The sequence below is a fragment of the Kitasatospora sp. NPDC056651 genome (assembly GCF_042792155.1).
Taxonomy (GTDB): domain Bacteria; phylum Actinomycetota; class Actinomycetes; order Streptomycetales; family Streptomycetaceae; genus Kitasatospora.
This window is the reverse complement of the sequence record NZ_JBHTWX010000002.1, coordinates 1-57000: the sequence shown is the minus strand read 5'-3', so window position 1 is coordinate 57000 and position 57000 is coordinate 1. Positions and strand designations below refer to the sequence as shown.

Annotated in this window: 46 protein-coding genes and 1 pseudogene (1 of these 47 only partly in view); 23 read left to right on the top strand and 24 right to left on the bottom strand. The window is 72.6% G+C overall.

The window, feature by feature from the left end; translation table 11 throughout:
• On the bottom strand, window positions 1-690 hold the 5' portion of the coding sequence (locus ACFRAR_RS01855; protein WP_380693601.1) for a condensation domain-containing protein. The gene continues 684 nt to the left of window position 1, outside the view; only the first 690 of its 1374 coding nucleotides appear in the window; its start codon is at window positions 688-690; its stop codon lies beyond the left edge, outside the window.
• Window positions 691-977: 287 nt separating this feature from the next.
• On the opposite strand from ACFRAR_RS01855, the gene ACFRAR_RS01850 reads away from it, so the two are divergent.
• Window positions 978-2270: an MFS transporter gene (locus ACFRAR_RS01850; RefSeq protein ID WP_380693598.1), complete on the top strand. Its 1293-nt coding sequence runs from the start codon at window positions 978-980 to the stop codon at window positions 2268-2270.
• Window positions 2271-2421: 151 nt separating this feature from the next.
• Here the strand turns inward: ACFRAR_RS01850 and ACFRAR_RS01845 are convergent, their stop codons facing one another.
• Window positions 2422-6216: an RICIN domain-containing protein gene (locus tag ACFRAR_RS01845; protein ID WP_380693595.1), complete on the bottom strand. Its 3795-nt coding sequence runs from the start codon at window positions 6214-6216 to the stop codon at window positions 2422-2424.
• A 354-nt stretch (window positions 6217-6570) separates the two neighbouring features.
• On the opposite strand from ACFRAR_RS01845, the gene ACFRAR_RS01840 reads away from it, so the two are divergent.
• From ACFRAR_RS01840 to ACFRAR_RS01810, 7 genes are all read left to right on the top strand, one after another.
• Window positions 6571-13878, top strand: a complete 7308-nt coding sequence (locus ACFRAR_RS01840; protein ID WP_380693593.1) for an RHS repeat-associated core domain-containing protein — start codon at window positions 6571-6573, stop codon at window positions 13876-13878.
• A complete protein-coding gene (locus tag ACFRAR_RS01835) occupies window positions 13859-14374 on the top strand; it encodes a hypothetical protein (protein ID WP_380693590.1) in 516 nt (171 codons plus the stop codon). Before ACFRAR_RS01840 ends, ACFRAR_RS01835 begins: the two co-directional genes overlap by 20 nt.
• Window positions 14375-15205: 831 nt before the next feature.
• A complete protein-coding gene (locus ACFRAR_RS01830) occupies window positions 15206-16453 on the top strand; it encodes a helix-turn-helix domain-containing protein (protein ID WP_380693588.1) in 1248 nt (415 codons plus the stop codon).
• 134 nt (window positions 16454-16587) lie between these two features.
• A complete protein-coding gene (locus tag ACFRAR_RS01825) occupies window positions 16588-16995 on the top strand; it encodes a hypothetical protein (RefSeq protein WP_380693586.1) in 408 nt (135 codons plus the stop codon).
• The gene (locus ACFRAR_RS01820; protein ID WP_380693584.1) at window positions 16995-17246 is read left to right on the top strand and encodes a hypothetical protein; all 252 of its coding nucleotides are present in this window, start codon (window positions 16995-16997) and stop codon (window positions 17244-17246) included. Before ACFRAR_RS01825 ends, ACFRAR_RS01820 begins: the two co-directional genes overlap by 1 nt.
• A gap of 250 nt (window positions 17247-17496) precedes the next feature.
• On the top strand, window positions 17497-17787 hold the full coding sequence (locus ACFRAR_RS01815) for a hypothetical protein (protein ID WP_380693582.1): 291 nt from the start codon (window positions 17497-17499) through the stop codon (window positions 17785-17787).
• A complete protein-coding gene (locus ACFRAR_RS01810) occupies window positions 17784-18266 on the top strand; it encodes a hypothetical protein (RefSeq protein ID WP_380693580.1) in 483 nt (160 codons plus the stop codon). The genes ACFRAR_RS01815 and ACFRAR_RS01810 overlap by 4 nt, the downstream gene beginning before the upstream one ends.
• Before the next feature lie 123 nt (window positions 18267-18389).
• Here ACFRAR_RS01810 and ACFRAR_RS01805 read toward each other — a convergent pair whose 3' ends face one another.
• Window positions 18390-19202 carry a class I SAM-dependent methyltransferase gene (locus ACFRAR_RS01805; RefSeq protein WP_380693578.1) on the bottom strand — a complete coding sequence of 271 codons (813 nt, stop codon included), beginning with the start codon at window positions 19200-19202 and terminating at the stop codon, window positions 18390-18392.
• Window positions 19203-19464: 262 nt separating this feature from the next.
• On the opposite strand from ACFRAR_RS01805, the pseudogene ACFRAR_RS01800 reads away from it, so the two are divergent.
• Window positions 19465-19665, top strand: a pseudogene (locus tag ACFRAR_RS01800) (DUF664 domain-containing protein); the annotation flags it as partial.
• Between the two features lie 26 nt (window positions 19666-19691).
• On the opposite strand, the gene ACFRAR_RS01795 reads toward ACFRAR_RS01800, so the two are convergent.
• Complete coding sequence (locus ACFRAR_RS01795) at window positions 19692-20186, bottom strand: hypothetical protein (RefSeq protein WP_380693576.1); 495 nt, start codon at window positions 20184-20186, stop codon at window positions 19692-19694.
• A gap of 226 nt (window positions 20187-20412) precedes the next feature.
• Entirely contained in the window at window positions 20413-22080 is a 1668-nt protein-coding gene (locus ACFRAR_RS01790) for a CehA/McbA family metallohydrolase (protein ID WP_380693574.1), read from the bottom strand.
• Between the two features lie 376 nt (window positions 22081-22456).
• Here ACFRAR_RS01790 and ACFRAR_RS01785 point away from each other — a divergent pair, with 376 nt between their 5' ends.
• Window positions 22457-23260: a polysaccharide deacetylase family protein gene (locus ACFRAR_RS01785; protein ID WP_380693572.1), complete on the top strand. Its 804-nt coding sequence runs from the start codon at window positions 22457-22459 to the stop codon at window positions 23258-23260.
• 122 nt (window positions 23261-23382) lie between these two features.
• Here the strand turns inward: ACFRAR_RS01785 and ACFRAR_RS01780 are convergent, their stop codons facing one another.
• The 10 genes from ACFRAR_RS01780 to ACFRAR_RS01735 form a co-directional block, all read right to left on the bottom strand.
• A complete protein-coding gene (locus tag ACFRAR_RS01780; RefSeq protein WP_380693570.1) occupies window positions 23383-23766 on the bottom strand; it encodes a barstar family protein in 384 nt (127 codons plus the stop codon).
• Between the two features lie 31 nt (window positions 23767-23797).
• Complete coding sequence (locus ACFRAR_RS01775) at window positions 23798-24451, bottom strand: 4'-phosphopantetheinyl transferase (protein WP_380693568.1); 654 nt, start codon at window positions 24449-24451, stop codon at window positions 23798-23800.
• Window positions 24452-24558: 107 nt separating this feature from the next.
• Window positions 24559-26961 carry an arylsulfatase gene (locus ACFRAR_RS01770; protein WP_380693566.1) on the bottom strand — a complete coding sequence of 801 codons (2403 nt, stop codon included), beginning with the start codon at window positions 26959-26961 and terminating at the stop codon, window positions 24559-24561.
• A gap of 28 nt (window positions 26962-26989) precedes the next feature.
• Window positions 26990-28588 carry an ABC transporter ATP-binding protein gene (locus ACFRAR_RS01765; protein WP_380693564.1) on the bottom strand — a complete coding sequence of 533 codons (1599 nt, stop codon included), beginning with the start codon at window positions 28586-28588 and terminating at the stop codon, window positions 26990-26992.
• Complete coding sequence (locus ACFRAR_RS01760; RefSeq protein ID WP_380693562.1) at window positions 28585-29433, bottom strand: ABC transporter permease; 849 nt, start codon at window positions 29431-29433, stop codon at window positions 28585-28587. Before ACFRAR_RS01760 ends, ACFRAR_RS01765 begins: the two co-directional genes overlap by 4 nt.
• A 4-nt stretch (window positions 29434-29437) precedes the next feature.
• On the bottom strand, window positions 29438-30382 hold the full coding sequence (locus ACFRAR_RS01755; RefSeq protein WP_380693559.1) for an ABC transporter permease: 945 nt from the start codon (window positions 30380-30382) through the stop codon (window positions 29438-29440).
• 21 nt (window positions 30383-30403) lie between these two features.
• Window positions 30404-31993 carry an ABC transporter substrate-binding protein gene (locus ACFRAR_RS01750; RefSeq protein ID WP_380693557.1) on the bottom strand — a complete coding sequence of 530 codons (1590 nt, stop codon included), beginning with the start codon at window positions 31991-31993 and terminating at the stop codon, window positions 30404-30406.
• 104 nt (window positions 31994-32097) lie between these two features.
• Window positions 32098-33348 carry an ROK family protein gene (locus tag ACFRAR_RS01745; RefSeq protein WP_380693555.1) on the bottom strand — a complete coding sequence of 417 codons (1251 nt, stop codon included), beginning with the start codon at window positions 33346-33348 and terminating at the stop codon, window positions 32098-32100.
• 28 nt (window positions 33349-33376) lie between these two features.
• Window positions 33377-34396, bottom strand: a complete 1020-nt coding sequence (locus tag ACFRAR_RS01740; protein WP_380693553.1) for a TauD/TfdA dioxygenase family protein — start codon at window positions 34394-34396, stop codon at window positions 33377-33379.
• A gap of 550 nt (window positions 34397-34946) precedes the next feature.
• Complete coding sequence (locus tag ACFRAR_RS01735) at window positions 34947-35153, bottom strand: hypothetical protein (protein ID WP_380693551.1); 207 nt, start codon at window positions 35151-35153, stop codon at window positions 34947-34949.
• 277 nt (window positions 35154-35430) lie between these two features.
• On the opposite strand from ACFRAR_RS01735, the gene ACFRAR_RS01730 reads away from it, so the two are divergent.
• Window positions 35431-35916: a cysteine/serine endopeptidase inhibitor gene (locus tag ACFRAR_RS01730; protein ID WP_380693549.1), complete on the top strand. Its 486-nt coding sequence runs from the start codon at window positions 35431-35433 to the stop codon at window positions 35914-35916.
• A gap of 70 nt (window positions 35917-35986) precedes the next feature.
• Here the strand turns inward: ACFRAR_RS01730 and ACFRAR_RS01725 are convergent, their stop codons facing one another.
• Complete coding sequence (locus tag ACFRAR_RS01725; RefSeq protein WP_380693547.1) at window positions 35987-36913, bottom strand: LysR family transcriptional regulator; 927 nt, start codon at window positions 36911-36913, stop codon at window positions 35987-35989.
• Window positions 36914-37041: 128 nt separating this feature from the next.
• On the opposite strand from ACFRAR_RS01725, the gene ACFRAR_RS01720 reads away from it, so the two are divergent.
• Window positions 37042-37989 (top strand): FAD-dependent oxidoreductase, encoded by a 948-nt coding sequence (locus ACFRAR_RS01720; protein ID WP_380693545.1) that lies wholly within the window; start codon window positions 37042-37044, stop codon window positions 37987-37989.
• 46 nt (window positions 37990-38035) lie between these two features.
• Here ACFRAR_RS01720 and ACFRAR_RS01715 read toward each other — a convergent pair whose 3' ends face one another.
• The 3 genes from ACFRAR_RS01715 to ACFRAR_RS01705 are packed head-to-tail and all read right to left on the bottom strand — an operon-like array spanning window position 38036 to window position 39879.
• Window positions 38036-38392, bottom strand: coding sequence for a hypothetical protein (locus ACFRAR_RS01715; protein ID WP_380693543.1), 357 nt, complete (start codon window positions 38390-38392; stop codon window positions 38036-38038).
• Window positions 38393-38407: 15 nt separating this feature from the next.
• On the bottom strand, window positions 38408-38938 hold the full coding sequence (locus ACFRAR_RS01710) for an NUDIX domain-containing protein (RefSeq protein ID WP_380693541.1): 531 nt from the start codon (window positions 38936-38938) through the stop codon (window positions 38408-38410).
• The gene (locus ACFRAR_RS01705; protein WP_380693539.1) at window positions 38935-39879 is read right to left on the bottom strand and encodes an XRE family transcriptional regulator; all 945 of its coding nucleotides are present in this window, start codon (window positions 39877-39879) and stop codon (window positions 38935-38937) included. The genes ACFRAR_RS01710 and ACFRAR_RS01705 overlap by 4 nt, the downstream gene beginning before the upstream one ends.
• A gap of 219 nt (window positions 39880-40098) precedes the next feature.
• Between ACFRAR_RS01705 and ACFRAR_RS01700 the strand changes: the two genes are divergently transcribed.
• The 6 genes from ACFRAR_RS01700 (at window position 40099) to ACFRAR_RS01675 (ending at window position 44861) form a co-directional block, all read left to right on the top strand.
• The gene (locus tag ACFRAR_RS01700; RefSeq protein ID WP_380693537.1) at window positions 40099-40566 is read left to right on the top strand and encodes an ATP-binding protein; all 468 of its coding nucleotides are present in this window, start codon (window positions 40099-40101) and stop codon (window positions 40564-40566) included.
• Between the two features lie 19 nt (window positions 40567-40585).
• The gene (locus ACFRAR_RS01695; protein ID WP_380693535.1) at window positions 40586-41077 is read left to right on the top strand and encodes a flavoprotein; all 492 of its coding nucleotides are present in this window, start codon (window positions 40586-40588) and stop codon (window positions 41075-41077) included.
• A gap of 136 nt (window positions 41078-41213) precedes the next feature.
• Window positions 41214-42602 carry an NAD(P)/FAD-dependent oxidoreductase gene (locus tag ACFRAR_RS01690; protein ID WP_380693533.1) on the top strand — a complete coding sequence of 463 codons (1389 nt, stop codon included), beginning with the start codon at window positions 41214-41216 and terminating at the stop codon, window positions 42600-42602.
• A gap of 915 nt (window positions 42603-43517) precedes the next feature.
• Window positions 43518-43715, top strand: a complete 198-nt coding sequence (locus ACFRAR_RS01685) for a hypothetical protein (RefSeq protein ID WP_380693531.1) — start codon at window positions 43518-43520, stop codon at window positions 43713-43715.
• Window positions 43716-43720: 5 nt separating this feature from the next.
• Window positions 43721-44296: an acyl-CoA thioesterase gene (locus tag ACFRAR_RS01680; protein WP_380693529.1), complete on the top strand. Its 576-nt coding sequence runs from the start codon at window positions 43721-43723 to the stop codon at window positions 44294-44296.
• Between the two features lie 169 nt (window positions 44297-44465).
• Entirely contained in the window at window positions 44466-44861 is a 396-nt protein-coding gene (locus ACFRAR_RS01675) for a DUF2267 domain-containing protein (protein WP_380693527.1), read from the top strand.
• Between the two features lie 100 nt (window positions 44862-44961).
• On the opposite strand, the gene ACFRAR_RS01670 is transcribed toward ACFRAR_RS01675, so the two are convergent.
• On the bottom strand, window positions 44962-45903 hold the full coding sequence (locus tag ACFRAR_RS01670) for an ROK family protein (RefSeq protein ID WP_380693525.1): 942 nt from the start codon (window positions 45901-45903) through the stop codon (window positions 44962-44964).
• 361 nt (window positions 45904-46264) lie between these two features.
• Here ACFRAR_RS01670 and ACFRAR_RS01665 point away from each other — a divergent pair, with 361 nt between their 5' ends.
• Window positions 46265-47317, top strand: coding sequence for an alcohol dehydrogenase catalytic domain-containing protein (locus tag ACFRAR_RS01665; RefSeq protein ID WP_380693523.1), 1053 nt, complete (start codon window positions 46265-46267; stop codon window positions 47315-47317).
• 217 nt (window positions 47318-47534) lie between these two features.
• On the opposite strand, the gene ACFRAR_RS01660 is transcribed toward ACFRAR_RS01665, so the two are convergent.
• Window positions 47535-48953, bottom strand: coding sequence for an MFS transporter (locus tag ACFRAR_RS01660; RefSeq protein ID WP_380693521.1), 1419 nt, complete (start codon window positions 48951-48953; stop codon window positions 47535-47537).
• Window positions 48950-49813 (bottom strand): glycerophosphodiester phosphodiesterase, encoded by an 864-nt coding sequence (locus tag ACFRAR_RS01655; protein ID WP_380693519.1) that lies wholly within the window; start codon window positions 49811-49813, stop codon window positions 48950-48952. The genes ACFRAR_RS01660 and ACFRAR_RS01655 overlap by 4 nt, the downstream gene beginning before the upstream one ends.
• 254 nt (window positions 49814-50067) lie before the next feature.
• Between ACFRAR_RS01655 and ACFRAR_RS01650 the strand changes: the two genes are divergently transcribed.
• Both ACFRAR_RS01650 and ACFRAR_RS01645 read left to right on the top strand, forming a co-directional pair.
• Window positions 50068-50439: a YciI family protein gene (locus tag ACFRAR_RS01650; protein WP_380693517.1), complete on the top strand. Its 372-nt coding sequence runs from the start codon at window positions 50068-50070 to the stop codon at window positions 50437-50439.
• Window positions 50436-51716, top strand: coding sequence for an RNA polymerase sigma factor (locus ACFRAR_RS01645; protein ID WP_380693515.1), 1281 nt, complete (start codon window positions 50436-50438; stop codon window positions 51714-51716). Before ACFRAR_RS01650 ends, ACFRAR_RS01645 begins: the two co-directional genes overlap by 4 nt.
• Before the next feature lie 40 nt (window positions 51717-51756).
• Here the strand turns inward: ACFRAR_RS01645 and ACFRAR_RS01640 are convergent, their stop codons facing one another.
• Both ACFRAR_RS01640 and ACFRAR_RS01635 read right to left on the bottom strand, forming a co-directional pair.
• Window positions 51757-53556: a penicillin-binding transpeptidase domain-containing protein gene (locus ACFRAR_RS01640; RefSeq protein ID WP_380693513.1), complete on the bottom strand. Its 1800-nt coding sequence runs from the start codon at window positions 53554-53556 to the stop codon at window positions 51757-51759.
• A gap of 318 nt (window positions 53557-53874) precedes the next feature.
• Entirely contained in the window at window positions 53875-55113 is a 1239-nt protein-coding gene (locus ACFRAR_RS01635) for a cytochrome P450 (RefSeq protein WP_380693511.1), read from the bottom strand.
• A 169-nt stretch (window positions 55114-55282) separates the two neighbouring features.
• Between ACFRAR_RS01635 and ACFRAR_RS01630 the strand changes: the two genes are divergently transcribed.
• Window positions 55283-55954, top strand: coding sequence for a hypothetical protein (locus ACFRAR_RS01630; RefSeq protein ID WP_380693509.1), 672 nt, complete (start codon window positions 55283-55285; stop codon window positions 55952-55954).
• A gap of 299 nt (window positions 55955-56253) precedes the next feature.
• Window positions 56254-56865 carry a hypothetical protein gene (locus ACFRAR_RS01625; RefSeq protein WP_380693507.1) on the top strand — a complete coding sequence of 204 codons (612 nt, stop codon included), beginning with the start codon at window positions 56254-56256 and terminating at the stop codon, window positions 56863-56865.
• Window positions 56866-57000: the final 135 nt, after the last annotated feature.

The following is a 57000-nucleotide window of genomic DNA, read 5'->3' as shown; positions in this document are numbered from 1 at the left end:
GATGGCCGGCGGGAAGAGCCGGGGCGGGCCCAGCCGGAGCTTGCGCACGAACTGCCTGCGGGCCCCCGTGTCGCGTCGCCGGCCCCGCTCGGAGCTCTGGAACTCGGCCTCCTCGAGTGGCTGTTGGGCGGTGGTGCGCAGATCGGCCAGCCGCTCGGGGGAGGCGCCGAGGCAGAGTGCGGACAGGTCGGCGACCAGGCGGCTCATCCCGGAGCCGTCCACCGCGGTGTGCGAGAGCACCAGGCTGACGTGCCGGACCAGCCCGTCGGCCGCCGTCACGGCGCCGATCCGGATGGGCCACTGGTCGGCGGTGTCGAAGGCCCGGGCCGCCAGTTCCCCGTGCAGCCGGGCGCCGAGCTCGGCCGGGTCCTCGTCCGCCGTGGCGGACAGCAGGTGGACCCCCAGGGAGCCGTCGGGGTCGACCACTTGGCGGAGGCAGCCGTCCTCGTCCGGGAGCAGCCGGGTGTGCAGCGAGTCGTGCAGGTGCAGCAGCCGCTCCAGGGCGGCGAGCAGGACGGGCAGCGGCAGCCCCGGGTCCAGTGGCGCCTCGGTGGCGATGTTGTAGCGCGGCGCGTCGGCCGGCGGCAGCTGTCGCACGGCGTCCCAGACGGCCCGTTGGCCCCAGGTGGCCGGTCCGGACCCGGACCGTCCGGACGAGAAGGCGATCTCCAGCAGTTGACGAGTGGTCACCGTGTGGCTCTCCGTTGTGCGGTGGTCGTGGCGTCGTGCCGGTGCGTTGGGAGCGCGGGTGCGTTGGGAGCGCGGGTGCTGCTGGGGAGAGTGTGGCGCACCGTCCGCCGTGCGTCGAGGGTCGCGCCGACGTCCTCGCGACGGGGGCACCACCGGCGTTTCCGGGGGTTCCAAAAGTCTCTTGATGTGAAGTATCTTGATATCGAGATTAATGCGGAGGGGCGATGCCTGCCACGAGGCCGGCACGACTGACACGACGGGGGCCTGCCATGCGGGGGAACGGACTGATGGCGCAGCTGCGGCGGCCGCCGGGCGGGCGGGACGCGCGGATCATGCTGCTGGCGCAGTGCGTCGACCGGACCGGGACGGGGCTGTGGGCGGCCGCCTCGGTGCTGTACTTCACCTACGTGTGCGGGATGGACGCACGGCAGCTGGGACTGCTGCTCGGAGTGGGCGCGGTGACGGGGATCGCCGGCTCCCCGCTGGCCGGGCGGGCGGCCGAGCGGGTGCCGGTCCGGTGGCTGCTGATCGGCTGCCACCTGCTGCGGCTGGGCGCGATGGGACTGCTGCTGGTGGTCGACGACTTCGCGGCGCTGCTGCCCGTGGTGGCCCTGATCTGCCTGGCCGAGCGGGCGGCCAAGACGCTGGAGATGCTGTTCGCGACCCGGGTGGCGGGCGAGCGCCGGGCCACCTACCAGGCGCTGTTCCGCAGCGTCGCCAACGCCGGGTACGCGTTCGGCGCCGGCATCGCCGCGATCGGGCTGGCGGCCGGGACCACGGCCGCCTACCGGGTGCTGATCGCGGCCAACGGGCTGTCCTACGTGCTGGCCGCCGTGCTGGTCTGGCGCACCCGGGAACCGGCCGGGCGCGGCCTGGTCGCCGCGGAGGCCGGGGAGGCGACAGGAGCGGGCGGCGGCGGGGAGCCGTCGGCGGTGCCGAGCCCCTGGCGCGACCGCGGCTACCTGCTCTTCGTCCTGCTGGACGTGCCGCTGAACCTGGACGACTCGATCCTCAACGTCGGCCTGCCGCTCTGGCTGGTCCACCACACCGGTGCGCCGCACGCCGTCGTCCCGGTCGTCCTGGTGCTCAACACGGTGCTCGTGGTGCTGCTCCAACTGCGGGTCTCGGCCTGGGCGGAGGGCCCGCGCGGGGCGGCCTCGGCGGTGCGCTGGTACGGGGTGACGGTGCTGGCGAGCTGCCTGTTGCTGGTGCTCGCGACCGGCGCCGGGCCGTGGGTGGCCTCGGTGGCGCTGCTGGCCGCGGCGATGCTGGTCACCCTGGCGGAGCTGCTGCGCTCGGTGAGCTCCTGGGAGCTGGCGGTCGTGCTGGCGCCGCCGGGTGCCCGGGCCTCGTACCTGGGGGTCGCCGGGATGTCCCAGTCGGTGCAGAAGTCGGCGGGCCCGCTGCTGCTGACCGGGGTGGTGATGGCGGCCGGGCCGGTCGGCTGGCTGGGGCTCGGTGCGGCGACCGTCGGCCTCGGCGCGCTCCAGCGCCGGGCCAGCCTGCGGCGGTTGGCGGAACTGGGCCGGGCGGGGGCCGGGCAGGCGCGGCCGCAGGCGGCGGGGAAGGCCGCGGGCTGAGCGGCGGGGTGCGGAGGGGGGTACCTGGGGAGACGAACGGCGCCTTCCGCACCGGTGTGGTGCGGAAGGCGCCGTTCGGGTGTCCGGCCCCGCTCGGGGGCCGGGCCCGCTCACGGGCGGGACCCGGGCCCCGGGTGCGGGAGGCCGTCCGTCAGAAGCGCCAGACCTGGTCGGCCCAGCCGGCGTTGCAGTCGAACTGGGTGGCCGGTGCGCCGTTGTTGTTGTTCGCGGCGACGACGACGAGGCAGCGGTTGCTGAACTTGTTGCGGAGCTGGTACCCGCCGCCCGCCACCGGGTCCAGGTTCCAGACCTGGTCGGCGTAGTTGGGGTTGCAGTCGTTCTGCGCGGCCGGTGCGCCGTTGCCGCTGTTGTTGGCGTAGACGACGAGGCAGCGGTTGCTGAACTTGTTGCGGATCTGGTAGCCGCCGCCCGCCACGTCGTTGAACTCCCAGACCTGGTCGGAGTTCTTGGCGTCGCAGTCGTGCTGGGCCGCGGGCGCGCCGTTGTAGTTGTTCGCGCCGTAGACGAGGAGGCAGCGGTTGCTGTAGGAGTTCTTGACCATCTTGCCTCCCGGGGTGCCCAGGAAGACCGGCGTCGTCGCGAACCCGGTCACGCGGCCGGCGACGGTGCTGCTGTTCGTGCCCTGCCAGAGCTGGAGGGCCCCGCTCGCGGAGAGGGTCCACAGGTCGGCGAGGCCGTCGCCGCTGATGTCGCCGGAGGAGCCGACGGTCGGGTACTGGGCGACGGTGAACCCGGTCCCGATGACGGTGCCCTTGGTGGGGTCGGCCAGGGTGGAGTAGTTGGTGGAGCCGTCCGCGTTCCTGGTGATCGGGAAGGCCAGGACGCGGCCGTCCGCGCGGTCGCGGGCCCACAGGGTGGCCTGGCGGACGGGGTTGCTGTCGGTGCCGGTGTTGCCGTTGGCGGGACCGGGGTTGACCAGGTCGAAGTTGCTCCAGTCACCCGTGGAGACCTCGTTGCTGGTCCCGTTGAGCAGGATCGCGTTGTTGGTGTCCGGCGGGAAGAGCCACAGCTTCTTGCCGATCACCGCGAGCAGGGAGGTCTTGGTCAGGACGGTCTTGCCGCTCGCGTCCTTGGTGTTCTCGCCCTCCGGGGTGCCGAGGGCCAAGATCTGGGTGGTCGTCGCCCAGCTCTCGCCGCCGAAGTCGGCCGGGCAGCCGTTCGCCAGCGGAGTGCCGTTGACGTCCTGGCAGACGACGGCGTCGTTGCCGGTGCCGGCCTTGGAGAACGACACCCGCTTGAAGAAGGAACCGTGGCCGTCGTTCTGGTACAGGTACATGAACTCGTCGCCCGCGGGGTGCGCGATCAGTTCGTCGGCGTTGGCGTTGCCGCGCAGGGAACCGCGGTGGGTGATCTGGACGTTCTTCCAGCCCTGGCCGCCGGGGGCCGCGGCCGAGGTGCCGGAGATGCCGGCGGCCGTGCTCGGGTCGAGGGACGGCTGGACCAGCAGCAGCTTGCCGGTCGAGTCGGGCACCAGGATGTCCGGCTTGCCGTCACCGGTGAGGTCGCCGAACATCGGCAGGCTGCCCGGCTTCCACGGCGCGTAGTAGGCGTAGGCGACGGGCTGGCTGTAGTTGCCCGCGTTGTCCTGCCCCTGGACGTACAGGATGTTGGTGCCCCACCGGCCGGGGGTGAAGGTGAAGGTGCCCTGGGAGGCCGACACGACCCCGGTGTCGATGTTGTTGGCCGCACCGGTCCTGCTGTCGTCGCAGCGCCAGCCGGTGGCGGGGGTCGAGTTGGTGGTCCAGCGGAAGCAGGCGAGGCCGGAGTGGCCGCCGACGGGGCCGCCCGCCGGGTCCGGGTCCCAGCCGGAGAGGGTGAAGGTGCCCGGGTCGGAACTGTACTTCGAGGGCGTCGGGTTGGGGGTGCCGACCGGCGGGAAGTCGGTGGAGGTGACGGAGACGACGGGCGGGGTCCTGTCGACGCGGAAGTAGCACCACGGGGTCTCGGCCGAGCCGAGGCCCTGGTTCGGCGGGTCGGCGTCGTAGGCGTTCGCCGTCCAGCCGTACTGGTGGCCGTCCGCGAGGGAGCCGACGTTCACGCTGACGCCGTTGGGGTTCCAGCTCCCGGCCCAGCCGCTGTCACCGGCGAAGCCGAACGAGGAGTCGTTGTCGTCCCACATCCGGAACACCGTGTGGAGGTTCATGTTGGCCGGGGACCAGTTGCTGGCGGTGAGGGTGATGTTCTGGTTGGCCCCCACCCAGCCGGGGTTGGTCCACGGGTAGGCGCCGCCCGAGGTGCACTCGCTCTGCTTGCCGTCCGAGGCCGTACCGGGCGTCGGGGAGGTGCGCGGCCACCAGATGCTCGGCGCCAGGTCGTAGTTGGTGACGACGTACGGGTTGGTCGAGTAGTGCTGGCGGTAGAGCTTGTTCGACTCGTCGTCCGGGGCGATCCCGATGATCCAGCTCGTCCACGACCAGCCGGCCTTCTCGCGGACCGCGTTCGTCACGTCGTAGTTGACCGGTCCGTTCCCGATGACCGTGGTGACGGGGGAGGCGATCTTGGGGCAGCCGCCCATGGTGCCGCCCCCGTTGCAGGGCTGGTTGTTCCAGTTGGTGCCGCCGTTGATGGTGCCGTAGGCGCCGCCGTCGGAGATGCCGCCGGCCAGGTACACCCCGACCGGGACCTGGGTGCCGGGGCTGGCCGCGCTGGTGACCGTGGTGTACAGCGTGGAGCCGTAGATGGTCGGCAGCGACGGAGCGCCGTTCGGCTTGGTGCGGAGCTCGGCCGGGATGCCGATCTGGTAGTAGATGCGCTCGCGGCCGCGGCCGCTGCAGTCGCTGTAGCCGCAGTAGCCGACCCCGAGGCTGCTCATGTTGCTGGTGTAGCTGGAGCCCGGGTTGTACTCCTGGACCTGGGCGTACGCCTGGGTGCTCCCGGAGACGCTGATCGTGGGGTCGAGGTACCAGGGGCCGGTGCCCTTGCCGAACGTGGCGGCGTCGGGGGTGAGTTCGATGCCGGTGTTGTCCGCGGCCACGGCGATCTTCGACACGACGGCCGCCGTTCCGGGGGCCTCGGCGGTCGACACGTCGGCCGGCGGGGCGCCGTTGTCGTCGGCGGCGGCGGACAGTGATGCCGCGCCCTTGGCCTTCGCGGCGCCCGGGGCGGAGCCCGCGGTGCTGGAGTCCCACTGGTAGGGGGTCGCCGCGTCGATCCGCACCGCGCCGGTCTCGTCCTTGAGGACGATGCGGCCCTCGGCGTCCGTCGTGGTGGTCAGGCCGGTCGTGGTGATCGGGAAGCGCAGCTTCTTCAGGGCCGGATCGGCCGCGGCCTCGGCGGTGCGCACGATGATGACGTCGCGCCAGCCGCCATTGGGGAGCGCGGTGACCTGGAGGTCCACGTCGGGCCGCAGGACCCCGTGGTAGGTCGCGGTCGGGCCGGACAGCGTGGGCTTCGGCAGCGCGGAGGGGAAGGCGACGGACAGCTTCTTGCCGTCCCGGGTGGTCAGGGTGGCCATCGGGCCGGTGCCGCCGCCGGAGAGGGTCAGTCCGGCCGAGGAGACGGCGGGGCTGAGGCTGCCGTCCGCGTTGCTGTGCAGCGTCGCGTCGAGGTCCGACCAGGTGGTGCCCTGCTTGGTCCGGACCGCCTGCGCGGCGGCCGTCGTGGTCAGGGTGCCGTTCGGGTTGACGAGGGTCTGCGAGGTCTCGGTGGTCAGGGCGTCGACCACCACGGGCTTCCCGGTGGCCTTCGCCGTGGACCGCGCCGCCACGACGGCCTGCTGGTCGCCCGTCAGCTGGGGAGCCGGACCGGCCGTGGACCGGTCGACGGGCACGGGCGCCGGACCGGCGCCGAAGGGGTCGGTGTCGGCCTGCGCGGCGGGGGCGGCCAGCATCGCGGCGCCGAGGACTCCGGCGGTCGCGGCGGCGACCAGGTTCCCGAATCGGAATCTCCGTTTGTGTGGTGACCCGCCACGGCTTGTCTGATTCATGGTGAACATGAGTTGGGTTCGGCCCCTTCTCGTCGGTCGCACCCGGGATGGACGACGTTCGAGCCGGAACGATGCTTGGGATGTGGCGCCTGGTCAAATGGCATTCCGTCCTGTCCGCCGATGTCCCGTTTGGTTCCGTGACCCATGGTCAAAATCAGGTAAAGAGTCGACGGGCGGGTTCGGCCGGGGGCTGCGCGGTGATCATCTTCGGCCCTAGAGTCCCCAAGGCCGGGCGCACGTCCGTGCGCTGACGGCCATTCATTGGCACCAGAGCACGGGGAGTGCACGGTGGGGATTTGGCATGCCCGAACACGGGTCGGGCGATGGCTATGGGGACGTCACAGTTGGCTGAGCATGATCAGCCTGCTGGCAGTGCTGATGACACTGCTGGCCGCCCCGTCGGCGGAGGCACTGTCCTCGCGCCGTCCGCAGGGAAAGATCTGGGTACCGCCGAACACCCCGCGCGGCAGCGGGATGAAGGCCGTCAAGGGCACCGACCTGGTGCCCGGCAAGCCCGCGGCGCCCGCCTACCCGGTGCCGCCGGAGTGGAAGCCGGACGCGGCCAAGGCCGCGGCCCCGGGTTCGGCGACCGTGGCCATCGGCTTCGACTCCGAGGCCGCGCGCGCCGCTCGGCAGGCCACCGGCGGGGGCAGCCCGGTCTCGGACGGCTCCGCCGCCGTCAAGGCGGGCAGCCTGCCCGTCGCCGTGGCGCCCGCCAAGGGCGACGCCTCGGCCACGCACAAGGTGCGGGTGGAGGTCGCGGACGCGGCGAAGGGTTCGGCCGCCGGGCTGCGCGGACCGGTCGTCGCGCTCACCGACGCCGATCCGGCACCCGCCGGGTCCAGCCGCCCGGTCAAGGTCGACCTCGACCTCAAGGCCACCCAGGCGAGTTCCTGGGCGGACCGCGCCCGACTGGTCGCCGTGCCCGCGTGCGCGCTGACCACGCCCGAGCGGCCCGAGTGCCGGGAGCAGACCCCGGTCGCGTCCACCCTGGACGCCGCCACCGGCGTGCTGAGTGCCGAGGTCAAGCTGCCGAGCGCCGCTCCCGCCGCCCTCGCGGCCGGCTCCGCGCCCGCAGCCACCCCGATGGTGCTGACGGCGGCCCCGGCCGCCGACGGCCCGATGGGCAGCTACTCGGCCTCCCCGATGACGCCGTCGGCGTCCTGGGGCGCCGGTACCAACATGGGCAACTTCACCTACTCCTACGGGATCGAGGCCCCGGCCTCGATCGGCGGCGCGCCCGCCCAGGTGGGCCTCTTCTACGACTCCTCGTCGGTCGACGGGAAGACCTCCTCGACCAACGCGCAGTCGTCCTGGACGGGCGAGGGCTGGGACTACCGTCCCGGCTACATCGAGCGCAGCTACAAGAGCTGCGACACCGCGGGCATCACCAACTCTGGTGACCTGTGCTGGGCCGGGCAGATCGCCTCGCTCAACCTCGGCGGCCACTCGGGCGCCCTGGTGCGCGACGACAAGACCGGCACCTTCCGCCTCCAGGGAGACGACGGCACCCGGATCGAGCGGCTCACCGGCGCCGCCAACGAGGCCCGCAACGGCGAGTACTGGCGCGTCACCATCACCGACGGCACCCAGTACTACTTCGGGATCAACCACCTGCCCGGCGGGAACCGGACCGACCCGGCGACGAACTCCGTCGCCTACCAGCCCGTCTACTCGCCGAACAGCGGCGACGACTGCTACGACGCGGCCAAGGGCAAGTCCTCCTGGTGCCAGGAGGGCTGGCGCTGGAACCTCGACTACATCGTCGACCCGCACCAGAACCTGATCAGCTTCGCGTACCAGCAGGACGTCAACTACTACAGCCGCGGCGGTGGCCAGAACAACGGCACCGGCACCCTGACCGCCTACGTGCGGGCCGACCAGGTCACCGAGATCGGCTACGGCCAGCGCCTGCCCGAGCAGATCGCGGCCAACGGGACGTCCAAGCCGGCCGCCAAGATCGTGTTCAGCACCGAGGAGCGCTGCAGCGCCTCGGGCAAGGTCACCTGCACCACGGCCGAGCGCGTCGCCGCCAACCAGTCCAACTGGCCCGACACCCCGCTCGACCAGGCCTGCGCCGCCACCGGCGCCTGCACCAACTACTCGCCCACCTACTGGTCCCCGCTGCGGCTGTCGAAGATCGCCACCCAGGTGCTCGGCGGATCCACGTACACCACGGTCGACACCTGGGACCTGAAGTACTCCTTCCCCGACCCGGGGGACGGGACGAAGCCCTCGCTGTGGCTGTCCTCCATCACCCGCACCGGGAGCAACGGCCAGTCGGCCATCGCGCTGCCGCCGGTGACGTTCACGCCCCGGCAGGTCGCCAACCGCGTCGACGGGCTGGTGCCCGCCGCGCCGATGTTCAAGCGGCCCCGGATCCAGCAGATCACCACGGAGACCGGCGGGCAGATCAACGTCGTCTACGCCGAGCCCGAGTGCACCCGCACCGGCAACCACATGCCGGCGTCGGCGGACGGCAACCAGATGGCCTGCATGCCGGTGAAGTGGCACCTGCCCGACTCGTCGGCCAAGGACCCGGTCAGCGACTGGTTCAACAAGGTCCTGGTGTCGGACGTGACCGAGAAGGACTCGATCACCGGCACCGACCTGATCAAGACCACCCACTACGAGTACGGCGGCGGCGCGGCCTGGCACCGCAACGACAGCGAGCTCGCCGACCCCAAGACCCGTACCTGGGACGACTTCCGCGGCTACCAGACCGTCACCACCACGACCGGTAGCGGCAACGCGGGCGAGGCGCCCAAGACCCAGAGCGTCAGCACCTACCTGCGCGGCATGAACGGGGACGTGACCGGCAGCGGGACGAGGAACGTCTCCGTCTCCTTCACGCCCTACCCCGGCGCCGCCGCCGTCACCCACACCGACGACCCGTGGCTGACCGGATCGGTGCTGGGCAGCCAGACCTTCGACCGGGCCGGCGGAGCCGTCGTCTCGGCGAACTCCACCTTCAGCAGCGACCCCGTCGTCACCGCCACCCGCGCCCAGTCGGGCGGCATGCCGGACGTCGTCGCCCGGTTCACCGCCACCAGGACCACGGACAAGAGCTACGGCCACCTGGCCGACGGCTCCTGGCGCACCACCACCAAGGTCCGCACCTCCGACCCCGATCCGGACCACGGCAACCGCCCGCTCCAGGTCGACGACCAGGGCGACGGCACCGCCGGCGCGCCCGAGACCTGCCTCACCACGACCTACGCCAAGAGCACCGACCCGATGATGGTCATGCTGTCCTCCGGGACCACGACCGTCGCGGGCCCGTGCGGCACCAAGGCCGGCACCGGCACGACCCTCTCCGAGACCCGCGGATACTTCGACGGCCAGCCGTTCGGCGAGGCCCTGGGCGTCGGTGACCCGACCTCCTCCTGGACGGTCGACCACTACGACGCCACCGGCCAGGCGGTCTACGCCCAGCTCACCACGACCACCTACGACGCCTACGGCCGGCCGCTCTCGGTGACCGGGCCGGACGGTGCCACCACCACGACCGCCTACACCCCGGCCACCGGCTCGCTGCCGGTCAAGACCACCGTCACCGGTCCGATGGGCGCCACCTGGGCCACCAGCCAGACCTTCGACCCCGGGCGCGGCCAGCCGCTGGTCGCCACCGACGAGAACGGGCGCGCCGTCACCCGCAAGTACGACGCCGTCGGCCGGCTCGTCGCGGCCTGGCAGCCCGACCGGCCCACCACCGAAGCCGCCAACTACGTCTTCGAGTACGCGCTCAACGGCACCACCGCCGCGTCCGTCGTCACCACGAAGACCCTGCGCGACGACAAGAGCTACAACGTCAAGACCGAGCTGTACGACGGCCTCGGCCGGGTCCGGCAGACCCAGCGCACCACCGCCCTGGGCGACGACGGCCGACTGATCACCGACGTCGCCTACGACTCGCACGGCTGGGCGATCAAGACGTCCGAGGAGCACTACGACCCCAAGAACCAGCCGAACGGCACGGTGTTCGTGTCGCAGGACTCCCAGGTGCCCGCCCAGACCTGGGTGACGTACGACGGCATGGGCCGCGCCACCACCAAGGCGTTCGTGTCCTACGGGCAGCAGCAGTGGGTGACGTCGACCGGCTACCCCGGCGTCGACCGCACCGACACCACCCCGCCCCAGGGCTCCTTCCCCACCAGCGTGTTCACCAACGCCCGGGGCAAGACGTCCCAGATGTGGCAGTACCGGACGGCCACGCCGACCGGACAGGCCTCGGACGCCGACGTCACCTCGTTCGCCTACACGCCCTCCGGTGAGATCGCCAAGCGCACCGACTCCTCGGGCAACGCCTGGTCCTACGCCTACGACCTGCGCGGCCGTCAGACCAGCTCGACCGATCCCGACACCGGCACCACGCAGACCAGCTACGACGCGGCCTCCAACATCGCCTCCACCACGGATGCCAAGGGCAACGTCCTCGCCTACTCCTACGACGTCCTCGGACGGAAGACCGGCCTGTACTCCGGGTCCGTCGCCAAGGCCAACCAGCTCGCGGGCTGGACCTACGACACGGTCGCGGGGGCCAAGGGCAAGCCCGCCTCCTCGACCCGCTACGTCGGAGGGGCCGACTCCGGCAAGGCCTACACCCAGGCCGTCACCGGCTACGACACCGCCTACCGTCCGCTCGGCACCACCACGACCATTCCGTCGAACGAGGCCGAGCTCGCGGGCACGTACACCACGCGCAACAAGTACTCGTCGATCCTCGGCGTCCTCACCCGCACCGACCTGCCGGCCATGGGCGGCCTGCCCGCGGAGAGCGTCGCCTACCTCCACCTCAACACCGGTCTGCTGATCAGCTCCGGCGGCAACAACACCCTGGTCACCGACGTCCAGTACGACGAGGTGGGGCGGCCGACCGTCACCACGGTCGGCGACATCGGCAGCGAGGTCGTCTCCACCCAGCAGTACGACGCCGCGACCGGGCGCCTCATCAACTCCTACCTGGACCGGCAGCTCGGCACCACCACGCTGGACTGGACCTCCTACACCTACACGCCCTCCGGCCGGATCACCTCCGTCAGCGACGTGCAGAACGCCCTGGGCACCGACACCCAGTGCTTCACCTTCGACCACCTCGGACGCCTGACCAACGCCTGGACGGACACCGGCGGCACCACCACCCGCCCCAGCGGCAGCTGGACGGACACCAGTGGCCACACCACCGGCAGCGGTGCCGCCACCTCCGTCCCCGGCATCGGCGGCTGCACCAACGCCAACGGCCCCGCCGTCAGCGGCAGCCCGGCCAAGCCGTCGGTCGGCGGTCCGGCCCCGTACTGGCAGAGCTACACCTACGACGCCACCGGCAACCGCACCGGCCTGACCCAGCACGACCCGGCCGGCGCCACCGCCAAGGACGTCACCACCACGCAGACCTTCGGCGCCCCCGGCTCGGTCAACACCAAGACCAGCGCCCCGAACACCGGCGGTGGAACGGGCGGTCCGCACGCGCTGCTGACCAGCACCACCACCTCCCCGGCCGGGACGAAGAAGGCCACCTACCAGTACGACGCGCTCGGCAACACCACGGCCGTCACCGACACCACCGGCACCACGTCCCTCACCTGGGATGGCGAGGACAAGCTCGCCACGGTCGCCAAGACCGGTGAGTCGGAGGGGACTTCGTACCTCTACGACGCCGACGGCAACCAGCTGATCCGGCGCGACCCCGGTCGCACCACGCTCAACCTCGGTGCCGACGAGCTCACCCTGGACACCAGCAAGACGGGGTCCAGGTCGATGTCCGACGTGCGCTACTACAGCGCGCCCGGCGGCATCACCATCACCCGGGTCACCGCGGCGACCGGTGGCGGCAAGCTCGTCTACCAGTGCGCCGACCCGCACGGCACCAACGGCGTCCAGATCGACACCGACGCGGCCCAGACCGTGACCCGCCGTCCCACCGACCCGTTCGGCAACCCGCGCGGCACCCAGCCCGACCCGGCCACCTGGGCCGGCGACAAGGGCTTCGTCGGCGGCACGCTGGACCCGTCCACCGGGCTCACCAACCTGGGGGCCCGCGAGTACCAGCCCCTGACCGGGCGGTTCCTCAACCCGGACCCGCTGCTCGGCGACACCGATCCGCAACAGTGGAACGGGTACGCGTACAGCAGCAACGACCCGATCAACGCCAGCGACCCCAGCGGCCTCTACGGCAGCTGGTGCGCGACCCAGGAGTGCGCCGAAGGGACCACCAAGGGCCCGGCCGGCTTCTGCGCGACCATCGAGTGCGCCATCGGAACCTCGGGCACCGACCCGGCGGCCCTGCACCCGACCACGATCAGCAACGGCTCCGGTAGCGCCGGCAACGGCGGCTCCGGTGGCGGTGGCGGTGGCGGCGGAGGTGGCGGCGGCACCAGCGGTGGTGGCGGCGGAGGTGGTGGCAACGGCCGAGGCACCCAGAAGTGCGGCTCGTGGCTGTCCTTCTCCGGCATCGGCTGCCACGCCAGCAACGGGGCCAAGCGCGCCCAGAACTTCACCACCGACCACCCGGTCGTGCGTGAGATCGTCGTCGCGACGGTGACCACCATCGCCGGCACGGTCTGCTACGGGGCCGGGGCGGCGGGTGGTCTCGCGACCGCCGGCACCAGCACCATGGCGGCTGCGGCGGGTTGCGGCGCGGTCGTGGGCGCCCTCGGGGCCGGTCTGAACAACGTGTTGGACGGCGAAGCGGACCACTCGCTCAAGGGTGCTTTGAAGGACCAGGCAGAAGGAGCCGTCTACGGTGCCACCTTCGGCGCGCTGACCTCAGGCGTTCCGCTGCCGAACCTGCCGAAGCTGCCGAAACTGGGATGCAACAGCTTCCCCGCCGGCACGCAGGTCCTGCTCGGTGACGGTACGACCAAGGCCATCGACCGGCTCGCCGTCGGTGACCAGGTCACGGCCACCGTACCCACCACTGGTGAAACGGCTTCCCAGCCCGTCATCGCGACCATCACCACCCCCGACGACGAGGAGTTCACCGACCTCACCATCGAGGCCAAGCCTGGAGACCGAGCCCCGCCGGCCGGCCCCCTCGCCCCGGCCCAGACCATCACCACCACCTGGTACCACCCCTTCTGGGACGTCACCACCGACCGGTGGACCGGTGCTTCCCAGCTCCAGCCCGGTGACCAGCTCCGCCAGCCCGACGGCAGCACCATCACCGTCACCGCCGTCCGGAACTACCACCAGGCCGAGGTCACCTACAACCTCACCGTCGACCAGGCCCACACGTACTATGTGCTGGCGGGGGCTACGCCGGTCCTGGTCCACAACACGGACGGCTTGACGTGTGATCTCCGGGCTTATACGGATCTGGCCAGGCTTGCACCTGGGAAGAATGAGGGCGCGGCAAGCGTTCTCTTGACGCCTTCAGGGAATACCTATTTCGATATCAGCACCCGCAGGACGGGTGAGGCCCTGAGGGTTCTCCCTTTGCCGTTGCGTAGAGTGGTTGCTCAAACTGGCCACCACGGAGGGTGTGCCGAAATAGGCTGCATCGCCCAGGCGATGGAGGCGGGCGACCTGGTACGCGGAAGCAGTAGTCTAGCGATGCTCCGCAAGCCATTTGATCACGCCCGCTATAGGGACTTGCTTCCAGCTTGCCCGCAATGTCAGGCCGTAATGTCGAGACTCCAGGTAAATGACCTCTTTCAAGGGTGATGCAATGGGAAGACCGCTCAAGCGACTCCCTACTGTTCGATGGGGCGAGCTTTCTGACGCTACCGGCTCGGCAGTTGAACTACCGGCGCTGCTCTCAAAGTTGGCATGGGCAGGCGCGGGCGATGCTCGTGATGCCATTGAGGAGCTAGCAGGCCGGGTTTGTGCATTGGGCTTCGTTCTCGCAGAGGTTACGGCCAGCGTTATTCCATTTCTTATGGAATTGGCGGAAATCCCCGAAGCGAATTGCCGGGTTGAGATCCTGGAGTTGGTTGCTGCCATAAATTCCACTCGACAATGGGCTGATGCTGCGGCTGCTGCCGCGCCACAGTATCGTTCGTCCTACGAAGAAAAGATCTCTTGGGAGGATAGTTCGAGGGCGGCAGTGGAGGCGTCGAGGGGCACCATCGAATCGCTTGCTAGGGACCCCGACCCTGCTGTGGCTGCGGTTGCGCGCCAACTGCTCGACAATTTGACGGACCGTCCGGGTCGAATGTAGGATCATTTCCTACCGTTCTGCCCGCTTAGCATATTTGGCTCTCATGAGCTGAAAAGTAGCCCCGTTGAATTCGACTTCAACGGGGCTTCTTGGCGTTTGACGGCAGTAGTTGACGGCAACCTTGGTGGGCACATGGTGCACAGTCCAATGGTCGGCGCCGTCGTCGGCCCGGCGACGTCTACAGGCTCGTGAACGGCGTGGCCGAGAGGTCGACGGCGTTCCACCAGAGCCCGAGCTGAGCATCGGCGTAGACGGGGCCCACGTGCGAGCTGTTCAGAGTTTCTTTACTGGATCAAGGCGGCCCGCTGTCGCGGGCCGCGCGCGCTCCGGCCCGGCGGGGCCGCCGCCCGCTCCTGTCTCCGCCCCGCTCAGCGACGGCCCCGCCGAACCGGGCGCGCAACACCAGCGAGAGCGGCCGTGGTCAACAAGGCTCTACCTCAACCCAGGCCCTCCCTCCGAGGGACCCGGGGGCCGAGCACTGGCGCGGCACCGTCGTGGTGAATGGTCGCGGGTCGCGGGTCGTGTCCCTCGCCGGCCGGTCCCCGGAGGCATACCAGGAACCCCCGGGGACCGCCAAGGCCGAGCGCAAGCGTCACCCGGTGAGCCTTGGCGGCCCCCGGAGAACCCTGGTCCGGCGAAGCTGCCCGACCGACGAGGGACCCGTCCCGCTCAGGCCCGCAGCCTGCCGGAGGCTCCGGCGCAGCGCCGCTTCAGTAACCGCGTGCCCGACACTGCGCGTGGCGGTGGGCCACCGTCCCGGGTGGGTATCTGCCCGGAGAGCCCGGTCAGTTCGCCCGTCAGGCGTACCGTGGCGCTGGAGGTGGTGAGCAGATGACGATGGAACTCGCGGACAACGTAAGGAAGTACCGGCGCCGCGCTGGGATGAGCCAGGAGGAACTCGCCCACGCGGCGGGCCTGTCCCCGGCGACGGTCCGGAAGGTCGAGCAAGGCGGAACGGTCCGTATGGAGACGCTTCACGCTCTGGCCCGCGCTCTGGGCATCCCCACGGCGGCACTCGTCGCGTCCGACGCACCGGAGCCCGTGGGACGTGCGGAGGAGCCGAACCGGCTCAATCTCATCCAGCTTCGTGCCGCGCTCACCCCGGCGGTGGGGCTGGTGGACCAGGACGCCCAGGCGGTGGGCGAGGAACCGAACCTGCGTGCCTACGCTCGAACGGTTCGAGACGCGCGGGTGCTGTACTTCTCCGACAGCTACAAGAGCGTCGCCGCCCAACTGCCCGGCCTGTTGCGGGACGCCGCGCGGGCCGTTGCCCACTACGACAGCGGCGAAGAGCACCGGCAGGCCCTGCTCGCTCGCGCCGAGGCGTTGCGCCTGGCCGGCACCTACCTCACGCAGGTGAGGCAGTACGACATCGCCTACACGGCCCTGCGAGGAGCCATCGCGGACGCCCGGGAGGGTGGGGACCTGCTCGCCGCCGGGTCCGGAGTCGGCTGCATGTGCTGGCTGCTGGTGCGGCAGGGCCGACTGGAGGAGGCGGAGCGGATCGCCGCCCAGAGCATGGACGTGGTGGAGCCGAAGATCATCGGCGCCGAGCCCGACCACTACGCGGTGTGGGGCGGTCTGGCCATGGAGGCCGCAGCCGCGGCGGCACGCAACAACCGCCCGGACGAGGCCAAGGAGTACCGCAGGGCGGCGCGGGTGGCGGCAACCGCCGTCGGCACGGCGCACCGCAACGTCTCCCGGCACTGGTCCGTCTTCGGACCGGTGACCGCCGCCATCAAGGCACTCGAAGACTCCATGGTCGTCGGCGATGCCCGCGCGGTGGTGCGCAAGGCGGGCGAAGAGGTCGAGCTGTCGCCGAAGGCGTGGAAGCGACTGGGCCGGCCCAGCACGAACGACGGGAACCGCTTCACGCTGGACCTGGCGCGCGCCCACACCCGAACCGGAGACCTGTCCGCCGCCATGGACGAGCTGACCCGCGCTCGTGAAGCCGCCCCCGAGTGGCTGAGGCACCAGAACTCGGCGGCCGAGACGATGCAGGAGATCCTGAGCAAGCGCAAGCGCACGCTGACCAGCGACATGCGCGAGATGGCCGGCTACCTGGGCGTCGTTGGATAGCTGCTACGTAGCGTCGCAGTTCGCGGACCTTGCGTTGCTATCTGCCGTGCTGGGGCTATGGATTGACGTGTGATCAGGTCATTACGGTCGCCGTGTCCTGTTCCAGCGACCGAGGCCGGGGATCCACTGTGGGCATGCCGAGGAGCGACGCGGATCGTCTGCGTCGCAGGGAGTTGCACGAAGCGGCGTCGGGAATGGCGGGACCCCGCCTGCTGCCATGGACCACCGAGGACGGGCGCCCCTGCTACCTGAGCACCGACGACACGGGCTACATCTCGACGCTCGCCGACGGCATCGAAACCGTGCAGCTCGGCATGGGTCAGGAGCTGCTGGAGTACGCCCGGGGCATTCTGGCCCCCGGAGCCAAGGCGCAGTCGGCCATCGAATACCGCTGGCTCGCCTGCCGGCTGACCGAGGCCCTGTCGGACGCGCTCAGGGTCGCCGAGTCGCGCGGAGAGCGCATCCCGGCGCCGCAGGAGGAGGCGGCCGAGGAGGGTGAACCGGCGAACGCCGGCCCCCTTGACGGGAACGGGGAAGGCTGATGGGCAAGGCCACCCGTTACCGCTTCCGCGAGTACCACGTGACCACCGTGACCGACCCCATGGCGCTGCCGACCTTCGAGGCGGTCTGCGTCACCGGCGAAGAACGGAACTGCACTGCCGCGTCCGGCGAGCTGCACACCCCCGAGGAGCTGACGCGCTGGATCGCCGGACACTGCGCGCAGACCGGACACCAGTCGTACGAGCAGACCACCCGCACCGTCCTCCACGCCGAGCCCGGAGCTTGGCAGTAGGATCACGCGCGACGTCGGCGAGGGCGATTGGTCTACACATCTGACGGCAGCGGCGACGGCAACAGCCACGGACTTCAGCGCACATCCACGGACACCGACGGACCGTCAAACCACTGTTGACCTGCAAAAAAGCAGGTAGAGAGGGGCCGCGTAGCACACGTACTATGTGCTGGCAGGGACGACACCGGTCCTGGTTCACAACTGCCCGGCTGCAGAGCTGGCAGCCCAGATCGACGCTCAGACCCTCAACATGACCAAGACCGTCGAAAACCACACCTGGGACCTCACTGGCATCAAGGACAAGGACGCCGCGAAGTTCGGCAAGGTCGCGCGCCCCTATATGACGAACAACATGCAGCTCATCCAGGAGGTCATGGCAGGGTCCGCCCCCAAGATGGATTCTCGCGGCGCTGCGGGGGTTGTCGAGTGGAGAACTCCTGGAGCGTTCAATGGAAGCAACGGAGTTTGGGAGCTCAATATTCACGCGGAAAGCAACACGATCGTCCACTTCCTCTTCAAGAGCGTTAAGGGCAAGTCGTGAAATTTTCTGCCCGGAACGGGACGGCACTCGAAGGGGTGCTTACCTACAGTGAATCCGAATATGGCTTCTCCTTCACTGCGCAGAGCCCTGAGGGGCTGGCCGAGAGGCTCGGTTCAGACGGCGTCACCAGTGCACTGATCGAAACACTGCAACTTGAGATCGACATCGAGTCCCGGGAATTCTTGTTTGCCTGGGGGTACTTCCCGGGCATCCGGAGTAATGTGGAGGATTTGGATGTGCCCAAATTCCTCCCCGGCCGGGTATCCCTCTCGGCGGAGTGTCGATTTGAGCCCGGGGTCTCCTTTGACATTTCGGAGGAGGTGTGGCGGACCGGGTATGATCCCTCGTCCGGCTGGGTGGCCGTCCGTCTGAGGGATCCCGCCGATGCGGTGTTCGTCCAGATTGCTGACGGGATTGTTCTGGGTGTCAGCGACGGTGATCTGGTTTCGGTGTGGCTCAGGCCCGCTTTTTCTGAATGACAAGTGAAGGGATCGTCTGGGTGGCCCCAGGGGATCCTGAATGATCTCGACGAGTAGCTCCGCCCATTCCTGAGACATGCGCTCGCGGCCCCATCGGATGTTCCGATGGGGCCGCTGGGGTGTTCAGGCGCGGGTGGCGGTGATGACGTGGTAGTCGATCAGGCCGTCGCGCCAGGCGGTGAGGAAGTGGCGGGACCAGTGAGCGGCGGGGAGGGTGTCGGCGAGGTAGCGGTCGAAGCCCGGCCAGACGTCGGTGCCGATGGAGGTGGTGGTGATGTCGGTGAAGCCGGCCTGGGCGAGGTCGAGCGCGAAGTCGTCGAGGGGGTGGGCGATGTCGAGGCCGTCGGCGAAGCTGGCGAGCATGATCTTGAGGCGTTCGACGGCGTCGGCGCCGGGGGCGGTGAAGAACGTCGTCACCACCAGGCGGCCGCCGGGGCGCAGGACGCGGGCGGACTCGTGGGCGAAGCCGGTGAGTTCGCGGAAGTGCTGGGCGGCCTCGACGGAGAAGACACCGTCCAGATGGGCGTCGGAGAAGGGGAGTTCGTCGGCGGCGCCGAGGGTGTACGCCAGCCGATCGGGGTACGTGGCCAGGGCTCTCGCGTTGACGGCGCGGGCGCGCTGGATCTGGTCGGGGTGGATGTCCACCCCGGTGACCGCCGCGAAGCGGAACTCCCGTAGGGCCAGGGCAGCTCCCAGGCCGCGGCCGCAGCCGACCTCCGCCAGCCGCAGCTGCTCGCGCGGCTCGGGGAACTCCCGCAACACCCGCCGGTAGAGCTGCTCCTGGCTGTGCACCCGGTCCTCGGGGGTCAAGGAGGCGAGGTCGACCCCTTGCCAGTAGCCGAAGTTGATGAAACCTCCGGCGAACGACGGGGCGGTGCTGAGGTCGTCGACGCCATAGGTCTGGCGCACGGTCTTGGGGATGCGGTTGTGGTCCATGGGCCGCTGGGTCTCCTGCTCGGTGGGCGCCCGGCCGTCGGGTGCGCCGAGGTACGTACCCAAACCTGTGGTGGCCTGAACACGGTACGTGATCGTCCGGTGTCCAGGTGGCAGAGGGGGCGTGCGGTGGCGGCGGGGAGGGATCGAAGCGCCCGCACGCGCCCCCTCGGCTGTCGGGTGAGGTCGGCGAGGGCGCCGCGGAAAAGGCTTTCCGGGCACGGCGGACGGTCCGTTGCAGTCCGCGGGGACTGTCGGCCACCGTGAGGAGAGTGCCAGCGTGAACGCCGCCGTGAGCGTCCCGGACGAACGCCCCGCCCCACCGCTGACCGCCGGCTACCAGGCCCGGTGGGACGCCGAGGTGTCGCTGCGGCTGGTGATGCTCCACCTGATCCACGAGTACGCCCGCCACAACGGGCACGCCGACTTCCTGCGCGAGGCGATCGACGGGGTGACGGGAGCGTAGGCGTGTCGGACACGCCCTGAGCGGCCCTACCAGCCCAGGAGGTGGGTGCGGTCGGTGAGGGCGGTGAGGACGGCGGCGGCGGTGGTCTCGGGGGTCTGGGCGGTGGTGTCGAGGGCGTGGGTGGCGTCCTCGGGGGCCGGGCCGGGGTGGAGCACGACGTAGTGGAGGGCGGCGCCGGTGGTGCGGCTCTCACGGCGGAAGGTGTCGAGGGCGGCCGGCGCGGCGGCGGCCTCCACCACGACCCGGTAGCCGCGGGTGGCGTAGGCGAAGGCGGCCTGGGCGGCGGCGGCCAGGGCGGTGGCGCTCTGGCGCACGGCCTCGGGCAGGTCGGGCGGGAGCGGGCCGTTGCGGATGACCCGCAGGAAGTCGTCCGTCCGCAGGTGGACGCCCGGGGTCAGTTCCCGGGCGAGCAGCTCCGCGACCGGGCTGTTCCCGGCCCCGGCCGGGTCGACGAGGACGAGGACGCCCCCGGCGCCCCGGCCGCCCCCGAGCTCCGGCCCACCTTCGGTCGTACGGTTCACAGCTGCTGATCCCTTCGCGGGCCGGGGACGGGCGGGTAGCCGGGGCGGGCGGTCGGCGTGCGAAGGGGCAGGTCGGCCCGTATCGGACAACCGACCGCCTCGTCCCTACGACTGATGCGTTTCGGGGATCAACCTAGTCCAAACGGGTGGTCCGAGTCGTCCCCCACCCGGTTCCTGGGCGGGTCGGCGGGGAGGCCGGGTCGAGAAGCGGGGCTCCGGCGGGCCGCTAACGGTCGCCGACGCGCAGCACGATCGGGTTGGTGAGCGCGGCCATCGGGCCCCAGGGCAGGTCCGGGCCCATCGAGTTGCCCCTGCCGGGCGTGCCGTCCGCCTTCGGGTGGCGCACCTCGGCCCGGACGTAGGCGGCGAGCGAGGCGGTGGTGCGCCAGACCACGGTGCCGGAGCCGCCGGCCGGCAGCGACTCCTGGTGCAGCTGCCCCTCGTCGGTGAGGAGGCGGACCGTCCCGCCGGGCACCCCGGACACGGTGAGCCGGACGTCCAGCGGGGCGTCGGCCGGGACGGTCAGCTCCTCGCCGATGCCCGCCTGCCGGCCGTGCCCGGTGACGGTGAACTCCAGGGTGACCGCCGAGGATTCGGCCAGCCAGCTGCGCCCGGCGCGCAGTCCGTCGAGGATCGCGTCCCGGGTGAGGTCCTCGGCCAGCACCACGGTGTGCGGGGAGCCGATCGGCTGCGGCTCGCTGTGGGCGTCGCTGTTGCCCATGGCGGGCAGCCAGGAGCGGCCCTCGCGCAGGGCGACGGCGAGCCGGCCGTCCCAGGTGTCCACCGCCGACTCGTCGTCGTACGTCCAGGGGCCGTTCCACACCTCGACGGCGTCGGCCTGCTCGTAGCCGAACTTCCACTGGCAGGCGACGTACGGGCAGTACGGGTGCGCGGGCACCACCAGGCCGCCGGCCCGGTGGACCTGGCGGACGAAGCGCGGGTACTCCTCGTCGCGCGAGCGGTAGCGCCAGTCGACGAACTGGCCGGGTTCCAGGCCGAGGGCCAGCCAGTGGCCGTTGCGGGTGGTGATCTCCTCGCCCGGGAGGATCAGCAGGTCGGGGCCGGCCAGCGGGCCCCAGACGGCGTGCGAGGAGCTGGTGTTGTGGTCGGTGGAGACGATGAAGTCCAGGCCGGCGGCGCGGGCTCCGGCCGCGACCTCCTCGGGCGTGCGCCGCCCGTCGGAGTGGACGGTGTGGAGGTGGCAGTCGCCCCGGTACCAGGCCCGGCCGCGGCCGTGGGCGCGTTCCGCCGGATAGTGCGGGGTGAACCGCGGTCCGGGCGCACCGAACCGGAGGGTGACCTGGACGTGGTAGTCCAGGCCCTGCGGGGCGACCTGGTAGGGGCCCAGGACCACGTGCCAGGTGCCCGGGTTGACCGGGCCGGGGAGGTAGCCGGGGGTCGCGCTGTCGCGGGCGAGGGCGAACTCGGTGCGGAAGCCGCCGGACCAGCCGCGGAAGCCGGGGCCGCCGAGGTCGGTGCCGCGCTCGTCGAAGATGCCGATGTCGCAGGAGTTTCCGGGGGTGCCGGGCGGGACCTGCGGCTTGTCGTAGCCGTAGGAGACGGCGATCTCGCGGACGCCGGCGGGGACTTCGACCGGGAGGTAGACGAAGTCGGGGGCGCCGGTGGGGAGGTGGCCGGTGAGGGTGAGGACGCGGTCGGCCGGAGTGGCGCCGGGCGCGGGTGCGGGGGCGTCGGCGGGCGCGGCGTATGCCGGGCCGGTGGTGGCGGCGAGGCCGAGGGCGGTGGCGGCGCCGGTGGCGAGGCCGGTGCGGAGCAGGTCGCGGCGGGCGGGCCGGGCGGGGTCGGTGGGCTGGGCGGCGGCCGGTGCGGTCGGTGACACGGCCGGGTGCGCGGTCGGCTGGTCGGGGCGCGGGCTGCTGGGCTCGGTCGGCATCGGGGCCTCCGGGTCGGGGCGGGCGGATCGGGCGGGCGCGGGTTGCTCGCGTGCCTACCCGGGCGAGTGAACCGGGGGTGATTCGGGGGTGATTAGGGGCCCACGGGCGCGGGTCGGGTCGGTGAAGAGGGGTCTCGCGCGGGCCGGGGCGAGTTGCGGGGAGTGACGAGTGGTCCGTTCATAGTGATGTCATCGGTTTATCTGAACAATGACCGGAACAGTGATCGGACGGGAGACGGCCGTGTCGGTGAGTCGGCGGACGCTGCTCATGGTGGTGGCCGGAGGAGCGCTGACGGGGTGCCGGGCCAGGTCGCCCGGCGCCGCTCCGTCCTCGGCCTCGGTCTCTGCCCCGGTGGGCTCGGCGATACCGTCCGTCGTGGCGCCCACGACGCCGTCCGGCGGGCCCGCCGAAGCCGCCGCGACGCCGACGGGCCCGGCGACCTCCACGTCCGCCTCCGAGCCCGCGCAGCAGCACGGACCGACCCGGGACGAGGTGGTGGAACGCTACGGCGGCCTGGCCCCGAGCGAGTGGGGGCTGGAAGTCTCCGGTGTGATCACCGAGCTGCCGGAGGGCGGGAGCGGCATCGCGCTCACCTTCGACGCCTGCGGCGGACGCGGTGGCAACGGCTACGACGCCGACCTGATCGACTTCCTGCGGGAGCGCGACGTACCGGCCACGCTCTTCCTGAACGCCCGCTGGATCGACGCCAACCCGGAGGAGTTCGGGCAGCTCGCCGCCGACCCGCTGTTCGAGATCGGCAACCACGGCACCCTCCACCGCCCGCTCTCGGTCACCGGCCGCTCCGCCTACGGCATCGCCGGCACCGGCGACGTCGGCGAGGTGTACGACGAGGTGGCGGGCAATGCGGAGAAGCTCGCCGCGCTGCTCGGGCACCCGCCGCGGTTCTTCCGCTCCGGCACCGCGCACTACGACGACGTCGCCACCCGGGTGGTCGCCGACCTGGGCCAGCGGGTGGCGGGTTTCAGCGTGAACGGGGACGGCGGGGCGACGCTGCCGGCCGGCGAAGTGCGGCAGGAGGTCGCCGCCGCGCCGCGGAGCGCGATCGTGATCGGGCACATGAACCACCCGGGCGGCGGCACCGCGCCCGGAGTCGCGGCGGCGGTGCCGGGACTGCTGGCGGCGGGGCGGCGCTTCGTGCGGCTCTCGGACGTGCTGTGAACGGATGCGCCGCGAAAGGCCGTGCCGTGAACGGATGCCTCGTGGAAGGTCGCGCTGTGAATGATGGTGTCACCGACAGGTGCCTGTGAACGGTCACGCGCCGACCGCCGTGAAGCCGGTGCTCACGCCAGGCGCAGGCCGCCCGGGTGTTCCTCCTCGATGATCCGGACCAGCCAGTCGAAGACGGTCGGCCCCCTGCCCGCCCGGGCGGCGTCCAGCTCGGCGGCGACGTGCGCACGGTTGGTGGGGTGGGCGCGGGCGAGCCGTAGCTCCAGCTGGCGGACCGTCTCCGGGTAGCCGAGGTTGCGGCGGGAGACCCGGTGGTGGCGCCACTCGATGACCCAGTCGCCGTCCTCGGGCGTGCCGTAGCCGCCGCTCAGGCAGTCGGCGAAGGCGTCGAGGTTGCGGCCGAAGTAGCCGTCGACCCCGATCGTCCGCCCGACCACCACCCAGAAGTCCTCCAGGGTCTTGATCTCGTCGCCGTCGAGCACATAGGTCACCGTCACGGGGTCGAGGATATGCCGGGGCGTCGGCGCCTCAGTGGGTGACCGCGATCGCGGTGGCGAGCAGCCCGTCCCGGACCGCCCACCGGCCCTCGAAGCCGTCGATCCGCCGGCCGCCGACCACCGGGCCCGGGACCAGCAGCCGGGCCTTGAAGGTGCCGTCGGGGGAGAGGTCCAGCTCGGCCTCGCTGAAGTCGAGGAAGAGCTGGGTCAGCGGGAACCAGGCCTTGTACACCGACTCCTTGGCGCTGAACAGGATGCGGTCCCACGGGACGCCCGGGTGCTCGGCGGCCAGCTCGGCGAGGCGCTGCCGCTCGGCCGGCAGCGCGATGGCCTCCTCGACGCCCTCCGGCAGCGCCAGCGCCGGCTCGGCGTCGATGCCGAGGGAGACCAGGGCGCCGGTCCGGGCCACGGCGGCCGCGCGGAAGCCGTCGCAGTGGGTGAGGCTGCCGACCACGCCGTCCGGCCAGCTCGGCGCGCCGCGCAGGCCCGGGACGAGCGGGCGGTACGGGACGCCGAGCCGGGCCAGCGCGGCCCGGGCGCAGTGCCGGACGGTGGTGAACTCGCGGCGCCGCTTGTCGACGGCCCGGGCGACGGCCGGCTCCTCCTCGGGCTCCAGCCGGGCCTCCGGCGGGTCGCCGTAGGCCACCTCGGTCACCACGACGTCCGGCAGCAGGTCCCCGATCATCCGTATCCCCCTCGGAAGTCCGCGCGGGTGGTCGCCCGCGCGGGACGAGGGTAACCCGCGCGGCGGATCTTGGTGGGCGGATCGGGGACCTGTGGCCGATCGGCCGGCTACTCGAAGGCCGCCGCCGCCTCGCGCAGGGCCCGGGCGACCGTCTCCGGGTCGTACGGCGCCGGTTCGCCGGGCAGGTAGCGGACGGAGCGCAGGGCGCCGGTGTAGCGGAAGGAACGGTGGCGCTCGTGCACCGGCCAGGAGACCGGGGACTTGCGGTCGATGCCGACGCTGATGCCCTGGAAGGGCGCCATGCCGATCAGCTGGTGGACCGGGCCGAGCAACGGGCCTCCGGCGCCGCCCGTGGCCAGCCCCTCGGTGCCGTCCGTGGCCCGCCCCTCGGCGCCGCCCGTGGCCAGGCCGTCGACGGACAGCCGGAACTCCCACTTGAGGTCGGCGACCGCGGTGGCCTCCAGGGTGATCAGCCGGGTGCCGGCCGGCAGCGGGCCGCCGTCGGCCTCCAGCAGGTCGCCGTACTGGTTGTAGGCGAGGCGCAGCCGACCGTCCTCGACGTAGAGGCTGTAGCCGCCGCCCTGGTCGCCGTGCGAGACCAGGACGCCCTGGTCTCCCTCCCGGTAGCCGTCGAGCGCGACCTCGACCGTGAAGGAACGGAAGGAGACCAGCCGGGAGGAGCGGTAGCGCTGCAGCTCGGGGGTGCCGGCGAGCAGGGTCACCGGGCGGCGCAGCCGCTCCGCCTCCGGGCCGCGCAGGGCGAGGGCGCCGCTGCCGTCGGCGAGCGGGAAGACTCCGTTCCGCCAGGCCGCGGCCTCCCAGGCGGCGGACAACTCCTTGACGATGTCCGGGTGTTCGCCGGCGAGGTCGTGGATCTCGGTGGGGTCGGTGCGCAGGTCGTACAGCGCCCACTCGCCGTCGTCGTACGGGGTGCCGGGGCGGTGCAGGGTGACCAGCTTCCAGCCGTCGCGGTAGTAGCTGCGGTTGCCGGTCATCTCGCAGTACTGCTCGTGGTGGGTGCCGGGCGCGGCGCCGTCGCGCAGCACGGAGGCGAAGCTGATGCCGTCGAGCTCCTGGACCGGGTGGCCACGGCGTTCCGACGGCCGTTCCACGCCCGCGAGTTCGAGCAGGGTGGGCAGGATGTCGGTGACGTACTGGTACTGGGCGCGGACGCCGCTGTCCTCCTCGGCCCGGGGCAGGCCGGCCGGCCAGGAGAGGACGAAGGGGACGCGCACGCCGCCCGCGTAGGTCTGGCCCTTGTAGAGGCGGAACGGGGTGTTGGAGGCCATGCCCCAGCCGCGCGGGTAGTGGACCAGGCTCCGCGGGCCGCCGATCAGGTCGATCTCGCGCTGGACGTCCGGGTTCCAGTCGTCCGGGAGGCCGGGGTGGTGGACGAAGCGGCTGAAGTAGCTGCGGGTGCCCTCGGCGCCGCCCTCGCCGGTGCCGCCGTTGTCGCTGGTGAACACGATGATGGTGTTGTCGAGTTCGCCGAGGGCGGCCAGGGTGTCGGCGAGCCGGCCGAGGTTCCGGTCGACGTTGTCGACCATCGCCGCGTACACCTCCATGTAGCGGGCGTACAGCTTCTTCTGGACGTCGGTGAGTTCGTCCCAGGGCCCGACCTCGTACCCGGCCTCGGAGTTGCGCTCGGGCAGTTCGGTGCCGGGCGGGAAGTGGCCGGCGGCCAGCTGGCGGGCGAAGCGGGTGCGGCGCAGCTCGTCCCAGCCGTCGTCGTAGCGGCCCCGGTGGCGGGCGAGGTCCTCGGGCTTGGCCTGGAGCGGTCCGTGCACGGCGTTGTGGGCGAGGTAGAGGAAGAACGGCTTGGTGTCGTCGTGGGCGCGCAGCGACGTGACCATCTTGATGGCCTGGTCGGTGAGGTCGTCCGTGTAGTAGTAGCCCTCGGGGAACTCGTCGATGTCCAACGGGCTGTTGTCGCGGACGAGTTGGTGCGGGTGGAAGAGGCTGGTGAGGCCCTCCAGGACGCCGTAGTACTGGTCGAAGCCCTTCCGGAGCGGCCAGTTGGCGCGGTCGTCGGCGGCACTGGAGGCGGAGTCCCGGGTGAGGTGCCACTTGCCGACCGCGTAGGTGGCGTACCCGGCGTCGTGCAGCAGCTCGGCGAGCGTGGGTATGTCCCCGGCGACCTCCATGCTGTAGCCGGGGAATCCGGGGTCGGCGTTGGCGACGAAGGAGTAGCCGACCCGGTGCGGGTTGAGGCCGGTGAGCAGGGCCGCCCGGGCTGGTGAACAGAGCGGCATGGTGTGGTAGTTGGCGAGTCGGACGCCGGTGGCGGCGAGGCGGTCCAGGGTCGGGGTGGGGATCTCGGCGCCGAACGGGCCGATGTCGCTGTAGCCCATGTCGTCGATGAGGACGACCACGATGTTGGGCGCGCCCTCGCGCGGGCGGACGGGCTGCGGCCAGGCGGGGGTGGACTCGGCGAAGGTGCGGCCGACGGTGCCGGGGAACCCGGCGTACGGGTCGCGGCGATGGGTGTTCGGCTCGGGTGTGTTGCTCATGGGGCGGCTCCGGAGGGGGCGGGCGGGTTCAGCGGGTGGCCGCGGCGGGCTCCAGGGCCGGGACGGCGGCCAGCAGCTCCGCGGTGTAGGGGTGTTCGGGCGCGGTGACGACCCGGTCGGCCGGCCCGCTCTCGACGATCCGGCCGCGGTGCATCACGGCGATCCGGTGGCTGACCTGGCGGACCACCGCCAGGTCGTGGGCGATGAACAGGATGGCCAGGCCGAGTTCGCGCTGGAGCCGGGCGAGCAGCTCGATCACCTGTGCCTGCACCGAGACGTCCAGCGCGGAGACCGGTTCGTCGCAGATCAGCACGCTCGGTTCGGGCGCCAACGCCCGGGCGATGCCGATGCGTTGGCGCTGGCCGCCGGAGAAGGCGCGCGGGTGGCGGTCGGCCGCGGCCGGGTCCAGGCCGACCTGCTCCAGCAGTTCGGCGACCCGGGCGGCGCGCTGCTCCCGGTCGCCGAGGCGGTGGGCGATGAGTGGTTCGGCGATGATCTGCCCGGCGGTCATCCGCGGGTTCAGCGAGGAGTACGGGTCCTGGAAGACGAGTTGGACGTCACGCTGGGGTGAGCGGCCGATCTCCCGGTCGCGGAAGCGGATGCTGCCGCCGGTCGGCGCGTGCGCCTGGACCAGGGCCCGGGCCAGGGTGGACTTTCCGGAGCCGGACTCGCCGACCAGGCCCAGCGTCTCACCGGGGTGCAGGTCGAGGTCGACGCCGTGCAGCGCGGTGACGGCGCGCCGCCGTGAGCCGTAGGTCTTGGTCAGGCCGCGGACGGTGAGCAGCGGCCGGGTGCCCGGGGTGCTGTTGGCGGCTGCCCGGGAGGGCTCGTCCAGGCGGGGTACGGCGGCCAACAGCTCGCGCGTGTAGGGGTGTTCGGGTCGGGTGAGGACCTCGGCGGTGGTGCCCCGCTCGACCACCCGGCCGTGCCGCATCACCAGAAGCCGGCGGCAGGTCCGGGCGATCACCCCGAGGTCGTGGCTGATCACCACGAGCGCGGTGCCGGTCTCCCGGTTGATCCGGGCGAGCAGGCGCAGGATCTGCTGCTGGACGGTCGGGTCCAGGGCGGTGGTCGGCTCGTCGGCGACCAGCACCTCGGCGTCGTGCGCCAGGGCCAGGGCGATCATGATGCGCTGACGCTGGCCGCCGGAGAACTGGTGCGGGTGGTCGCGCAGCCGGCCGGTGGCGTCCGGGATGCCGACCAGGTCGAGCAACTCGGCGGAACGGGCCTGACGTTCGGACTTCCGCAGCTTTCCGCCGTGGGCGCGCAGCGCCTCGTCCAGCTGGCGGCCGACGGTGAGGACGGGGTTGAGCGAGGACATCGGGTCCTGGAAGACCATGGCGATCCGCCGGCCGCGCAGGGCGCGCAGCGCGTCCTCGGGGAGGCCGGCGAGGTCCTGCCCGGCCAGCTCGACCGAGCCGGCGGTGATCCGGCCGCCGGGCGGCAGCATCCGCAGCAGGGCGAGTGCGGTGGTGGACTTGCCGGAGCCGGACTCGCCGACGATGCCCAGGGTGTCGCCGGAGTCGAGGTCGAAGCCGACGCCGTCGACGACGGCGGTGTCCGCGGCGGCGCCCGGGGCGTGGTCGAACCGTACGGTGAGGTCGGTGACGCGGAGCACGGTGGTCATCGGCGGATCCCCCGGTTCAGGGCCTCGGCGATCAGCGTGAAGCCGAGCACCAGTGCGGTGGTGGCGGCCAGCGGGGCGGCCGCGAAGGTCGGGTCGGTGGCCAGGTAGGCGACGGACTGGCTGAGGATGCTGCCCAGGGTGGGCTCCGGCGGGCGGACGCCGAGGCCGAGGAAGCTCATCGCGCCCTCGATGAACACGCCGAGCGAGAGCGCCACGGCGGTCTGCACGATCAGCGGGTCGACGGCGTTGGGCAGCACGTGCCGCAGCAGCACCCGGGTTCGGGAGGCCCCGCCGACCCGGGCCGCCACGGCGTACTCGCGCTCCCGCTGGACCAGGATGCCGGCCCTCAACTGCCGTCCGAAGCCCGGGATCTCGGCCAGTGCGACGACGATCACCACCGGCCAGCGGCCCGGGCCGAGCACGGCGGTGACGGCCAGTGCGAGGATCAGCCCGGGGAAGGCGAGCAGCAGGTCGAAGGCCCGCTGGACGGCGAGGTCGGCCCACCGGGAGGTGGCCGCGAGCAGGGCGGCCGAGCAGCCGAGCAGGGCGCCGATCGGGACGGCGGTGACGATCAGCGCGAGGTCGGTGCCGATGCCGTGCAGCACCCGGCTGTACAGGTCGCGGCCGAGGTCGTCGGTGCCGAAGGGGTGGTCGGCGCTGGGGCCGGCCAGGGCGAGCGCGCTCTGGGCGTCGGGGTCGGTGCCGGTGAGCAGTGGTGCGAGCAGCCCGGCGAGGGCGACGACGCCGACGAGGGCGAGGCCGGTCAGGCCGCGCCCGCTCAGCAGGGCGGTGCGGTAGCGGCCGCGCGGTGCGGCGGACGTGAGGGGTGTCGTGGCGGTGGTCATCGGGTCACTCCCAGCGGATCCGGGGGTCGAGCCAGGTGTAGGCCAGGTCGGTGAGAAGTTGGACGGCCACGTAGACCGCCACCACGAGCAGCAGCAGGTCCTGCACCACCGGGTAGTCCCGGCGCACCACGCCCTGTTCGATCAGCTGGCCGAGGCCCGGCCAGGCGAAGATCCGCTCCACCAGGACGGCCCCGGCGACGAGGTGGCCGATCTGGAGGCCGAGGACGGTGACGGCGGAGGGCAGGGCGTTGGGCAGCGCGTGCCGCCAGACGATCCGCCGCCGGGAGACGCCGAGCGCGGTCGCGGTGCGGACGTAGTCCTCGGCGAGCGCGCGTTCGATGCCGTCCTTGAGGTAGCGGGCCAGCACGGCGGCGCTGGGCAGGGCCAGGCAGAGGGCGGGCATCGCCAGGTACTGCACGGCGAGGTCCGGTTCGGTGAGCAGGGATTCGTGTCCGCCGGCCGGGAGCAGTTCAAAACCGACGGCGAACACCAGCACCAGCAGCACGCCGGTGACGAACGGCGGGACCGCCAGCACGCCGGTGGTGACGGCCTGGACGGCGGCGGCGACCGGGCGCCGTTCGGTGGTGGCGCCGACCACGGCCAGCGGCAGGGCGATCAGCACCACCAGCAGCAGGGCGCCGAGGGTGAGTTGGGCGGTGGCACCGAGGCCGTTGCCGATCAGGTCGGTGACCTGCCCGCCGATCGCGTAGCTCGGGCCGAGGTCGCCGCTCAGCAACCGGCCGACCCAGCTCGCGTACTGGCCGAACAGTGGCTGGTCCAGCCCCAGTTGGGAGCGGATGGCCTCGACGGTGGCGGGGGTGGCGTCCGGTCCGGCGAGCGTGGTGGCCGGGTCGCCGGGGATCAGCCGGAGGATGAGGAAGACGAGGAAGGAGGCGAGGACCAGGACGAGCAGTCCGCTGGGGAGGCGTTTCAGGAGGAACGTGCGCATGGGTATCCGGGGCCGTCCTGGTCAGGCCGTGAGGTAGGCGTCGTCGAGGTTGAGGTAGCCGAACTTGTTGAGGGTGGCGCCCCGGGCGCGGGCGCCCGAGACTTCGATCAGCCCGGCGATGGCGAGGTCGATCACGAACTGCTCCTCCAGCAGCACGTCGGTGATCTGCTGGTAGAGCGCCCTGGCCTCGGGACCGTCGCTGTCGCCGCGGTTCCAGGCCCGCTGCACCACGTCGGTGTAGGCGGGGGACGTGAAACGCGAGCTGTTCTTGGCCTCGTTGAAGGGGTAGGCGCTCACCGCGAGGGTGGCCGGGTGGAGTTGGGCGAAGCCGTGGCTGAGCGACCACAGGGCGGGCATGGACTGGGAGATGAGCTGCTTCTGCATGGTCGGCGAGTCGGTGGGCTGGAGCACCGTGTCGATGCCGACCTGTTGGAGGTCGTACTGGAGGATCTGCGCGATCGCGGTCGGCCCGGCCTCGTTGGAGTGGGCGAAGGGCAGGGTGAGGTGCTCCGCGCCCGCCTCCCTGAGCAGCGCCCGGGCCCGGTCCGGGTCGTGCCGGTAGTGGGTGGCGCCGGCCTCGGTGTGGGCGGGGGAGGACTTGGGCCAGGGCACCGAGGAGACGCTGCCGTAGCCGCCGAGGGCCTGCTGGACCAGGCGGTCGCGGTCGATCGCCCAGGCGATGGCCTGGCGGACGCGCTTGTCGCCGACGTGCTCGGCGGTGGTGTTGACGCCGATGTAGTAGGCGCCGGAGCCGGTGTCGTACGGGTGGATCCGGAACTGCGGGTCGGTGCGCAGGGTGGCGACGTCCTTGCCGCGGACGTTGTAGGAGAGGTGGGTCTGGCCGGTCTTGAGCGAGGAGAGCAGCGACTCGGCCTGCGGGATGATCCGGATCTCCACACCGTCGAGGTGGGGGCGGCCGGGGTTCCAGTAGCGGTCGTTGCGGGCGAAGGTCAGTGAGGAGCCGGGCTTGCGCTCGGTGAGGGTGAACGGGCCGGTGCCGATCAGTTCGGTGCCGGTGACGGCCTCCTCGACGGTCTCCCGGTCCGGGATGATCATGAACTCGAAGAGGTCGAAGAGGTTGCTCACCGGGTGGGCGAGCACCAGGGTCAGTTCGAAGTCGCCGTTCTTGCGGAAGTCGGTGACGGTGGCCGCGGTGGATCTCAACTGGGCCGAGCGGGCCGGGTTCTGGAGGTTCTTGACGGCGAAGACGACGTCGTCGGCGGTGAACCGGCGGCCGCTGTGGAACAGCACGTCCTCGCGCAGCTTGAGCGTGACGCCCAGGCCGTCCGGGGCGAGGTCCCAGGCGGTGGCGAGCTCGGGCTGCGGCTGGAGCTTGTCGTCGTACCTGGTCAGGGTGTTGAACACGAGCCGCTGGACCAGGGTGTTGGCGCTCTGGGCGAAGAGCAGGCTCGGGGTGACGTCGATGCCGGTGGCGACGGTCAGCACGCCGCCCCGGCGCGGGGAACCGGTGGCGTCCGCCGCCGCGGCCGCGTTCCGGGAGTGCTCGACGGCGGACCGGCAGCCCGCGAGCGTCAGCAGGCCGGCTCCGGCGAGGCCCGCGCGCAGCACGGCGCGGCGGCTCGGAACGGGTGGACGGGGGAGCGCGGTCATGGCGGTCCTTCGGGGGCGGTTACGGATGATGGCCGGTCACGGATGGCGGGCGGTTGCGGATGGTGGGCGGTAGTGGATGGTGGGCGGTCACGGATGGCGGGCGGTCAGGGATGGTGGCCGGCGCGGGGTGCGGCGAGCGCCTGGACCGGCCGGGCGTACAGCTCGCCGAGCACCGGAGCGCCGGCGGCCACGGCGAGGACGTCCGGGCCGTGTCGCTGGGCGATCAGCAGGCCGGCGTCCCGGTCCAGGTGCGAGTGCAGGGCGAACTCGGCCCGGACGACGTCGAGATGGGCGGGATCGAGGGAGGTGAAGTGCTCGGTCAGCACCAGCAGGTCGGGGTTGACCACGTCGGCGAGCAGGGCGAGCGCGCGGCCGAGCAGCCGGGCCCGGTTGCGCACCAGTCGGTTCGCCGTCGGGTCACCCCGGCGGACGGCGGCGATCAGCTGCTCGCGGCTCGGCTCGGTGGTGACCCCCTCGGCGGCGGCCGCCGCGAACAGCGTGGTGTCCGAGGCGGCCACCGAGAGGCAGCCGCGCCGGCCGCAGTGGCAGCGCTCCCGGCTGTCCGCGTCCGGGTCGGTGACCGTGCCGCTGACGGGGAGGTGGCCGAGGCCGCCGATGGCCGAGGGCGGGCCCACGTGGACGGTGCCCGCGACCGCCAGCGCCGCGTCCACCACGTGGCCGACGAAGAGCTGCGCCATGCTGCGGCGGGCCGCCGGGTGGCCGAAGAGGATCTCCGCCAGGGTGAGCGCCCGGGCGTGGTTGTCCACCCGGACGGGCAGCCCGGTGGCGTCGGCCAGCAGCGCGCACAGCGGCACGTCGCGCCATTCCAGCGGTTCGTGACGGAGGACCAGTCCGTTCTCGGGGTCGACCGAGCCGCCGGTGACGGCACCCAGCCCGACCACCGTACGGTGGCCGCGCAGGGTGTCGATCAACCGGGGCAGCCGGGCCGGCAGCGCCTTCAGCAGCTCGGGCCCGGTCCGGCCGCGGTGCGGGAACTCCTTGCGGCGCAGCACCCGGCCGCGCAGGTCGAGCAGCGCGACGGTGGTGAACGGCAGGCCGATGTGCAGCCCGGCCACCGCGAGCCGCTCCGGGTCGAGGTCGAGCGGGAGCTGCGGTCGGCCCAGCGTTCCGGTGCCGCCGACCGCCAACTCCGGCCGTTCGTACAGGACTCCGAGCCGGACCAGGTCCACCGTCTGCCGGGAGACGGCCGAGGCGCTGAGCCCGGTGAGCGCGGCGACCCGGCTGCGGGCGATCGGCCCGTGGTCGAGCACCGTGCGCAGGACGGCGGAGGCGTTGGCCTCCCGGCGGTCGTCGCCGGCGCGGAGGGTGGTGGATGTGGTCACGGACGTGGTCACGGACGGCGTTCTCCTCGGACCGTCGGGGTCAGTCGGTCGCTTCGGTCTTCTCGGCTCCGAGACCCGCGGCCTTGAGCTTCTCGGTTTCGAGTCCCTCGGCTTCGAGCTCCGCGGCGGGCACCAGGCCGGGCACCCGCGGCGGGTCGGCGGGCTCCAGCAGCCGGCTCGGGACGCCGTCCACACCGACCGGCAGGTCACCGTCCAGGGTGATCCGGCGCACCAGGCGCGGTTCGTCGCCGTAGTCGGCGACCGCGTAGTGCTGGGTGGCGCGGTTGTCCCAGATCGCCACGTCGCCGACCTGCCAGTCCCAGCGGACGGTGTTCTCCAACCGCTCCACGTAGCGCTGGAAGAGGTCGATCAGCGCCTTGCCGTCGTCGCCGGACAGCTGCTGGATGCGCTGGGCGAAGGCGCCCAGCAGCAGGGTCTTCTCACCGGTCACCGGGTGGACCCGGACCACCGGGTGCTCGGTCTTGAAGGCGGTGGAGACGAACACGTCCCGGAACAGCCTGGCGATCTCGGGGTTGTTCGCCAGCTCGGGGCGCAGGGCGAGCCGGGCGGCGTAGTCGTAGTCGTTGGTGTGGACGGCGCGCAGGCTCTCCGCGAGCGCCTGCAGCGGGGCGGGCAGGTCCTGGTAGGCGGCCGCGGTGTTGGCCCAGACGGTGCTGCCGCCGGCCGGCGGGAGCTCCAGGGCGCGCAGGATCGAGGCCTTGGGGTAGGACGGGACGAAGGTGACGTCGGTGTGCCAGTTGTTGGCGCGCACGCCCTTGGTGGCGTCCAGCTCGAAGACGTAGCGGCCGTCCGCGCTGGGCACGGTGGGGTGGCCGACCGGGTGGCCGAGCAGCCGGGCGAAGGCCTCCTGCTCGGCGTCGTCCAGGTGCCGCTGGCCGCGGAAGAAGAGCACCTTGTGCTCGTACAGGGCGGATTCGAGGGCGGCGACGGTCTCGGCGGGGAGGTCGCCGCCGAGGCGTATGTCGTGCACGAGCGCGCCGATCCGGCCGGCGACGGGGGTGAGGCGGAGTGCGGCCGGGCTGGGGGCGGTGGTGGTCATGGCGGGGCCCTTTCGGGACGGGTGTGGTGACGGTGAGCGATGAAGGGGAGGTGAGGGGAAGGGCGTTCGGGCAGCGCTGGGCGTACGGCTCCGCAGGGGCGGGGCGGGGCGCGGCGTACGGGTGCGGTGGTCCGCTGTGGCGGACGGTCAGAACGCGAGCGCGCCGCGACAACAGCGGCGCGGGCAGCGGCGGGGGGCGGGGCGGACGGCGGTGTGCATCGGCCCTCCTTCCGGGTCGCTGCTGGATGGGCTCGGGCCTCATCGTGCGCAACCGCCGGGGCTGCTGTCAATCGTCATCTTGGCTGGTGGGAAAGGGTGTTGCCGCTTCGTTTCGGCCGCTTGCGGTTCCTTTCGGCAGGTTGCGGCCGATGGCGGGGCGGTAACGGGCGCGCTGCGGGAGGGCGTTCGGGCTTGTGGCCGGGTGCCGGGGTTACTAATTTTCGGAGCGGAAGAAATTCGGGCCGGCGCGCGGGAGGTTCCCACGCCGGGGCCGACGCTTGCCCGGAGGCCGCCAAGGCCGTGACGTTCGGTCACGGTGGCGCTGGACGTGCTACTGCCCGAGCAGGCGGGCGAAGTCCATGCCGAGGCTTGCGAGGACGGGCAGCGCGCCGAGATCCGTCACGCCGGCGACCGGGATGCTGTAGCCCTGGTTCACCGCGCGGGGCGCCGCGCCGGCGGTGAGGGGGGCCGCGGTGACGGGTGCGGCGGTCGGGAGCAGGACGGTGCCGAGGAGCAGGGCGGCGAGCGTGGTGCGCATCTGAGGGGCCTCCGGAGACTCGGGTGACGATCTGTCAACACCCTTCGCGTCGGAGCGGTCACGCATCTTCGCCCCATCGGGCGCATTGGTGAAGATGCCTGCCTTGTGTTCCTGCCGACAGCGCGGAGGTCTGGACCGCGATGCGGACGGCGCATAGCTTTCCTCCCCAGGGGCGGGCGTTCGGTCGACGAACTGTCGTGCGAATCTGTCGAGGCCTGAATGTCATGCCCATGCTCATCGCTTCCGTGATCAGCACGGCAACCGGAGGGAACGAACCATGCGCGTCATCGGCAAGAACCTCAGGATCCTCGCGGGCGCCCCGCTCGCCGCAGTTGCCCTCATCGCCCTCACAGCCGGATCCGCGAGTGCCGCGATCCCGATCAACACACCCATGACCGGCAAGGCCACCTACTACACCGATGCCGGCTACGGCGCCTGCGGTACCCAGATCAACGCCGCCACCCAGATGCTGGTCGCCGTCTCGCACACCTGGTGGACCGCCGCCAACCCGAACAACGACCCGGTCTGCCAAGGCATTTCAGTCAAGGTGACCTACCAGGGCAAGACCATCACCGTCCCGGTGAAGGACCAGTGTCCCTCCTGCGACTCCACCCACATCGACCTCAGCCAGCCCGCCTTCGCCGCGTTCGCGCCGCTGGGCCAGGGCGTCATCAACGGTCTGAGCTGGCAGTTCGTCAAGACCGGCCTGAACGGCAAGACCGTCGAGCTCGACGCCCGGCTCACCGGCTTCCTCGCCCGCTGAGCGCCCGGCCCCGACGGATCGGGGGGCGGTCCCGGTGTCGGATCAGGGTCGGCGGATCAGGGTCGGCGGATCACGGCTGTCCGGCTTCCGGCGACCCTCCGGCCGGCCCGAGCGGCGGGGCCATCGCGAGGAGGAGCTGGACGGCCGGCGGGGCCGAACGCGGATCGTGGGCGAGGCCCAGGGTGACGGTCGGCACCGGCGCGGTGAGCCGGCGCAGACAGATGCCGGGAATCCGGAACACCCGGGCCCGTCCCTCGGGAATCGGCGCGATGCCGTAGCCGGCCGCCACCGCCAGCAGGAGCTGCTCGTCGTCCGGCTCCTCGCGCACGATCCGCGGCGAACGGCCGGGCCACAGCTGCCCGGTGATCAGCGCGTGCATCCCGGGCCCGTTCTCGCGCGGCCACAGCACCACCGGCTCGTCGGCGATGCGGTGCCGGCCGATCCGGGCCCGGCTGCGGGCCAGCGGATGGCCCGCCGGAACGGCGAGCAGCAGCTCCTCCTCGGCGATGATCCGGCAGGCCAGCCCGGGAACGTCGAGCGGCGGCCGGACGAAGGCCGCGTCCAGCCGTCCGGCGAGCAGCTCCGTGACGTTGTGCGACGTCCAGCCGGTCTGCAGGGCGACGTCCAGCCGCGGGTACCGGTTGCGGAACTCGGTCACCAGGGCGTCACAGACCCCGCCGCGCGCGGAACGGGTGTACGCCACCCGCAGTCTCCCCTCCCGCCCCCGCACCACCGCCGCGATCCGCCTCTCGGCCTCCGCCACCTCGCCCAGCACCCGGCGCGCCTCCTCGGCGACCGCCCGGCCGACCGGGGTCAGGACGCAGCCCTTGCTGGTGCGCTCGACCAGCTGCGCGCCGAGCTGCCGCTCCAGCGCCTTGATCTGCTGGCTGAGCGCCGACTGTGCCACGTGCAGCCGAACGGCGGCCTTGGTGAAGTTCAACTCCTCGGCCAGCATGGAGAAGTAGCGCATCCGGCGCAGGTCCATCCGCAGATCCATCCGGTGATGATAAGCGCCGCTTATCGTCCCGGGACAGATCTGGTCTTGGACGGATGCCGGGCCGAGCGGATTTCCTGAAGACGGATGCCGCCACCCCAACGGGCGGCCCGTCGGAGGAGGAGAACGCGATGGATGGTGCGGTGGACGTCGTCGTGGTCGGCAGCGGGGTCATCGGGCTCACCACGGCGATCCGGCTCCAGGAGAAGGGACTCCGGGTCGTCGTGGTGACGGCCGACGGCCTGCTGTCGACGACCTCGGCGGTGGCGGCGGCCGTCTGGTTCCCGGTCGCCACGGGCACGAGCGGCGAGGTCGCGCACTGGTCGGCGACCGCCTTCGCCGAGTTCGCCCGTCAGGCGGCGGAGGGCGTGCCCGGCGTCTCGATGCGCAGAACCCGGATGCTGGCGCACGAGCGGCAGCCGGGCGAGCCCTGGTGGGGCGCCGCCGTCCCGGACCTGCGCCGGCTGACGGCGGCCGAACGCGGGCCGAACTGCGCGGACGGCTGGTCGTTCACGGCCCCCGCCGTCGAGATGCCGCTCTACCTGCCCTGGCTGCTCGGGCGGTTCATCGACAACGGAGGCGAGATCGTCCACCGCCGCCTCGACCTCCTCGACCAGGCCCGGGTCTGGGCGCCCGTGGTGGTCAACGCCACCGGCATCGCCGCCCGGCAGCTCTGCGAGGACGAGGCCGTGCACCCGGTGCGCGGCCAGATCGTCCTGGTCCGCAACCCCGGACTGCCGGCCTCCACCCGCATCCAGGACGACCCGGGCGGCTACACCTACGTCCACCCGCGCAGCGCCGACGTCGTCCTCGGCGGCACCTTCGAACCAGGGGACTGGAACACCGCGCCCGACCCGGCCACCGCCGAGGCCATCATCGCCCGCTGCACGGCCCACGTCCCCGAACTGCGCGGGGCCCGGGTCATCGACCACGTCGTCGGCCTGCGGCCCGCCCGGCACGGCGGGCCCCGGCTGGAAGCGGAGCCGGACGGCCGGACCATCCACAACTACGGCCACGGCGGCGCCGGGGTCACCCTCAGCTGGGGCTGCGCGGACGCGGCGGCCGCACTGGTGGGGTGACCGGCTGCGGACCGGCGGGGCGTAGGAGAGCTTGGCGCACCCGGGTTCAGACCTGGCGCTCGACGGTCTCGAAGATGTCGGCGTCGGTCTCCTGCTGCCACTTGGGCAGGCCGTCCCAGTCGGCGACGTAGGCGGGCTTGGGATCGGCGATGTGCTTGTGGATCTGGGCGATCCAGCAGGTGGCGACGAAGCGGCCCTTCTGCTCGCGGGTGAGCTTGGAGGTGGCGCCGGCACTGATCGCGACGAAGTCCCGGATCTGCCCGAACACCGCTGCGGCACAGGCCCGTTCCCACTCTGGCGTGTCGTCCCAGGGGGAGACGTAACCGGGCTTGGGATCGCCGGGGAAGTGCTTGCGCACCCCGGCGATCCACGCCTCACGGAAGATCCGGCCGTCCTCGGTCATGTCAATGTCCTTTGATCAGTGGGTTACTCGGAACTGCCACAGCTCGGCTCCGTTGTGCAGGTAACGGGTCCGGCCGTCGGTGAGCGCGCGGCGAGCGGCCTGCAAGCGATTGCGCTGGCGGGGGAGGAGCCGCGCAGCGGCCTCGGCGGCCGGGAGGAAGAGGGCTTCGGAGAGCTCGTCGTCCTGTGGCCGCAGAGCGGCCGCGACGGCTGGGGAGAGGGTGCCCGCGTCGAAGACGAAGGCGAGCTGGTCGTCCCAAGGTCCGTGCGGCGGAACCCAGTCCACGACCAGCAGGCCGTGGATGGTGATGGCGAGGCCGAGTTCCTCGCGCAGCTCGCGGATGGCGGCCTGGTCGGGGGGTTCGTTGGCCTCCGCCATGCCGCCGGGCAGGTCCCAGCCGTCCTTGTAGGTGGGGTTCACGGTGAGGATGCGGCCGTGCTCGTCACGCAGGATGACGTCGGCGGAGACCCGTTTGCGGGCCTGCTTGGCGTTGCCCTCGGCGAGGTAGGCGTTCCAGGCTTCGGTGTCGGTGGGTGCGGGCCTCACGATGTGCCTCCCCGAGGCGACGGGATGATGTCGGCGAGCAGGAGGAGTCTGGTCCGGCTCGCTTCATCGGATCGTGCCAGGTATTCCCGTACGGGCTTGTAGCCGCGGTGTCTGCCGAGGAGGCCGACCAGGCCGTCGAGTTGGTCGACCACCCGCACGGATCCGAGCGTCGGGCTGGTGGTGAGCAGGTCGTCGCCGACGGCGATCGCGGCGTCCAGGTCACCGTCACAGATGTGTGCGCGGGCGAGTGTGATGCGGCTGAAGGCCAACGATCGGGTACGGCCTTCCTCCCTCAGGGCCACTGCCTCTTCGGCGCATCTGAGCGCGTCCGCTTGCCGTCCGAGGTCACCGAACACCAGCGCGGAGTCGCCGGCCAAGGTGGCGTGGTCGAAGGGGCTCAACCACGGGTGTGACTCGTCGGCCCGGGTGGTGAGTGCGGTGTGGGCGAGGTCGAGCGAGCGGACGGCCGAACCGAACTGATGGGAGGCGGCAAGCGCCCGTGCGAGCGCGGTGTGCAGCCTGGCCGTGAGACTCGGCAGCCGGGGTCCCTGACGGGCCAGCTCCAGGCCGATCGTGGCCCAGTGCGAGGCCTGGCACGGATCACCTCGGTGGAGGCACAAGTGGCTCGTGCTGGCGGCGATGTGGGCTGCGAGCGGCTGGTCGTCCGCCGCTCGGGCAAGGGCGAAGGCGCGGGAGAAGTGGTTCGCCGCGGAGATCTGCTCGAACAGGGCGAGCTTCTCGACCCTGGTCCTGCCGTTCATGTAGTCGTAGAGGCGCCCCTGGGTGATGTCGGCGGCTGCGGCCAGTCGACGGGTGCTGACACCACGGGAGTTCAGGAGACGAAAGACGGCTCCCATGTCGCGGGCCGCGCACGCGGTCAGAAACCTCTGGTCATCGAGGAGTCCGGCGACAACCTGTCGCGGGTCCGGCCGATGATCCATCACTCGCTCCCTTGCTGACGTGGATCGATCGTAAGGCAACGCAGCGTGTGGTGACTCCGACTCGGAGTCACTGACTCGGGGTCGTTCGCGTGCTCCTTGAGCGGGTTGGGTGGTCGAGAGCCGCTCGCGTGTGGGTCGTACCGGCGCGGGAGAGCGGTGGCCGGGTGAGCGCCCTCGTCAGGGCAACGGCGCCACCACTGCACGGAGGAGTGACCTGTGATGAGTCGACCCGTCGAGGTGGAGTGTTCGAGGGCTGCCAGTCGTTCCCAGGCGGCGCCGGGCGATCAGTCTGGTCGAAGTCCGTTTCCGGCGACGGCGCGGCTTCCCTACCGGCCGGAGTCGGCCTCCGCGGCACGCAGGTTGGTCCGGGAGAAACTCCACGAGTGGGAGCTGCCGGAGCTGGTCGACCAGGCTGAGCTGATCGCCAGCGAGTTGGTGACGAACGCCGTGAAGACCGGGTGCCTGACCAGGATGACCGTCTCGATCCGGCGGATCACCGACCGCACCGTGCGGGTGGCAGTGCGGGACGGGTCGCGGGTGCTGCCCACCATGATGGTCGCGGGCGAAGCCGACGAGGGGCACCGCGGGCTCGCCCTCGTCCACCATCTGACACTGGGACGGTGGGGTGCGCTTCCCGAGCAGTTTGGGAAGGTGGTGCATGCCGACCTGACACTGGGCCGGCGGTGACTGGAGGGGACCACTGAACATGGCCAGGAAGCCGGTGTTGTACGTCGTCGTGTGTGCGGCGGGAGTCGCGGGCGGGGTGGGGGAGTTGATCGGCGAGGCCCGGCAACAGGGTTGGGACGTCGGGGTGGTGGCCACCCCCGACGCGATGGCGCTCATCGACTCGGACGCCATCATCGCGCAGACCGGGTTTCCGATCCGTTCGGCTTGGCGGAAGCCCGGCGAGCCGCGTCCGCTGCCCGATCCGGACGCGATCGTGGTCTCGCCCGCGACCTTCAACTCGATCAACAAGTGGGCCCTGGGCATCTCGGACACCCTCGCCCTCGGCATCCTCTGCGAGTCGTACGGCTGGGGCATCCCCGTCGCCGTGCAGCCGTGCCTCAGCGCCGCCCAGGCGGCGCACCCCGCCTACGCGGACAGCCTGGCGAAGCTGCGGCGGATGGGCGTGCGGATCGCGGACTTCGTGCCCGGCTCGTACAGCTGGACGCGCGCCCTGGAGCTCCTGCGGGACTGACCGGGACTGACCAGGACTGACCGGGACTGACAGGGTGGCTGGTCGGGCCCGGCGATCCTTGCACTGTGAGGGGTGGCCCCGCCAAGCGGCCGGAGGTAGCGTCCGGGCAGGTCAGCGAGGGTGTGGGAGGTATCCGGTGGCGGCGGTCAACGGTCAGGTGTCGTTCTGGTACGCGGCGGACGGGGTGCCCGAGGCGGGTCCCGGGCTGCCGGGGGACCGGGACGTCGACGTGTGCGTCGTCGGCGGCGGCTACACCGGCCTCTGGACCGCCTACTACCTGAAGAAGGCCGACCCGTCCCTCCGGATCGCCGTCCTCGAACAGCGCTTCTGCGGCTACGGCGCCTCCGGTCGCAACGGCGGCTGGCTGTACAACGGCTTCGCGGGCCGCGGCGCGTTCGCCAAGCGGTACGGGCGGCAGCGCGCGGCGGTGATGCAGCGGATGATGGACGAGGCGGTCGGCGAGGTCGTCGACATCGCCGCCGCCGAGGGCATCGAGGCCGACATCGTCCGTGGTGGCGTTCTCGAAGTCGCCCGCAACAAACCGCAGTTGGACCGCCTGCGGGAACACGTCGAGGGCGAGCGGGCCTACGGCGAAGGCCGGGTCGAACTGCTGAGCGCCAAGGAGGCGACCGAGCGCGTCAACGTGGCCGGCACCATCGGCGGCTGCTGGACCCGCTACGGCGCCCGCGTCCAGCCCGCCAAGCTCGCCCGTGGCCTCGCCCGCACCGTACGCGAGCTGGGCGTCGAGGTGTACGAGGGAACGGTGGTCACCGCGATCCTGCCCGGCTCCGGCCACCGCGCGCCGCGCGCCGTCACCCCGTACGGCACCGTCACCGCCGACCACGTGCTGCGCGCCACCGAGGGGTTCACCGCCGGACTGCGCGGCGAGAAGCGGACCTGGCTCCCGATGAACTCCGCGATGGTCGCCACCGAGCCGCTGCCCGCCGAGTTCTGGGCGGAGGCCGGCTGGCAGGGCCGCGAGGTGTTGGGCGACTTCGCGCACGCCTACATGTACGCGCAGCGCACCGCCGACGACCGGATCGCGCTCGGCGGGCGGGGTGTGCCGTACCGGTTCGGCTCGCGGACGGACTCGGACGGCACCACCCAGGTGGAGACGGTGCGCCAACTCCGCCGGATTCTCGACCGGTTCTTCCCGGCCGCCGCGCACGCCCGGATCGACCACGCCTGGGCGGGCGTGCTCGGCGTCCCCCGGGACTGGTGCGCCACCGTCGAGCTGGACCGGGCGAGCGGGCTCGGCTGGGCGGGCGGGTACGTCGGCAGCGGGGTGACCACCACCAACCTGGCCGGCCGCACCCTGCGGGACCTGGTGCTCGGCCGGGACACCGAGCTGACCGGGCTGCCGTGGGTGGGCCACACCGTACGGCGCTGGGAGCCGGAGCCGCTGCGCTGGCTGGGGGTGCACGCGATGTACGCCGCGTACCGCGCCGCCGACCGGCAGGAGGCGGCCGGCCGGGCCACCACCTCGCCGATCGCCCGGGTCGCCGACCTGGTCTCGGGGCGCTGAGTCCGGGGTTCCGAGTCCGCGGCGCCGAGCCCGAGGCCTCGACTCCGGGGCGTTGACTCCGGGGGCGCCGAGCCAGGCGCCCCACCAGCGCCGCCCCACTCGTCCGTTCGGACGCGCCGCCGAGCGGAGACGGCCCGCAGCGACGACGGTGAAGGCGTGCGGAGGAGCACCGTGCCGGCCTTGAAGACCGCTCCGCTGCCCCGCGCACTCCGCGGAGCGGTCCACCGCCTGGCGCGGCGGGCACGGCCCGGTCCCCGTTCCGGCGGCTCGCGGTCGGTCCCGGGTGACCGCGTCGGCGGGCCCGCGGCGCCACCGCCGACCGCTTGACCGTCGTGCACCGGGCCGATCCGGCCGGTCCCGCCGCCGAGCGGGACCTCGACACCGCCGGAGGCGGGCCCGGTGCCCGCCGGCCGCTCACGGCGGGGCCCGGGCATGCGGCTCGGCGCGACCGGTGCCCCTCGGTGACGGCCCCGCGCCGGCCGGACGGCTTCCGGCCGTGCGCGGCACGCGGCCGGACCAGGTGAGGTGGTGGAGTGGCCAGTAGCAGATTTTCTACCCGGGGCCGTCCATCCGGGCGCGCGCGTCGGAGATACCACCCGAATTGCGGACGGCATTCGACTGACGGGGCATATTGTGTACACCGACAAACTACTCCGATGGTGGTCAGTTTCCCGTCGCGGTCCGCAAACCATCAGTTGACCCCCTTCGGCTGGGATAGCGTCGTGGGGTCGGGGGGTCGACACCGATCCGGTGTATTCGAACGCTAGCTACTGGGCCGTAACGGCCGAATGAGTCATGGAGAAAAACATGCGGCATTTCCCTGTGGAAAACCGGCCAGACGGAGTCGACGACCTTCAGCTCGCGATGGAATCCCTGGCCGCCTTCCCGTCCCGGAACGCGGGGAGCGGGGCGGATGTGACCGAGCGGCTCGCGGCCGTCCACGACCTCTGCCGGTCGGTCGACACGGTGCTGGACAGCCTGGTGGTCCAGGCGGCTGCCGAGGCGGCCGAGGAGGGCTGGACCGCGGCCCGGATGGCGGCCGAACACTCCGGCTACTACGCCAGGTTGCAGCGTGCGCTGCTCCCCGCCGGTGCCGGGCTGAACCGGCAGTGAACGCGGTGCAGACGGGCGCTCACGTGCTGTCCTGCCCCACCAGGTGGAGCGACGTCGACGAGAACGGCCACATCAACAACGCCCGTCTGGTCGGCTACATCCAGGAGGGGATTTACGACCTGCTCCGCCACCACGAAACCGCCGTCCGGGAATCGCTGTTCCCCTCCGGGTTCATTATCGCGAGACACGAGATCGATTACCTGGAACAGTTGCACCACCGGCCCGAGCCGTTGTCGGTGCTGCTCACCGTGGAGCGGCTCGGGCGGAGTTCCGTGCGGATCGAGGTCAATGTCTGCCGGGACGGCATGGTCTTTATGCGGGCGCGCACCGTGGTGGTCGCGCGGGACCGCGAATCCGGCCGCTCGCGTGCGCTGAGCCCGGCCGAGCGGATCTTTCTCTCGGCGTTCATGGCGGACGCCACCCGCGCCCAGGCCGCCCTGGCGGCCACGACGGTGACCGCGGCCACCGTCACCGCGCCGACGGTGGCCGTACAGGCGACCACGCCGGCCCAGCGGGTACCGGTCGGTGCGGTGACCCCGTCCCGTCGGCCGCGCAGGCGGTGTCACGCCTCGGTGGGGTGAGCTCGCGGCCCGGGCCGATCGGCCGGTTACGAGGACGCCGGGGCGAGTTACGCTGAGCAGCACGGGCACCGGCACGTCCCGCCGTGGTCACGCAGTGCGACCTCCCTCCTGGCCCAGGGACGGACCGCCGCCGGTCCGGCCGGAGCCCGCCGACCGGAAGGAGGACGCGATGACCATCTCCTGGGAGGACTTCCTCGCCCGCATCGTGGAGCGCGCCGAGTACCGGGGCGAGGCCGAGGCGGAACACGCCGCCCGGGTCGTGCTGGCCCTGCTCGGCGAGCACCTGGTGGGATCCGAGCGGGGTGAGCTCGCCGACGCGCTGCCCGCCGCCTACGCCACGCTGCTGCGCGACGCCGAGCCCGCCGACGAGCCGCTGACCGCCGATCGCTTCGTGCAGGCCGTGGTGGGATGGATCGACGGGGCGACCCCGGCGACGGCGCAGTGGGACATCGGGGCCGTGCTGAGCACCGTCGCGGACCTGGTCCCCGGGCCGTTGCTGGACCAGGTGATCGAGCAACTCCCGGACGGTTACGACCTGCTGTTCGGGCACCCGGCGCCGGCCTGATCCCGCTCGACCGGCCGCCACACGGCGGCGGCAAGCGACGGCTCCGCGCCCGGGTCGGTCGCCGCAGGAGGCGGAAGCAAGGCCGGAACACCGGGGCGGCTCAGCGGCAGAGCGCCGCCGCGCCGATCAGCCCGGCGTCGGTGCCCAGTTCGGCGCGGCGCACGTCCAGGCCGCGGAGGTACGGCAGGGCGGCGTAGCGGTCCAGGTGGCGGGCGAGCGGGGCGAACAGCACGTCCCCGGCCGTGGCGACGCCGCCGCCGACCACGACCCGGGAGAGGTCCACCAGGGCGGCCGTGGCGGCGATCCCGGCGGCCAGCGCCTGGGCGGCGCGGTCGAAGGAGGCGCGCGCGACCGGGTCGCCGGAGGCGGCGGAGGCGGCGACGGCGCGGGCCGTCCGGTCCCCGTCCAGCGGCCGCCAGCCCTCGGCGAGGGCCCGGCGGGCGATCGCGGTGCCGCTGGCGAGGCCCTCCAGGCAGCCGCGCGAGCCGCACGGGCAGGGCTCGCCGTCCAGTTCGACGGTGATGTGGCCGAGGTGGCCGGCGTTGCCGCTGGGGCCGGGCCGTACCGCCCCGTCGAGCACCAGCCCGGCCCCGACGCCGGTCGACACCACCAGGCAGAGCGCGTTGGCGGCACCCCGGGCCGCGCCCTGCCAGTGCTCGGCGGCGGCCATCGCCACACCGTCCCCGGCCAGGCGGACGGGCAGCGAGCGCGCCGCGACCGCCGGGTGCGCGGCGACCGCGGTGACCAGGGGGAAGTCGCGCCAGCCGGGGATGTTGACCGGGCTGACGCTGCCGGCGGCGAGGTCGACGGGGCCGGCGCTGCCGATGCCGACGGCCGTCACGGCGGCCCAGTCGGCCGTTCCGGCGAGCCGCTCCAGCACCCGGTGCACCACACCGAGCACGGTGGCGCCGGGCTCGGTCGCGGGCGTGGGCAGCTGGAGCCGGTGACGCAGCCGTCCGGTGGTGTCGACCAACGCCCCGGCGATCTTGGTGCCGCCGATGTCGAGGGCGGCGAACAGGGGGGCGACGGGTACGGCGGGCACGGCGGGCTCCAGGGACGGTCGACGGGGCGTCGAACAGCGTAGAGGCTCGGGCCCGTCCCGCGGCCCTCGGCGGCAACCCGCGGGCGGGGAGCGGCCCTTCGCCCGCCGGGCCGGGGAGAGGGTCCAGGTGCTGCGGGCGGCCCGGCTGACGGGCGTCGCCGACGACCTGGTGCCGGCCCCGCACGCCCTGGGAGACCGACCGACCCGGACGGGAGGCACGAGGCGCCCGCCGCCGGGGCCGCCCTGCCGGGGCGAACGGGGCCGCCGCGCGGGGACAAACGGTGGCGGACGCAGGAAGCTGGAGGGGCCGGCGGGTGCGGGCACAGCCCCGCCCCGATCCCGTACCGAAGGGTGTTCCGCCATGGTTGCCACCTTCTCGTCCGACTCCTCGTCCGACCGCGTGCAGCGCGCCGCGCGGGTCGCCGCGCCGGGATCGGCGCTCGAACTGTCCGAGGTCCCGGTCCGCGAGCCGGGGCCCGGGGACGTGCGGATCGCCGTCGAGGCGTGCGGGGTCTGCCACTCCGACCTGATGATCGCCGGAGGCGCCCTGCCCGGTACGACCTTCCCGGTCACTCCCGGTCACGAGATCGCGGGCCGCATCGACGCGCTCGGCGAGGGGGTGGAGGGCTGGAAGACCGGTGACCGGGTCGCCGTCGGCTGGTACGGCGGCAGCTGCGGGCGATGTGAGGCCTGCCGCTCGGGTGACGGCATCCTCTGCCCCGACCTGCGGGTTCCCGGTGCGGCCTACCCCGGCGGCTACGCCGACGGCGTCGTCGCTCCGGCGATGGCGCTGGCCGCGATCCCCGACGGGCTGAGCGCCGTGGAGGCCGCGCCGCTTGCCTGCGCCGGGGTCACCGTCTTCAACGCGCTGCGCCGCTCCGCCGCCGGGCCCGGTGACACCGTCGCCGTCCTGGGCCTGGGCGGGCTCGGTCATCTGGGCGTCCAGTTCGCCCGGGCGATGGGATTCCGGACCGTCGCCATCGCCCGGGGCGCGGAGAAGGAGCCGCTGGCGCACGAGCTCGGCGCCGAGCACTACATCGACAGCACCGCCGGTGACGTCGCCCAGGCCCTCCGGGGCCTCGGCGGCGCGAAGGTGGTCCTGGCCACCGCCGCCAACGCCGACGCGATGTCCGCCACCGTCGACGGGCTCGGCCGGCGCGGTGAACTCGTCATCGTCGGTGCCTCGACCGATCAGTTGGCGATCAGCCCGGTGCAGCTGATCGGCGGCGGCCGCAGGGTCTACGGCCATGCCTCGGGCACCGCCGTCGACACCGAGGACACCCTGCGCTTCGCGGCCCGGACGGGTGTGCGGGCGTGGACCGAGGAGGTGCCACTGGAGCAGGCCGCCACCGCGGTGGCGAAGATGGCGGGCGGGCGGGCGCGCTTCCGCATGGTCGTCACCACGGGCCGCTGACCGCCGCCTCGACGGCCGGTCGGCTCTGCAACTGCCGGGCCCCAGGCCGAAGTTCGTGTGCCGAGCCGACGGGTCGACAGGCTGCCGCCCCCATGCCCAACTCGCCTGTGGACGACGCTTGTTCGAGCACGTCGCGCTCGGCGGATCGCTGGGGCCGGGCCGTCGGGCGAACAGGCGGAACACGCGGAACACGCCCTGAAGCGGACGCGTTCCGTGGTCAGAGGCGCTCGGGGACGGGGTTGCCGACGGCCTCGATGGCCCGGCGCACGGGGACCTTCAGCAGGATCACGAAGCCGATGACGAAGAAGACCAGCAGCGAGATGATCGCCGAGCGGTAGCTGCCGGTGAGCTGGTAGGCGAGGCCGAAGACCAGCGGGCCCATCCAACTGGTGCCGCGGTCGCTGACCTTGTAGAAGCTGAAGTACTCGGCCTCCCGGCCGGGCGGGATGAGGTGGGAGAAGAGCGAGCGGGAGAGCGCCTGGCTGCCGCCGAGCACCAGGCCGATCATGCAGGCCAGGGCGTAGAACCAGATCGGCTGGTGGGCGGGCATGAAGTAGCCGAGGGCGAGGGTGAACACCCAGCCGACCAGGGAGCCGAGGATGGTCCGCTTGGCGCCGTGGCGGTGGGCGATCCGGCCGAGCAGCAGGGCGCCGCCGATCGCCACGATCTGGACCAGGAGGACGGCGGTGACCAGCGAGGTCTGCTCCATGCCGAGTTCCTCGCTGCCGTAGAGCGAGGCCTGGGAGACGACGGTCTGGATGCCGTCGTTGTAGCAGAGGAAGGCGGCGAGGTAGAGCAGGGTGAGCGGGTGCTCGCGCATGCCGCGCAGGGTGCGGGCGAGTTCGCGCAGGCTGCCGGTGGTGGGTCGGCCGTCCTCGGACGTGGCCGCCGCGGCGGCGGGGCCGGGGGCGACTCCGGCCCGTGAGGGCAGCCGCAGCAGCGGGACGACGGTGAACAGCGCCCACCACAGGCCGGCCGAGGCGAGGCAGATCCGCACGGCGGTGCCGGAGTCCAGGCCGAACGCGTCGTGACCCTGGAACAGCACCAGGTTGGCGACCAGCAGCAGTCCGCCGCCCGCGTACCCGTAGGCCCAGCCCTTGGAGGAGACCTTGTCCCGTTCGTCCGGGGTGGCCAGGCCGGGCAGGTAGGCGTAGGAGAGCGCGACCGAGACCGCGTACGAGATGTTGGCGACCACCAGCAGCGCGCCGCCGAGCAGGTAGCGGTCACCGCTGAGGAAGAACATCCCCATCGTGGCGAGCGCGCCGACGTACGCGAAGCCGCACATCAGCTCCTTGTGCCGCCCGGTGCGGTCGGCGAGGGCGCCGGTCAGCAGCATCACCGCGACCGAGAGCAGCACGGAGAAGGAGACCGTGTACGGGAAGAACGATCCTGCGCGGATCGTCAGGCCGAGCGGGTGCACGTTGCCGGCCGCGTCGGCGGCGTCCTTGGCGACGGTGGTCAGGTACGGGCCCAGGAACACCGTCAGGACGGTGGCCGAGAAGGCGGCGTTGGCCCAGTCGTTGACGTACCAGCCGAACTGCATCCGGCGCAGGGCACGGGCGTTGTCGGTGGCGGTGGTCGTCGGGCCGGTCGGTGGATCGGCCGGCTGGTGCGTCGCCGGTTTCGTGGTGCTCATGGAGTCCCCATTGCCGTGCTGGAGCCGCTGCCGCCGTCGTTCCAGCAGCCGCGCTCGCCGAGGACGTCCCGCAGGACGTCGATGCGATCGGCCATGATGCCATCCACACCCAGGTCCAGGAGAGCCCTGATCCGTGTGGGATCGTCCACAGTCCAGACGTGCACCTGGAGGCCGAGCCGGTGGGCGGTGCGCACGAAGGCCCGGTCGACGATCCGGACTCCGAGGTGCTTTTCCGGCACCTGCGCGCACAGCCCGGCGAACGCTAGCCCGGAGGACGGCCGGTCGGGCGACCGCCTTCCGAACGAGGGCTGAACGGCCGGTGAATGAGTGCGTGGACGGAGAAACGGTTCGGCGATCGAACGCAGTCGCAGCCTGGCCACCTCGCGCGGCCCCAGCGAGGTGGCCAGGCGCGGCCCGGAGGCGGCGCGGACGGCGGCGAGCCGGGAGTCGGAGAACCCGCCGACGCAGACCCGGTCCCAGGCTCCGGTCCGGCGGATCGCCTCGACCAGCGGCCCGATGGCCGGCGCCGCCTTGACGTCGATGTTGAAGCGGGCCCCGGGGAACGCGCCGAGCAGGTCCTCCAGCAGCGGCACCGGCTCGCTCCCGCCGATCCGGGCCTTCCTGACGACCTCCCAGGGCAGCTCCGCCACCGCCCCGGTGCGGTCGGTGACCCGGTCGAGGCGCGCGTCGTGGAAGGCCACCAGCACGCCGTCGGCGGTCGCGTGCACGTCCGTCTCCAGGTAGCGGTACCCGAGTGCGACGGCGGCCCCGAAGGCGGCCAGCGAGTTCTCCGGGCGCCCGAGGTCACCGCCCCGGTGGGCGAAGGCGAGCGGCCCGGGATGGTCGAGGAAGGGGTGCATGGCGTGCTCCGAGCCGCTGGGGGAGGGGTCCGACGGTCCGGCGGGGCCGGAAGCCGTCGGGCGACAGCGCGTTACAGTATGACGCGACCTGTCAATCTGTCATGCGGGTGAGCCGGCGCCTCGTCCCCCGGCGGCCGCCGGTGGCGGGAGATCCGTGCGAGATTCCCCGGCGGAGGACGTCAAGACGGCGGCATCCGCTCCGACCACCGGTCGAAGGCGGTCCCTGCCGGGCCCGCGCACCCGAGGAGGACGCGATGAAGTTCCTGATCAGCCTGCACATCAACCCGGCCGTGCTGGACGCGCTGACCGAGGAGGAGAAGGCGGCGCTCGGCGCCGGACACGTCCGGTTCATGGAGGAGCTGAAGGCGTCCGGCGAGTTCATCTGCACCCAGGCGCTGGTCGACCCCTCGCAGGCCGCCGTGGTGACCGTCCGCAACGGGCAGCCGGTGGTGACCGACGGACCGTTCCTGGAGTCCAAGGAGTACCTGGGCGGCTTCTACCTGATCGACTGTGAGGACCGGCAGCGCGCGATCGAGGTGGCCACCGGCATCCCGGACACCGGGATCGAGGGGCTGGGCGTCGAGGTGCGCCAGGTGATGTTCTGCGACGGACACTTGGAGGCATGACAGCACCGGACTTCGAGGACCTGCTGCGCGGGCTCACGCCGCAGGTCCTCGGCACGTTGGTACGGCGGTACGGCCGTTTCGAGGGCTGCGAGGACGCGGTGCAGGAGGCGGTGCTCGCCGCCGCCGTGCAGTGGCCGTCCGAGGGGGTGCCGGACAACCCGCGCGGCTGGCTGGTGACGGTCGCCTCGCGGCGGCTGGTCGACCAGGTGCGCGGCGACCGCGCGAGGCGCGAGCGGGAGCGGACGACGGCGGCCGCCGAGGTGCTGCCGCAGGAGGTGCCGGACACCGACGACACGCTCCTGCTGCTCTTCCTGTGCTGCCACCCGGCGCTGACCGCCGCCTCCCGGACGGCCCTGACCCTGCGGGCGGTCGGCGGGCTGACCACGGCCGAGATCGCCCGTGCGTTCCTGGTGCCGGAGGCGACGATGGCGGCCCGGATCAGCCGGGCGAAGCAGCGGATCAGGGCCGCCGGCGGCTCGTTCGAGCTGCCCGAGGGGGCCTGGTCGGAGGGGGCGTGGTCGCCGGGGTCCGGGCCGCAAGGGGCCGTCCCCGCGGGCGAGTTCGAGGAACGGCTGCGGGTCGTCCTGCACGTGCTCTACCTGATCTTCAACGAGGGCTACACCGCCTCCTCGGGTGACCGGGTGCAGCGCCTCGACCTCCGGCGGGAGGCGATCAGGCTGACCCGGATGGTGCGCGCGCGGCTGCCCGGGGACGGCGAGGTCGCCGGGCTGCTCGCCCTGATGCTGCTGACCGACGCCCGCCGGGCGGCCCGCACCACGGCCGCCGGCGACCTCGTCCCGCTGGCCGAGCAGGACCGCGCGGTGTGGGACCGCGCGCTGATCACGGAGGGAACGGCGCTGGTCAAGGAGGCGCTGGCCGGACCGGAGCTCGGGCCGTACCGGCTCCAGGCCGCGATCGCCGCCACCCACGCCGACGCGGCCACCGCCGAGGCCACCGACTGGCGGCAGGTGCACGGCCTGTACCTGGTCCTGGAACGGATCGCGCCCAACCCGGTGGTCACCCTCAACCGGGCGATCGCCCTGGCCGAGACCGAGGGCCCGGAGGCCGGCCTGGCCCTGCTGGCCACCCTGGACGCCGACTCCCGGCTGGCCGGGCACCACCGGCTGCTGTCCGTCCGGGCGCACCTGCTGGAGCGCGTCGGCGACACGGCCGGGGCGTACGACCACTACCGGCGCGCCGCCCGGGCCACCGCGAGCCTCGCGGAGCGCCGCTACCTGGAGGCCCGGGCGGCCCGGGTGCGGCCGCCGGCCCCGTGAGCCGCTCCGGCGAGCGGCTCGGCGGGGCCGGCGGAGGGTCTCAGCCCTTGCCGCCCGCCTTCAGCACCTGGGCCGCGGCCACGCCCGCCGCACTGAAGCCGTGGCCGCCGCCCTCGACCTCGGCGGCGACGGCGAGGTCGCCGCGGTAGGCGATGAACCAGCTGTTGTTGGCCTGCCCGCCCGCCTCGACGGTGCCGGTCTTGGCGCCGATCTGGCCGGACAGGCCGGCCATCGGGGTGCGGGCGGTGCCCTGGGTGGCGGTCCTGGCCATCATGGCGCGCAGATCCCGGGCGACGTCGGCGGGGAGCTTGGCGGGCGCCGTCGCGCGCTTGGCGTCGGCGCGCAGCACGGGCTGGTGGAACGTCCCGTTCTGCACGGTGGCGGCGACCGAGGCCATCAGCAGCGAGTTGACCTGGATCTGGCCCTGGCCGATGAACTGGGCCGCGGTCTCGTCCTTGGTCCCGGGCGTCGGGATGGTGGCGTCCCGGCTCGCGATGCCGATGTGCCACTCCAGGCCGAGGCCGAACTGCTCCCGGGCGACCTTGCCGAGGGTGCCGGGCTGGAGCTTCTCCAGGCCCTTGTCGATGAAGCCGGTGTTGCAGGAGTGGGAGAAGTCGTCGGCGAGCGTGTAGGACGGGAAGTCGCCGGGCTCGTCGTTGTGCCAGGCGCGCGGGGAGTTGGTGGTGGCCTTGCACGGCACCACGGTGTCCGGGCTCACCCCGGCCTCCAGCAGCGCGGCCGAGGTGATCACCTTCATCGTCGAGCCGGGCGCCTGGCCGCCCGCGACCGCGCGGTTGAACCCGCCCGAGTAGGCCATCGCCAGGATGTTGCCGGTGCTCGGCTGGATGGCCACCAGCGAGGCCGGATTGCCGTTCGCCGACTGCTGCTTGACCGCGTCCTCGGCCGCCTGCTGGAGGTCGGCGTCCAGGGTGAGCCTGACCTGCGGGGCGCTCGCCGGGGTCAGGACGAACAGCTGCTCCGGCTCGGTGCCGGTGCCGCTCGCGCCGGAGAGCATCACGGCCCGGCCGGGGGCGGCGTCGGAGCCGTCCGGCGGGGTGATCTGGGGGAGGACGGCGCGCAGTGACGGGAAGGCGTCCAGCGGCCGGCCGTTGCGGTCGGCGGGCTTGGACACGGGGTCGGGCAGCGCCTTCACCGCGATGGTCCTGCCCTGGGTGAGCTGGGGGTGGATCACGGACGGCTTCCAGCGCACCACCGGCCGCCCGTCCTCGGAGCGGGCGAAGTTCAGCACGCCGTCGTACTCCCAGGCGTCCGGGGTGCCCTCGAACTCCGCCTTCACCCGGAAGCCGAGGGCCGGCTCGCCCGGGCTGTCGCCCGGCGCGCGGCCCGTCCCGGTCAGGGTGAGCGAGCGGGGTCCCACCTGGTCGTGGAACGCCGTCAGCGCGGCCCGGGCGCTCTCCGGCCGGTCGGTGAGTCCGCCGGCGGCGGTGAGGTCGCCGCGGCCCCAGGCCGCCAGGAACTCCTTGGCCGCGGCCTCGGCCTGCTCCGCGGTCGGCGGGGCCGTCTGCTGGGTCTTCGCGGGCGTGCCGGAGGCCTGGTGGCCGCCGTCGGTGGAGGAACCGCCGCCCGACACGGCGGTCACCACGTTGTAGACGCCGTAGCCGCCGACCGCCAGCAGCGCGGCGAACACCCCGCCCGCCGCCACCATCACGATCCGGCGGGTGCCGGACCGCTGCCGGGAACCGTCGCCGTCGTCCTCCTCGTGGTACGGGCCGTACCGGTCGTGCCCGGCGTCGTCGTCGGCGAGCTGGTCGAACCCCTCGTAGCCGTCGTGCCGGTCGTCGTAGCCCTCGTGCCGGTCCTTCGGGTGCTCCTCGAACACGCTTCCATCCCCCCTGCGATCCTTCGTGCACTGCGGGCACGCCCGCTCCGGCGCATCTGCCCGTGCTCGACCACCGTATGGAACAAAGGTTCGAGCGCGGATCAGCCTATGCCGATACGGGTGATCGGTCGACAGCGGGACCGGCCCACGTCACTGATGCGCGGCGGGCCCGGAAGGTTGCAGGCGACTTCCGGCCGGGAGACCGCCGCCGGGGCGAGCACCCCGCCCCGTCCCGCCCCGTCCCTTCCCTTCCCTTCCCGTCCCGTCCCGTCCCGTCCCGCCCCGTCCTTCCCGTCCCGGCGGGCGGCGCGGAGCACCTCAGCGCAGCACCGCCGGTGTCGGCCCGTCCGGTCGTACGGTGATGCTGTACGCCGCCCCCGTCGGGCGCGACCGGAACACCGGCAGCCCCATCGGCAGCAGCAGTTCCAGCAGCGCCGTCGTCTCCCGCAGGGCGAACTGGGTGCCCAGGCAGGCGCGGGCGCCGAGACCGAACGGGAAGTAGGCGCCGAGCTGCCCGGGCCGGTCCGCGCCGACGGCGAAGCGGGCCGGGTCGAAGCGCTCGGGGTCGGGCCACAGTGCCGGGTCGCGGTGGGTGAGGTACGGGCAGACCAGGACGTCCGTCCCGGCCGTGATCCGGTGCCCGGCGATCACGTCGTCCTCGACGGCGTGCCGGGGGAGCAGCCAGGCGGAGGGGTAGAGCCGCAGGGTCTCGCCGACCAGCGCCTGCGGGTCGGCCGTCCGGGCCTCGGGATGGCGGTCGAGCAGCAGGAAGAGCCAGGTGAGGGTGGTGGCCGTGGTCTCGTGCCCGGCGACGAGCAGGGTGACCAGCTCGTCGCGGATCAGCCGGTCGGTGTACTCGGGGAACTGCTCGCCGGCCTCGATCAGCACCCGGAGCACCCCGGGCTCCTCGGACGGGCCGGCCGAGCGCGCCGCGTCGATCGCCGCGTGGGCCACCGCGTCGATCCGCGCCAGGTCCCCGGCGACCGCGTCCCGGGCGTCCGCCGCGTTGCTCGGCAGTGTCGGCATGGCGGCCACCACCCGTTCCACCGAACGGAGTTCGTGGTCGGTGTGCTCGTCCATCGACAGCCCGGTGAGCGCCCGCCAGACGGTGTCCAGGGCGAAGCCGCGCATCTCCTCCGCGACGTCGAAGGTCTCCCCGGTGCGCCGGTACCCCTCCCACCGCTCGGCGGTCCGGCGCGCCGCGGCGGCGATCCGCCGCTCGTAGCGGCGCATCCCGGTGCCGGTGAACTGCGATTGCAACAGCCGCCGTTGGCGCTTCCAGGGATCTCCGGCGGCGGACAGCACGCCGTCCCCGACCAGCATCCGGGCGCGGTGCGAGCGCTTGACGTACCGGTCCGGGTGGTGGCCCAGGACGTGCTGCACGGCGGCCGGGTCGGTGACCAGCACGGTCGGCGTCGGGCCGAGCCGGAAGGCGGCGACGCCGCCCACGCCGCGCTGCGCCCGGGCCAGCAGGTCGACGAGCTCGGCCTCCTCGGCCCGCCACTGCTCGACGACCTCGGCGGCCAGCTCCGGTACCGGGCGGGTGTCGGTGCTCACGGGGTGCTTCCTTCCGGTCTCCTGACGGACCGTCCGACTCTATGCCAAGCGGGCCCGTTCCGGATTGCGCCGAACGGGGGACGGGTCGCGGCCCGGGAAGCGCGGCGGCCCGCCGCGCGACACCGGCCCGGGTACCGTGCGGCGGGGCCGACCGGCCCACGCTTGGCGGATGGGAGAACGCATGGCCGGGACCCGGCACTTCGGAGGCGGCAGGACCCGACGCGCGGCCCGGTGGCTGGCGCCCGCCCTGCTCGTCCCGGCCCTCGCGTCCTGCGGCGGCTCCGGCAACAACGGCCAGAACGGCAATGGGCAGACCACCGGCCCGGAGCCCAGCGACCAGCGGACCGAGGTTCGCGAGACCGAGGCGAGCTTCCAGGAAGCCGGCGCGGTGTCCGCCGCCGGGCGGGGCTGGGGCACGAGGGCCGTCGTCACACTGAAGAGCTCCTCGCCCACCCCGGTCCAGGCCGTCGTCAGTGATGTCACCGACTGCGCGGTCGATGCCGCGCCCGCCACCCCGCGCCAGGCCACGACGACCGTGTACGCCGGCCGCAGCGAACCGCTGGTGTTCGCCCTCCCGACGTCGAGCTCGAAGGGCCGGCCGATCTGCTACACGGTGACCATCGGAGGGGAGAGGCGGGAGCTCAAGGCCGTGGGAGGGGTCCTCGGTACGACCTCTCCCAGCCCGACCGCGCCCATCACCGGTGAGACCGGTTCGGGCACCGAACCGACGGGCCCCGGCGGGGGGACCGGCACCGAACCGACGGGCCCCGGCGGGGGGACCGGCACCGAACCGACAGGCCCCGGCGGGGGGACCGGCACCGAGAGCGGGAGCACCCACTGAGCCCTGCCGGGGAGGACCGGCCCGCCGAAGCGGAGCTGCCGTCCGAGGCCGCGGAGCCGCCCGTCGCGGCCCCGTGGAGCGGGTGGATCACCACGCTCGCGCGCTGGATCGCCCCGACCACCTTCGTCACCGCGCTCCTCTTCTTCTTCGGTTACGCCTACGCCGACGCGTTCTACGGCTACTTCGGCCTCGACGCCGCGACGATCGGCTTCTCCACGCAGGAACTGCTCCTGCGCAGCTCCTCGGCGCTCTACCTGCCCGCCGGGGTCGCGCTCAGTGGGGTGCTGGTGGCCGCCCTGGTGTTCGTGCGTGTGTCCGCCGCCGCCCGCCGCAGCCCGGGGGCTTCCCGGGCGGTGCGTCGGGTGTGCGTCGCCGCCGTCCTGCCGGTGCTCGTGCTGCTGGTGCTCGGCCTGGCGGCGGGGTTCGAGGTCATCGGCGCCGGCCCGATGGGAACCCCGCTGCTGATCGGTGGCGCACTGCTGCTCGCCCTCCTGGCGCGGCTGTTGTACGTGCGGGGCACCGGCGCGGCGTTCCCCGTGGCGGGGGAGCGGGTGGCGCTGGGCGTCACGGTGGCGATCCTCGCGCTGTGTGCGTACTGGGCGGTCGGCAGCTACGCCCAGCAGAAGGGGCGAGCCGACGCCGAGGAGATCTCCCACAACCTCCAGGTGCGGCCGGCCGTCATGCTCGACACTTCGGAGCGGCTCGCACTGGACTGGCCCGGGGTGCGGGAGACACCGCTGCCGGCCGAGGGGGCCGGGACGCACTTCCGGTACCGCTACGAAGGCCTGCGGCTGTTGGCGCAGGCCGGCAACCGGATGTTCCTGATCCCGCGGCAATGGATCTGGGCCACCGGCAACGTGCTGGTCCTGCCGGTCGACGCCGGTGTCCGCGTGGCCTTCCACGCCGGCTGAGCGCCTGCCCCCTGACACGGCCGCGCCGCGGTCCGTCCCCCCCCCCCGCCCCCGGCGCCGGGGTTTGTACGGGGGGGGCCCGGGGGGGACGGGGGGTTTCACCCGGCCCCGCCGCGCGGGGGGGGGGGCCCCGCC

Coding starts and splice junctions, on each gene's coding strand:
- ACFRAR_RS01850 (WP_380693598.1), top strand. CDS start 978: ATGGCGCAGCTGCGGCGGCCGCCGGGCGGGCGGGACGCGCGGATCATG.
- ACFRAR_RS01845 (WP_380693595.1), bottom strand. CDS start 6,216: ATGAATCAGACAAGCCGTGGCGGGTCACCACACAAACGGAGATTCCGA.
- ACFRAR_RS01840 (WP_380693593.1), top strand. CDS start 6,571: ATGATCAGCCTGCTGGCAGTGCTGATGACACTGCTGGCCGCCCCGTCG.
- ACFRAR_RS01835 (WP_380693590.1), top strand. CDS start 13,859: ATGACCTCTTTCAAGGGTGATGCAATGGGAAGACCGCTCAAGCGACTC.
- ACFRAR_RS01830 (WP_380693588.1), top strand. CDS start 15,206: ATGACGATGGAACTCGCGGACAACGTAAGGAAGTACCGGCGCCGCGCT.
- ACFRAR_RS01825 (WP_380693586.1), top strand. CDS start 16,588: ATGCCGAGGAGCGACGCGGATCGTCTGCGTCGCAGGGAGTTGCACGAA.
- ACFRAR_RS01820 (WP_380693584.1), top strand. CDS start 16,995: ATGGGCAAGGCCACCCGTTACCGCTTCCGCGAGTACCACGTGACCACC.
- ACFRAR_RS01815 (WP_380693582.1), top strand. CDS start 17,497: ATGACCAAGACCGTCGAAAACCACACCTGGGACCTCACTGGCATCAAG.
- ACFRAR_RS01805 (WP_380693578.1), bottom strand. CDS start 19,202: ATGGACCACAACCGCATCCCCAAGACCGTGCGCCAGACCTATGGCGTC.
- ACFRAR_RS01790 (WP_380693574.1), bottom strand. CDS start 22,080: ATGCCGACCGAGCCCAGCAGCCCGCGCCCCGACCAGCCGACCGCGCAC.
- ACFRAR_RS01775 (WP_380693568.1), bottom strand. CDS start 24,451: ATGATCGGGGACCTGCTGCCGGACGTCGTGGTGACCGAGGTGGCCTAC.
- ACFRAR_RS01770 (WP_380693566.1), bottom strand. CDS start 26,961: ATGAGCAACACACCCGAGCCGAACACCCATCGCCGCGACCCGTACGCC.
- ACFRAR_RS01765 (WP_380693564.1), bottom strand. CDS start 28,588: ATGACCACCGTGCTCCGCGTCACCGACCTCACCGTACGGTTCGACCAC.
- ACFRAR_RS01760 (WP_380693562.1), bottom strand. CDS start 29,433: ATGACCACCGCCACGACACCCCTCACGTCCGCCGCACCGCGCGGCCGC.
- ACFRAR_RS01755 (WP_380693559.1), bottom strand. CDS start 30,382: ATGCGCACGTTCCTCCTGAAACGCCTCCCCAGCGGACTGCTCGTCCTG.
- ACFRAR_RS01750 (WP_380693557.1), bottom strand. CDS start 31,993: ATGACCGCGCTCCCCCGTCCACCCGTTCCGAGCCGCCGCGCCGTGCTG.
- ACFRAR_RS01740 (WP_380693553.1), bottom strand. CDS start 34,396: ATGACCACCACCGCCCCCAGCCCGGCCGCACTCCGCCTCACCCCCGTC.
- ACFRAR_RS01735 (WP_380693551.1), bottom strand. CDS start 35,153: ATGCGCACCACGCTCGCCGCCCTGCTCCTCGGCACCGTCCTGCTCCCG.
- ACFRAR_RS01730 (WP_380693549.1), top strand. CDS start 35,431: ATGCGCGTCATCGGCAAGAACCTCAGGATCCTCGCGGGCGCCCCGCTC.
- ACFRAR_RS01725 (WP_380693547.1), bottom strand. CDS start 36,913: ATGGATCTGCGGATGGACCTGCGCCGGATGCGCTACTTCTCCATGCTG.
- ACFRAR_RS01720 (WP_380693545.1), top strand. CDS start 37,042: ATGGATGGTGCGGTGGACGTCGTCGTGGTCGGCAGCGGGGTCATCGGG.
- ACFRAR_RS01715 (WP_380693543.1), bottom strand. CDS start 38,392: ATGACCGAGGACGGCCGGATCTTCCGTGAGGCGTGGATCGCCGGGGTG.
- ACFRAR_RS01705 (WP_380693539.1), bottom strand. CDS start 39,879: ATGGATCATCGGCCGGACCCGCGACAGGTTGTCGCCGGACTCCTCGAT.
- ACFRAR_RS01700 (WP_380693537.1), top strand. CDS start 40,099: ATGAGTCGACCCGTCGAGGTGGAGTGTTCGAGGGCTGCCAGTCGTTCC.
- ACFRAR_RS01695 (WP_380693535.1), top strand. CDS start 40,586: ATGGCCAGGAAGCCGGTGTTGTACGTCGTCGTGTGTGCGGCGGGAGTC.
- ACFRAR_RS01675 (WP_380693527.1), top strand. CDS start 44,466: ATGACCATCTCCTGGGAGGACTTCCTCGCCCGCATCGTGGAGCGCGCC.
- ACFRAR_RS01665 (WP_380693523.1), top strand. CDS start 46,265: ATGGTTGCCACCTTCTCGTCCGACTCCTCGTCCGACCGCGTGCAGCGC.
- ACFRAR_RS01660 (WP_380693521.1), bottom strand. CDS start 48,953: ATGAGCACCACGAAACCGGCGACGCACCAGCCGGCCGATCCACCGACC.
- ACFRAR_RS01655 (WP_380693519.1), bottom strand. CDS start 49,813: ATGCACCCCTTCCTCGACCATCCCGGGCCGCTCGCCTTCGCCCACCGG.
- ACFRAR_RS01650 (WP_380693517.1), top strand. CDS start 50,068: ATGAAGTTCCTGATCAGCCTGCACATCAACCCGGCCGTGCTGGACGCG.
- ACFRAR_RS01645 (WP_380693515.1), top strand. CDS start 50,436: ATGACAGCACCGGACTTCGAGGACCTGCTGCGCGGGCTCACGCCGCAG.
- ACFRAR_RS01630 (WP_380693509.1), top strand. CDS start 55,283: ATGGGAGAACGCATGGCCGGGACCCGGCACTTCGGAGGCGGCAGGACC.